The sequence below is a fragment of the Paludisphaera borealis genome (assembly GCF_001956985.1).
Lineage (GTDB): Bacteria > Planctomycetota > Planctomycetia > Isosphaerales > Isosphaeraceae > Paludisphaera > Paludisphaera borealis.
This window is the reverse complement of record NZ_CP019082.1, coordinates 3,570,819-3,626,638: the sequence shown is the minus strand read 5'-3', so window position 1 is coordinate 3,626,638 and position 55,820 is coordinate 3,570,819. Positions and strand designations below refer to the sequence as shown.

52 protein-coding genes, 2 pseudogenes and 1 riboswitch (1 of these 55 only partly in view) are annotated in these 55,820 nt (G+C 66.3%); of the genes and pseudogenes, 25 read left to right on the top strand and 29 right to left on the bottom strand.

What is annotated here, in order from left to right:
* Positions 1–23: 23 nt before the first annotated feature.
* Complete coding sequence (dps, locus tag BSF38_RS14075; protein WP_076346574.1) at positions 24–506, top strand: DNA starvation/stationary phase protection protein Dps; 483 nt, start codon at positions 24–26, stop codon at positions 504–506.
* A gap of 10 nt (positions 507–516) precedes the next feature.
* On the opposite strand, the gene BSF38_RS14070 is transcribed toward dps, so the two are convergent.
* The 5 genes from BSF38_RS14070 to BSF38_RS14050 all read right to left on the bottom strand — a co-directional run bounded on the left by BSF38_RS14070 (position 517) and on the right by BSF38_RS14050 (position 5,478).
* Entirely contained in the window at positions 517–1,158 is a 642-nt protein-coding gene (locus tag BSF38_RS14070; protein WP_076346572.1) for a hypothetical protein, read from the bottom strand.
* Between the two features lie 75 nt (positions 1,159–1,233).
* Positions 1,234–1,863, bottom strand: coding sequence for a hypothetical protein (locus BSF38_RS14065; protein WP_076346570.1), 630 nt, complete (start codon positions 1,861–1,863; stop codon positions 1,234–1,236).
* A 64-nt stretch (positions 1,864–1,927) separates the two neighbouring features.
* Complete coding sequence (locus tag BSF38_RS14060) at positions 1,928–3,547, bottom strand: TolC family protein (RefSeq protein WP_076346568.1); 1,620 nt, start codon at positions 3,545–3,547, stop codon at positions 1,928–1,930.
* Between the two features lie 201 nt (positions 3,548–3,748).
* Positions 3,749–4,558, bottom strand: coding sequence for a DUF4465 domain-containing protein (locus BSF38_RS14055; RefSeq protein ID WP_145952120.1), 810 nt, complete (start codon positions 4,556–4,558; stop codon positions 3,749–3,751).
* Between the two features lie 68 nt (positions 4,559–4,626).
* On the bottom strand, positions 4,627–5,478 hold the full coding sequence (locus BSF38_RS14050; RefSeq protein ID WP_076350886.1) for a DUF1559 domain-containing protein: 852 nt from the start codon (positions 5,476–5,478) through the stop codon (positions 4,627–4,629).
* A gap of 115 nt (positions 5,479–5,593) precedes the next feature.
* A riboswitch (cobalamin riboswitch) is annotated at positions 5,594–5,797 on the bottom strand.
* Positions 5,798–5,951: 154 nt separating this feature from the next.
* Here BSF38_RS14050 and BSF38_RS14045 point away from each other — a divergent pair.
* The gene (locus tag BSF38_RS14045) at positions 5,952–6,284 is read left to right on the top strand and encodes a hypothetical protein (protein WP_145952119.1); all 333 of its coding nucleotides are present in this window, start codon (positions 5,952–5,954) and stop codon (positions 6,282–6,284) included.
* Between the two features lie 40 nt (positions 6,285–6,324).
* Here the strand turns inward: BSF38_RS14045 and BSF38_RS14040 are convergent, their stop codons facing one another.
* Entirely contained in the window at positions 6,325–7,671 is a 1,347-nt protein-coding gene (locus BSF38_RS14040) for a DUF1501 domain-containing protein (protein ID WP_076346562.1), read from the bottom strand.
* A 215-nt stretch (positions 7,672–7,886) separates the two neighbouring features.
* Between BSF38_RS14040 and BSF38_RS14035 the strand changes: the two genes are divergently transcribed.
* The 5 genes from BSF38_RS14035 (at position 7,887) to ilvA (ending at position 14,222) form a co-directional block, all read left to right on the top strand.
* Positions 7,887–8,210: a MazG nucleotide pyrophosphohydrolase domain-containing protein gene (locus BSF38_RS14035; RefSeq protein WP_076346560.1), complete on the top strand. Its 324-nt coding sequence runs from the start codon at positions 7,887–7,889 to the stop codon at positions 8,208–8,210.
* Positions 8,211–8,350: 140 nt separating this feature from the next.
* Entirely contained in the window at positions 8,351–10,699 is a 2,349-nt protein-coding gene (locus tag BSF38_RS14030) for a hypothetical protein (protein WP_099091979.1), read from the top strand.
* A 55-nt stretch (positions 10,700–10,754) separates the two neighbouring features.
* Positions 10,755–11,681: an ABC transporter ATP-binding protein gene (locus BSF38_RS14025; RefSeq protein WP_076346558.1), complete on the top strand. Its 927-nt coding sequence runs from the start codon at positions 10,755–10,757 to the stop codon at positions 11,679–11,681.
* A 184-nt stretch (positions 11,682–11,865) separates the two neighbouring features.
* Positions 11,866–12,546, top strand: coding sequence for a hypothetical protein (locus tag BSF38_RS14020; protein WP_076346556.1), 681 nt, complete (start codon positions 11,866–11,868; stop codon positions 12,544–12,546).
* Between the two features lie 92 nt (positions 12,547–12,638).
* On the top strand, positions 12,639–14,222 hold the full coding sequence (gene ilvA, locus BSF38_RS14015) for a threonine ammonia-lyase, biosynthetic (protein WP_076346554.1): 1,584 nt from the start codon (positions 12,639–12,641) through the stop codon (positions 14,220–14,222).
* 109 nt (positions 14,223–14,331) lie between these two features.
* Here ilvA and BSF38_RS14010 read toward each other — a convergent pair whose 3' ends face one another.
* Positions 14,332–15,441 carry a DUF1559 family PulG-like putative transporter gene (locus BSF38_RS14010; RefSeq protein WP_076350882.1) on the bottom strand — a complete coding sequence of 370 codons (1,110 nt, stop codon included), beginning with the start codon at positions 15,439–15,441 and terminating at the stop codon, positions 14,332–14,334.
* A 158-nt stretch (positions 15,442–15,599) separates the two neighbouring features.
* A complete protein-coding gene (locus BSF38_RS32055; RefSeq protein ID WP_237170878.1) occupies positions 15,600–15,764 on the bottom strand; it encodes a hypothetical protein in 165 nt (54 codons plus the stop codon).
* 322 nt (positions 15,765–16,086) lie between these two features.
* On the opposite strand from BSF38_RS32055, the gene BSF38_RS14000 reads away from it, so the two are divergent.
* From BSF38_RS14000 to BSF38_RS13985, 4 genes are all read left to right on the top strand, one after another.
* Positions 16,087–17,640, top strand: coding sequence for a glycerophosphodiester phosphodiesterase (locus BSF38_RS14000; protein ID WP_076346550.1), 1,554 nt, complete (start codon positions 16,087–16,089; stop codon positions 17,638–17,640).
* 743 nt (positions 17,641–18,383) lie between these two features.
* Positions 18,384–18,593, top strand: a complete 210-nt coding sequence (locus BSF38_RS13995; RefSeq protein ID WP_076346548.1) for a hypothetical protein — start codon at positions 18,384–18,386, stop codon at positions 18,591–18,593.
* Between the two features lie 103 nt (positions 18,594–18,696).
* Complete coding sequence (locus tag BSF38_RS13990; RefSeq protein ID WP_076346546.1) at positions 18,697–19,761, top strand: DUF1559 domain-containing protein; 1,065 nt, start codon at positions 18,697–18,699, stop codon at positions 19,759–19,761.
* 101 nt (positions 19,762–19,862) lie between these two features.
* A complete protein-coding gene (locus BSF38_RS13985) occupies positions 19,863–20,510 on the top strand; it encodes a DUF3179 domain-containing (seleno)protein (protein WP_076346544.1) in 648 nt (215 codons plus the stop codon).
* Between the two features lie 12 nt (positions 20,511–20,522).
* Here the strand turns inward: BSF38_RS13985 and BSF38_RS13980 are convergent, their stop codons facing one another.
* Both BSF38_RS13980 and BSF38_RS13975 read right to left on the bottom strand, forming a co-directional pair.
* Positions 20,523–21,026: a GNAT family N-acetyltransferase gene (locus BSF38_RS13980; protein WP_076350880.1), complete on the bottom strand. Its 504-nt coding sequence runs from the start codon at positions 21,024–21,026 to the stop codon at positions 20,523–20,525.
* A gap of 26 nt (positions 21,027–21,052) precedes the next feature.
* A complete protein-coding gene (locus BSF38_RS13975) occupies positions 21,053–21,481 on the bottom strand; it encodes a DUF6157 family protein (protein WP_076346542.1) in 429 nt (142 codons plus the stop codon).
* A 727-nt stretch (positions 21,482–22,208) separates the two neighbouring features.
* Between BSF38_RS13975 and BSF38_RS13970 the strand changes: the two genes are divergently transcribed.
* Positions 22,209–23,117 carry a cation diffusion facilitator family transporter gene (locus tag BSF38_RS13970; RefSeq protein WP_076346540.1) on the top strand — a complete coding sequence of 303 codons (909 nt, stop codon included), beginning with the start codon at positions 22,209–22,211 and terminating at the stop codon, positions 23,115–23,117.
* Between the two features lie 18 nt (positions 23,118–23,135).
* Here the strand turns inward: BSF38_RS13970 and BSF38_RS13965 are convergent, their stop codons facing one another.
* Both BSF38_RS13965 and BSF38_RS13960 read right to left on the bottom strand, forming a co-directional pair.
* A complete protein-coding gene (locus BSF38_RS13965) occupies positions 23,136–24,410 on the bottom strand; it encodes a hypothetical protein (RefSeq protein ID WP_076346538.1) in 1,275 nt (424 codons plus the stop codon).
* A gap of 374 nt (positions 24,411–24,784) precedes the next feature.
* The gene (locus tag BSF38_RS13960) at positions 24,785–26,077 is read right to left on the bottom strand and encodes a hypothetical protein (protein ID WP_076346536.1); all 1,293 of its coding nucleotides are present in this window, start codon (positions 26,075–26,077) and stop codon (positions 24,785–24,787) included.
* A 340-nt stretch (positions 26,078–26,417) separates the two neighbouring features.
* Between BSF38_RS13960 and BSF38_RS13955 the strand changes: the two genes are divergently transcribed.
* Positions 26,418–27,326, top strand: a complete 909-nt coding sequence (locus BSF38_RS13955) for a ThuA domain-containing protein (protein WP_210405721.1) — start codon at positions 26,418–26,420, stop codon at positions 27,324–27,326.
* A 127-nt stretch (positions 27,327–27,453) separates the two neighbouring features.
* Here the strand turns inward: BSF38_RS13955 and BSF38_RS13950 are convergent, their stop codons facing one another.
* The 4 genes and pseudogenes from BSF38_RS13950 to BSF38_RS13935 all read right to left on the bottom strand — a co-directional run bounded on the left by BSF38_RS13950 (position 27,454) and on the right by BSF38_RS13935 (position 31,406).
* A complete protein-coding gene (locus BSF38_RS13950) occupies positions 27,454–28,659 on the bottom strand; it encodes an autotransporter outer membrane beta-barrel domain-containing protein (protein ID WP_076346534.1) in 1,206 nt (401 codons plus the stop codon).
* Positions 28,660–28,965: 306 nt separating this feature from the next.
* Positions 28,966–29,831, bottom strand: a pseudogene (gene ypfJ, locus BSF38_RS13945) (KPN_02809 family neutral zinc metallopeptidase).
* 150 nt (positions 29,832–29,981) lie between these two features.
* Complete coding sequence (locus BSF38_RS13940) at positions 29,982–30,338, bottom strand: hypothetical protein (protein ID WP_076346532.1); 357 nt, start codon at positions 30,336–30,338, stop codon at positions 29,982–29,984.
* A gap of 21 nt (positions 30,339–30,359) precedes the next feature.
* Positions 30,360–31,406, bottom strand: coding sequence for a DUF1559 domain-containing protein (locus tag BSF38_RS13935; RefSeq protein WP_076346530.1), 1,047 nt, complete (start codon positions 31,404–31,406; stop codon positions 30,360–30,362).
* A gap of 146 nt (positions 31,407–31,552) precedes the next feature.
* On the opposite strand from BSF38_RS13935, the gene BSF38_RS13930 reads away from it, so the two are divergent.
* Both BSF38_RS13930 and BSF38_RS13925 read left to right on the top strand, forming a co-directional pair.
* The gene (locus tag BSF38_RS13930; RefSeq protein ID WP_076346528.1) at positions 31,553–32,671 is read left to right on the top strand and encodes a substrate-binding domain-containing protein; all 1,119 of its coding nucleotides are present in this window, start codon (positions 31,553–31,555) and stop codon (positions 32,669–32,671) included.
* Between the two features lie 163 nt (positions 32,672–32,834).
* A complete protein-coding gene (locus BSF38_RS13925) occupies positions 32,835–33,257 on the top strand; it encodes a cytochrome c (protein WP_076350878.1) in 423 nt (140 codons plus the stop codon).
* Positions 33,258–33,436: 179 nt separating this feature from the next.
* On the opposite strand, the gene BSF38_RS13920 is transcribed toward BSF38_RS13925, so the two are convergent.
* Positions 33,437–34,213, bottom strand: coding sequence for a DUF1559 family PulG-like putative transporter (locus BSF38_RS13920; RefSeq protein WP_076346526.1), 777 nt, complete (start codon positions 34,211–34,213; stop codon positions 33,437–33,439).
* 150 nt (positions 34,214–34,363) lie between these two features.
* Here BSF38_RS13920 and BSF38_RS13915 point away from each other — a divergent pair, with 150 nt between their 5' ends.
* From BSF38_RS13915 to BSF38_RS13905, 4 genes and pseudogenes are all read left to right on the top strand, one after another.
* On the top strand, positions 34,364–35,533 hold the full coding sequence (locus tag BSF38_RS13915) for a pyridoxal phosphate-dependent aminotransferase (protein ID WP_076346524.1): 1,170 nt from the start codon (positions 34,364–34,366) through the stop codon (positions 35,531–35,533).
* A 61-nt stretch (positions 35,534–35,594) separates the two neighbouring features.
* Positions 35,595–36,344: a hypothetical protein gene (locus BSF38_RS13910; protein WP_076346522.1), complete on the top strand. Its 750-nt coding sequence runs from the start codon at positions 35,595–35,597 to the stop codon at positions 36,342–36,344.
* Positions 36,345–36,548: 204 nt separating this feature from the next.
* A pseudogene (locus BSF38_RS32655) lies at positions 36,549–37,010 on the top strand (toll/interleukin-1 receptor domain-containing protein); the annotation flags it as partial.
* Between the two features lie 177 nt (positions 37,011–37,187).
* Positions 37,188–40,121 (top strand): WD40 repeat domain-containing protein, encoded by a 2,934-nt coding sequence (locus BSF38_RS13905; protein ID WP_237170877.1) that lies wholly within the window; start codon positions 37,188–37,190, stop codon positions 40,119–40,121.
* A 163-nt stretch (positions 40,122–40,284) separates the two neighbouring features.
* On the opposite strand, the gene BSF38_RS13900 is transcribed toward BSF38_RS13905, so the two are convergent.
* Positions 40,285–41,703 carry a TlpA family protein disulfide reductase gene (locus BSF38_RS13900; protein ID WP_076346518.1) on the bottom strand — a complete coding sequence of 473 codons (1,419 nt, stop codon included), beginning with the start codon at positions 41,701–41,703 and terminating at the stop codon, positions 40,285–40,287.
* A 393-nt stretch (positions 41,704–42,096) separates the two neighbouring features.
* Between BSF38_RS13900 and BSF38_RS13895 the strand changes: the two genes are divergently transcribed.
* The 3 genes from BSF38_RS13895 to BSF38_RS13885 all read left to right on the top strand — a co-directional run bounded on the left by BSF38_RS13895 (position 42,097) and on the right by BSF38_RS13885 (position 43,093).
* The gene (locus tag BSF38_RS13895) at positions 42,097–42,381 is read left to right on the top strand and encodes a hypothetical protein (protein ID WP_076346516.1); all 285 of its coding nucleotides are present in this window, start codon (positions 42,097–42,099) and stop codon (positions 42,379–42,381) included.
* Between the two features lie 99 nt (positions 42,382–42,480).
* Complete coding sequence (locus BSF38_RS13890; protein ID WP_076346514.1) at positions 42,481–42,699, top strand: Sec-independent protein translocase subunit TatA/TatB; 219 nt, start codon at positions 42,481–42,483, stop codon at positions 42,697–42,699.
* Positions 42,700–42,766: 67 nt separating this feature from the next.
* Positions 42,767–43,093, top strand: coding sequence for a Sec-independent protein translocase subunit TatA/TatB (locus tag BSF38_RS13885; protein ID WP_076346512.1), 327 nt, complete (start codon positions 42,767–42,769; stop codon positions 43,091–43,093).
* 35 nt (positions 43,094–43,128) lie between these two features.
* Here the strand turns inward: BSF38_RS13885 and BSF38_RS13880 are convergent, their stop codons facing one another.
* Positions 43,129–43,656 carry an acyl-CoA thioesterase gene (locus BSF38_RS13880; RefSeq protein ID WP_076346510.1) on the bottom strand — a complete coding sequence of 176 codons (528 nt, stop codon included), beginning with the start codon at positions 43,654–43,656 and terminating at the stop codon, positions 43,129–43,131.
* Between the two features lie 99 nt (positions 43,657–43,755).
* Here BSF38_RS13880 and BSF38_RS13875 point away from each other — a divergent pair, with 99 nt between their 5' ends.
* Entirely contained in the window at positions 43,756–44,295 is a 540-nt protein-coding gene (locus tag BSF38_RS13875; protein WP_076346508.1) for a hypothetical protein, read from the top strand.
* A gap of 21 nt (positions 44,296–44,316) precedes the next feature.
* The gene (locus tag BSF38_RS13870) at positions 44,317–45,027 is read left to right on the top strand and encodes a class I SAM-dependent methyltransferase (RefSeq protein WP_076346506.1); all 711 of its coding nucleotides are present in this window, start codon (positions 44,317–44,319) and stop codon (positions 45,025–45,027) included.
* Here the strand turns inward: BSF38_RS13870 and BSF38_RS13865 are convergent.
* The 10 genes from BSF38_RS13865 to BSF38_RS13815 all read right to left on the bottom strand — a co-directional run bounded on the left by BSF38_RS13865 (position 45,012) and on the right by BSF38_RS13815 (position 54,849).
* On the bottom strand, positions 45,012–45,338 hold the full coding sequence (locus tag BSF38_RS13865; RefSeq protein ID WP_076346504.1) for a hypothetical protein: 327 nt from the start codon (positions 45,336–45,338) through the stop codon (positions 45,012–45,014). The two genes, BSF38_RS13870 and BSF38_RS13865, sit on opposite strands and share 16 nt — an antisense overlap.
* Before the next feature lie 20 nt (positions 45,339–45,358).
* The gene (locus tag BSF38_RS13860; RefSeq protein WP_076346502.1) at positions 45,359–47,908 is read right to left on the bottom strand and encodes a P-type ATPase actuator domain-containing protein; all 2,550 of its coding nucleotides are present in this window, start codon (positions 47,906–47,908) and stop codon (positions 45,359–45,361) included.
* Positions 47,909–47,978: 70 nt separating this feature from the next.
* A complete protein-coding gene (locus BSF38_RS13855; protein ID WP_076346500.1) occupies positions 47,979–48,188 on the bottom strand; it encodes a hypothetical protein in 210 nt (69 codons plus the stop codon).
* Between the two features lie 45 nt (positions 48,189–48,233).
* The gene (locus BSF38_RS13850; RefSeq protein ID WP_076346498.1) at positions 48,234–48,767 is read right to left on the bottom strand and encodes a hypothetical protein; all 534 of its coding nucleotides are present in this window, start codon (positions 48,765–48,767) and stop codon (positions 48,234–48,236) included.
* A 19-nt stretch (positions 48,768–48,786) separates the two neighbouring features.
* On the bottom strand, positions 48,787–49,101 hold the full coding sequence (locus BSF38_RS13845; RefSeq protein WP_076346496.1) for a hypothetical protein: 315 nt from the start codon (positions 49,099–49,101) through the stop codon (positions 48,787–48,789).
* A complete protein-coding gene (locus BSF38_RS13840) occupies positions 49,076–51,670 on the bottom strand; it encodes a heavy metal translocating P-type ATPase (protein ID WP_210405719.1) in 2,595 nt (864 codons plus the stop codon). The genes BSF38_RS13845 and BSF38_RS13840 overlap by 26 nt, the downstream gene beginning before the upstream one ends.
* Positions 51,671–51,861: 191 nt before the next feature.
* A complete protein-coding gene (locus BSF38_RS13835) occupies positions 51,862–52,104 on the bottom strand; it encodes a hypothetical protein (RefSeq protein WP_145952118.1) in 243 nt (80 codons plus the stop codon).
* 172 nt (positions 52,105–52,276) lie between these two features.
* A complete protein-coding gene (locus BSF38_RS13830) occupies positions 52,277–52,624 on the bottom strand; it encodes a hypothetical protein (protein WP_083712930.1) in 348 nt (115 codons plus the stop codon).
* 868 nt (positions 52,625–53,492) lie between these two features.
* Entirely contained in the window at positions 53,493–53,804 is a 312-nt protein-coding gene (locus tag BSF38_RS13820) for a hypothetical protein (protein WP_076346488.1), read from the bottom strand.
* Positions 53,805–53,928: 124 nt separating this feature from the next.
* On the bottom strand, positions 53,929–54,849 hold the full coding sequence (locus BSF38_RS13815) for a dihydroorotate dehydrogenase (protein ID WP_076346486.1): 921 nt from the start codon (positions 54,847–54,849) through the stop codon (positions 53,929–53,931).
* 284 nt (positions 54,850–55,133) lie between these two features.
* Here BSF38_RS13815 and BSF38_RS13810 point away from each other — a divergent pair, with 284 nt between their 5' ends.
* Positions 55,134–55,820: the 5' portion of an SDR family NAD(P)-dependent oxidoreductase gene (locus BSF38_RS13810; protein ID WP_076346484.1), read on the top strand. It continues 102 nt past the right edge of the window; only the first 687 of its 789 coding nucleotides appear in the window; it begins with the start codon at positions 55,134–55,136; its stop codon lies beyond the right edge, outside the window.

Sequence of the window (55,820 nt, the reverse complement as noted above, 5' to 3'; positions counted from 1 at the left end):
TGATTGGAATCAGGAGACGGAACATGCATCCGACGCGAAACGACTTGCCGCAAGACACCCGCGCCGCGATCGTCAAGCTGCTCAACGAGCGGCTGGCCGACGCGATCGATCTTCAGTTGCAGGCCAAGCAGGCGCACTGGAACGTCCGGGGACCGCACTTCATCAGCCTGCACGAGCTGTTCGACAAGGTCTCCGAGGAAGTCACGGGCTTCATCGACGTGATCGCCGAGCGCGCGTCGGCGCTCGGCGGCGTGGCCGAGGGGACATTGGCGGCGGTCTCGTCGCGAACGACGCTGCCGGCTTATTCGCTGACGATCAGCGACGGCCGCGACCACGTCGACGCCCTGTCGAAGGCGATCGCCGCGTTCGGCAAGCAGGCTCGCGCGGCGATCGACCAGGCCGACTCGGCGGGCGACGCCAATACCGCCGACCTGTTCACGCAGGTCTCGCGCGAGGTCGACAAGCAATTGTGGTTCGTCGAGGCTCATCTTGAAGCCAAGCGGTGAGCGGCTCGGCTCAACTGTTGCGCGTGATGTCGCCGGTGTCGGTCGTGCCGACCGAGCCGCGGAAGACGACGCCGATCCGGCCGGCGGCGGTCGCGCCTTGGGGAAGCTTGCGGCTGGGGTAGTAGATCAGTTGCAGCGTCCCCGAGCCTTCGGACCCGCTGAACGTGCCGCCGGAGTTGGAGTTCACGGTCCAGGTGAACTGGTTGGGCCGCCCCGCCCTGTCGAGGGCGCCCGGCACGGCCTGGAAGTCGGCACCGAGCTGGTTGCCGGTGTCGGAGATGTTCTTGACGATCATGTTCGCCATGCCGACCGCCGGCTGGGAGGCGTCGGCCGGGACGTAGTAGGCGAGCTGGATGTCGCCGTGCAGGAACGACGACGACGTGCCGCCGCCAGCCATGTAAAGCTGCGTCGCGAACCCCGGCGACCGCGCCGGGCCGACGGTGTAATTCCCCTGGAACATGGCGGTGAACGGCCGGAAGCGGAGCGGGAACGACGCGACGTCGCCGGCCGCGTTCGCCCGCGCGGCCGAGGGCCGCAGGGCGCCGGAGATCAACAGGCTCGACGACGACAGGACCACGCGGCCTTCGAGCCCTTCGAAGACCGGGGCGAAACGAGCTTTGTCGCGGGCTGAAGGACGCGTCCGGCGGTTCATCGGCGATCTCGCTCCGTTTGGTCGATTTCCGAAGTCGTGGGATGACGTTTTGATCGATCAGGCCGCCGGTCCGGTTCAGCTATTGCGCGTGATGTTGTTGATGTTGGTCGTTCCGAGCGAACCGCGGAAGACGACGCCGATCCGGCCGGCGGCGGTCGCGCCTCGGGGGATCTTGCGGCCTGGGTAATAGATCAGTTGCAGCGTCCCCGAGCCTTCGGCCCCGGCGTACGTGCCGCCGACGTTGGAGTTCACGGTCCAGGTGAACTGGTTGGGCCGCCCCGCCTTGTCGACGGCGCCCGGCACGGCCTGGAAGTCGGCGCCGAGATCGTCACCGGTGCTCGAGATGTTCTTGACCATCATGTTCGCCATGCCGACCGCCGGCTGGGAGGCGTCGACCGGGACGTAGTAGGCGAGCTGGATGTCGCCGTGCAGGAACGACGACGACGTGCCGCCGCCGTACATGTAAAGCTGCGTCGCGAACCCCGGCGACTGCGCCGGGCCGATGGTGTAGAAGCCCTGGTACTTGGCGTTGAACGGCCGGAAGCGGAGCGGGAACGACGACACGTCGCCGGTCGCGCTCGCCGCGAGTCCGCCGCCGGGGATCGACAGGGCCGACGACGACAGGACCAGGCGGCCTTCGAGCCCTTCGAAGACCGGGGCGAAACGAGCTTTGTTGCGGGCTGAAGAACGCGTCCGGCGGTTCATCGGCGATCTCGCTCCCTTGTTCGATGTCCGAGGTCATGGCAACGCGGTTCGATCGGCGGGCTTCCTACGGCAGGAGCCGCACGCCGACGGCCGTGTTGAGGTCGAGGACGGCCCGACGGTGACGAACGATCGCGTCGCGGTAGTCGCGGACCCGCTCGTTGAAGTCGCGCTGGGCGTCGAGGTAGGCCAGCACGTTGGTCTCGCCCCCCTGCCACCGCCGATACGCGGCGTCGCGGACCCGGCGCGAGGCCGGCAGGATCTCCCGCTCGGATTCGAGCATGGCTTCGCGGCTCAACTCGAACTCGTGGACCGCGTCGGACACCTCGTCCTGGACCTGCCTCTCAAGCAGCGCGAGTTCGACCTCGGTCTGGTTGACGTTGATCTTGGCCCGGGCGATGTTGCCCTGGTTGCGGTTGTAGATCGGCAACGGCGCGGTGAGGCCCAGGGCCCACGAGGTCGGGCTCTTGAGGCCGAACGGTCGATTGTCTTGCAGAGTGTAGGGCTGATAGAGCAGGTACAGGTCGGACAGCCGCTCGCGCTTAGCGAGCGAGACGTCAGACTTGGCCCGCTCCAGGCCCAGACGCGTGGCGATCAGGTCGGACCGCGAGTCCATCGCCGTGGCGATGAGCTGATCCTCGGTGGACGGCAGCTCGCGATCGTCGCGGAGGTTGTCGCGAATCCGGATCGCGGTCGCCTGCTCGCGGGGGATGTTCAGCAGTTGCGACAGCCGCCGGGTCGTCCGGTTGACGGCCTGCGTGGTCTCGCGAACCTGAAGCTGAGCCTGTTCAAGCTGGGCCCGGAGCGCGAAGACGGGGTCCTCGGGGATTTGCTTCTTTTCGAGGAGGTCTTCGTTGACGCGGAGCAGTCGGGTGATCCCTTCAAGGTACTTGAGGCTGAACTCGCGCGTCAGCTCGGCCGCCGCGACGTCGATGAAGACCGTGTAGAGGTTGTCGATCTGCTGCCGGACCGCGTCCTGGAACTGGGCCTCGATCGCGCGCTTGGCGACCTGGGCGGTGGCCGTGCGGGCCTTCCGCTTGCCGTTGACGTCGAGGGGATGCGTGATGTTGACGTCGTACTGGGTCTGGCCGCCGGGCCGCTCGCGGGTGTAGCGGCCGTAGGGGACGAGCTGGGTGTCGGCGTAGAAGATCGGGTTGGCTCGCAGGCTCGCCGTCAGGATGTCGGCGTCGGCCATCGGGATCTCGAACTTCATGGCCAGCAGGCCGAGGTTCTGCTGGATCAAGATATTGATCGTGTCGTCGAGCGTGTACCCGTCCTTGGCACCGACGTGGACGCCCCCTTCGGGGAGGTCAAGCTCGCCGTAGGCTGGAATCGTTGCCTCGGGCAACGAGGGGACCTTGAAGTTGGGGGCCCCCTCGCCCGGCGCCCTGCGCCTCTGGGGATTGACCCCGCTCATCGGCGCCCGACTGACCGACGGTCCCGCCCGGCCCCCGATCGGCGCGTCGCCGAGGCCCGAGCTGTCCTGGATCGCCGACGTGCCCGCCGCGCCCAGCGCGGGGCCCAGCCGGCTCCTGCCGATGGAGACCCCCGGCGGATTGTCGACGTCGACCTGCGGCCCCTGCGCCCGGACCGCCGTCGCCGACGTCGCCACGACCACCGCCCCGATCAGGAACGCCGGTCCGATACGTCCACGCCACGTGTTTTCAATGCCGATGCGCTGGCTCATCCTTGCACGATCTCCTCGATCGGGCTCGCCCGCCAGCAACGGGTCGCGAGCCGAGAACACCCCGGACGGAACCCGCCCGGAGCCTTGACTTCCTTGGTTTATGGTATCGGTTCTCTCGCTTTCTCCTGTTTAATGAGATCTTCCCAAGATTCGTCGGCCGCCGATTCTGCGCAATGTCTCCAGGCGGCCGAGCTTCTTCATTCAGCCAGCCGTTCGCTTCCGGCCGCGCCGAGCCAGGACCGCGACGGCGGCGAAGCCGACGGCCGCCATCGCCAGGCTGGCGGGTTCGGGGACGGCGGCGGACGCGACGAACGTGCGGAAGTTGTCGAGGGCGAAATAGGCCGGCGTGTTCATGCCCCAGACGCCGTTGTCGGACGAGCTGAGGCTGAAGGTCAGGCTTCGGGCCGAGCCCAGGCTTGTGAGATCGACCGTGTCCCATGTGTTCACGATGTAATGGTTCGATCCCAGGAAGTCGGCGAGCTGGAAGTCGATCTGTCCGGTCGTCGCGCCCGCGCCGTTCAGTTCGTCGTGGCCGACGATGCTGAGGGTGAAGAAATCCCCCGCGCCGAACTTCTTGGAGAACTGGTCGCCCTTGCTCATGGACAGGTAGTCGTAGGTCGTGTTCGTGACGTCCATCGAGTACACCGACTGGCCGGGCGAGACATTGATGTACGAGCCGCCGAACGCCACGGCGTAGTTCGAGGAGCCGTCGGCGCCCTTGCCGGGGCTGGCGCTGTACTGAAAGGCGTAGTTCGGCTTCGAGGCGATCTCGGCCGGGGTCGGGGCTGTCTGATTGGAGATCGCCCAGCCCGACCAGGTGCCCCACGTCGCATTGTAGCTGTTGTTGAAGAAATTGCCGTCGATGGTGAAGCCGGGAGGGGCGTTGCTCACATAACCCGCGGCCGGGATCGAGACGGACTCGAAGGTCGTGGTGGTGACGACGTCGGCGTGGGCGGCGGCGGAGGCCGTCGCCAGGATCAGGGCGAGGGCCGGGACGTTCGCGAATCGCATCGTGGGGGAAACTCCGTTGAGGAAACGAAAAGGGTGGGGATCGTCGATCCGTCGAGATCGAGAGATCATCAATAAGAGGAGGCGTCGAGGACCTCGCCGCCGTTGCGGGTGCAGAGCGCGGCGAGCGCGCGGGGGTCCATCGTCTGCTTGAGGAACCGCACCGAGCCGTCGCCCAGGAGGACGTTCACGCCTCCCGGATGCTGGCTGGTCAGTTCCTCGCCGAACTCGTACTTCGGGCGAGCGTTGATCGGGGCTGACTGGTCGAACAGGTTGTGGCCGCTGATCCAGAAGGCGTTGATCGCCTCGGGGTCTTCGCCGACCTGGATGGTGTTCGAAGTGCCGTCGGTGATCTGAGCGATCGAGACGTTCTGGTTGAAGATCATCGCGCCGCCGGGCGGGTTGTTGTTCGAAGTCGGGCTGCTCAGCCCGCGCTCGCCGTACATGCCGCCGTAGTCGGCGTCGGCCGATTGGTACGGGTCGCCGGGGTACATGCCCCAGAGCGAGGCCCTCGGCTCGGAGGGGCAGAGGTAGATCGAAAGCGCGGTGTATCCGGCCGTCGAGTTGGCGGCGACGTTGTAGCGCTGGCTGATGTTCAGGCTGTTGTACAGCGACGTCTGTTCGACCCAGGGGAGGACGGCGGCCGACCATCCCATGTTCATGTTGACCGTTTTGGGCTGCGTCGGCAGGGTGATCCAGCCGCCGGCCGCGAACGTCGAATGGACGTCGTGGTAGCCGTGGAGCGCGATCCCGAGCTGCTTCAGGTTGCTTGTGCACTGCATCCGCCGGGCGGCTTCGCGGGCGGCCTGGACGGCGGGGAGCAGCAAGGCGATCAAGACCGCGATGATCGCGATGACCACGAGCAGCTCGATGAGCGTGAAGCCGCGATGTCGATGCAGAGGGGGGGCGTCGAAGGCCTTCAAGGCGAAGAATCCTGCCGGTGACCGGCGGACGGGTTCGCTTCGGCCTTTCGGGTGCGCGGCGCGTCGCGGAAAGTCCGTCGGCGCGCCCACCCGGATGCTCGTGGCCGAAGCATCCAAGAGTCAAGCTCGACGGGCAGGTCTTCTGGCTTACGGCTCGTGACGACCTTCGGACCGCCTTCCCGCCTTGCGGCAGTGGCTGAGTTGTCCGAGGATCTGACCGATTACAGCGGCGGCCCCGCGACGGATTCTCACCGTCTTCCCTATTCTTCCCTTGTGGAACCAAGAACGGTTCCGGGACACCTGTCGAGACGATCGATTAGACCAACTCCCCCGGGCGATCGTCAAGTGTCTGGAAAACGTCGCAAACGTCGCGACCTGAAATGGTCCCCGGCGCATCGCGGCTGAAACTTGAGGGATTTTTCAGGTTGCTCCTGACAAGATCGGCCCGCCTGGTAAGATGGACCGTCAAGGGATTGATCTCGGCTTCACGCCGACGTCGTTTTCACCAGGAGGGTGATGTTATGAAACGGCCGTTTGCGGTAGGCGATCTGGTCAGCTTTCAGTTGACCACCGGGCGGGCTTCCGAAGGCATCGTGATTCACAAGATCGTTGAGAAGCGCCAGCCCACGATCTTCTTGATCGAGTGTGGCGACCAGCGTCGCGCGTTTCGCTTCGAGGCCGAACTCGCGCTGCTCGCACCCGCCGAGGCTCCGGAAGCCGGCGCGATGCGCGTCTCGGGCTTCGAGCCGGCCATGTCCGTTTCCGCGTCCGCGCCGGCCTTCGCCGCTCAGGGCGCCGACGACTGACCGGCGAGCGCCGGCCTCAGGGCATGGCGATTGAGGAACTTCAAAACAGCTCTCGGATCGGTTCGCCCTGGGACAGCAGGGCGACGGGACGGCCGGTCATGTCGTCGAAGGTTCGAGACGGGTCGATGCCGAGGTAGCGGTACCAGGTGGCGAGGACGTCGTTGGGGGTGAACCGGCGGTCCTTGGGTTCCTCGCCCTTGGGGGTGGTCGAGCCGATGACCTGGCCCATGGGCATGCCGCCGCCGGACATCAACACGGTCATGGCGGCTCCCCAGTGCTCGCGGCCCGGTTGTCCGTTGTGGTTGGAGAGTTTGGGCGTGCGTCCCATCTCTCCCATCACGACGATGAGCGTGTCCCGGTCCATGCCTCGGGCGTGAACGTCCTCGATCAGCGCGGAGACGGCCGTGTCGAGCACGGGGAGACGGATCTCCATCTGTTCGAAGATGTTCCAGACGCTCGCGTGATCGTCCCACGAGAACGCTTTCTGACCGGGGACGCACGGGAAGTCGACCGTGACCAGCCGGACGCCCGCCTCGACCAGCCGGCGCGCCAGCAGACAGCGCTGGCCGATGACGTTGCGGCCGTAGCGGTCGCGCAACTTCGGATCTTCGCGGCCCACGTCGAACGCCTCATGGGCGGCCGGGGTCGTCAAGACGGTGAGGGCTTGCCGCTGATAGGCGTCGAACGCCTCGGTCGAACCCGGGCGGTCCATCCCTCGGCGCGCCTCGTCGAAGGCCGAGAGCAGCCGGCCCCGACCGCCGAGCCGGTCGCGTCGAGCCGCGTCGAGCACCAGCTCGGGGACGCGGAACTCCGGCGCGTTCGGATCGGCGGAGACCCGGAACGGCCCGTGCGACCTCCCGAGCCCCCCTCCCCCCTCGTATCGCATCTCGGGAAGGGCGACCCACTGTGGCATCCCGGGGCGACGCTCGGGAAGGATCTTCTGCGCCGCGTTGAAGACGAACGGGTACTTCGGGGCGAATGGGGGCGTCTCGACGACCTCGCCCGGGTAGCCGGTCAGCACCGTGTGGGTGCTGTTGACGTGCCCCGGACTGTCATGCGCGACGGACCGGATCAGGGCGAATTTGTCGGCCGACCGGGCGAGCTTGGGGAGCTTCTCGCAGATCTGCATGCCGGGCACATTGGTCGGGATCGGCTTGAAGAGTCCACGGTATTGCTCGGGCGCGTCGGGCTTGAGGTCGAACGTCTCCATGTGGCTCGGGCCTCCCCAGAGCCACACGACGATCATCGACGGCCCGCCACCCGAAGCTGCGGCCCCCTGTCCTTGCAGCCGCATCAGGTCCGAGATCCCCAGGGCCGATAGGCCCGTCAGCGAGGCCCGCAAGAAGGCCCGCCTCGGCAAAGTCCCCGGGCATGGGAGATCGGACATGACCGCGCCCTCGCTTTCGTGCCGTTCCTAGCGATCAAGCGGGCGCAAGCCCACCGGATCGGTCCGAGTCAGGTCGTCGAAGTTCCGCGGAGCCAGATTCAACGCGCCCATCCTATCGCCAACCCAGGATGTTTAACAAGTTGGCGGGGTCGGCTCGTCCGCCCCGCGCTGATTCCCCCTCGCATGCACCGGCGGCGATCGGGTAAGATCGCGTCATGGGTGAGCCGAACGAGGGGGGCGTGACGCTCCGCGCGCTGCAACGAACGATCGAGGCCATGTACGGGGCCAAGGACGCCGCGCGCGGTGACGCGGCGACGTTTTTGTGGCTGACCGAGGAGTTCGGCGAGCTGGCGACGGCCCTCCGCTCCGGCTCCCAGGAGGAGCTGGCCCTCGAAATGGCCGACGTCCTGGCGTGGCTGGCGACGCTCGCCAACATCCGGGGGATTGACCTGGAAGACGCCGTGAACCGCAAGTACGGGCTCGGCTGCCCCGGCTGCGGGAAGTCCCCTTGCACCTGCGACCCGGCCGAAAAGCCCTGAGCCCGGATGATGCGTCCGCTCGGATCGATTCGACCCGACCTGACCCGACCCGAACCGAACAAAGCCCGGACCGACGTCGTAGCAAGCGCTCGATCCGCAATATCTACTTGAATCGACGTGCCCCACTTGCCGGCGCCAACATGATAGACCACCTCTCGACGTCGCAATCTCACGGTCCGCGCCCCAGCCGGCGGCGGCCGTCGCGGATCGTCCGCACCGTCCCGTTCCTGATCGCCCTGGCCGCGCTCGCCGCCGCCGCGATCGTCCCGACCGCCGCCCGCGCGGCGATGCCGGTCGAGATCGAGAACCTGCGGGTCGGGTTCGGGGCCGACAACGTGTTCAAGATCGGCGCGTGGACGCCCGTCTGGGTCCAGCTCAAGGGGGGCGCCGACCGGTTCACGGGCTTCATGGACGTGATCGCGAGCGACGACGACGGCATCCCGACCGCGTTCCGGCAGGCCGTCGACCTACCGGCGGGAGAAACCCGGCGGTTCTCCGGCTATATCCGGCCCGGCGGACGCGACACCGACGTGACGCTCCGCTTCTTCGACGAGAGCGGGCGGTGGCTGGGCGAGCGCGAGCAAGGGCGGACGATGCCCATGCCGCCGAAATCGGTCATGCCCTACGAGTCGTTGATCGTGATCGCCGGCCAGCCGCAGGGGATCGACCAGATCCCGACCGCCGCCGGCTTCCAGCAAGCGGGCTCGACGATCGCCAACAGCGGCGACGCCGAGATCGTCGTCACCCGGCTCGACATCGACGGCGATCGGGTCCCTGGCCGCTGGTACGGCTTCGACGGGGCCCAGGCGGTGGTGCTCGACACGTCCGACCGCGCCACGCTCGACATGATCGACGGCCTTCGCGGCCAGGCGCTCGTCGAGTGGATCAAGCGCGGCGGGCATCTGGTGATCAGCGTCGGGGCCAACTGGCAGGCTGTTCGCGACAGCGTTCTGGGGGCCGCCCTGCCCGCCGTTCCGGCCGGTCAAGAGCGGGTCCAGTCGCTCGAAGCCCTCGACACGTTCGCGGGTTCGAGCAAGTCGATCACGCCCCCCCAAACCCCTCGCCAAATGATCACGAAGCTCGAACAACTGGACGAACGGGGAGGTAAGGCGCTCAGCAGCGTCGCCAACCTGCCGGTGGTCGTTCGCGGCGCGCATGGGTTCGGTCGGGTCACGCTGGTCGGCGTCGACGTCGACCAGAAGATCTTCTCCGACTGGCCCGACCGCGGTCTGTTCTGGATCCGCGCGCTCGACCTCAAGCGAAGCCGCGCCGACCACGCCGCCAGTCCGGCGATGCCGGGTGGAGGCCGCTTCTACGCCAGCGGCGTCACCGATCTGGCGAGCCAGCTCCGCGTGGCGCTCGAGCAGTTCCCCCGGGTCAAGCTGATCCCGTTCGGCTGGGTGGCGTTCTTGATCTTCCTTTACGTCCTGGCGATCGGGCCGGGCGACTACCTGTTCTTGAAGCGGGTGGTCAAGCGGATGGAGCTGACCTGGATCACGTTCCCGGCCATCGTCGTGGTCGTCAGCCTGCTGGCGTACTACGCGGCGTATCGGCTCAAGGGGGACGACCTGCTGGTCAACAAGATCGACGTCGTTGACGTCGACCAGGTCTCCGGGATGACCCGGGGCCGGTCGTGGGCGACTCTCTTCAGCCCCCAGAACCGCGACTACGGCATCGGCTTTTTGCCCGCCCCGCTCGACGCCGCCGAGTCCGTCGCTCCCGCGGTGCTCGTCGGTCCGGGTGCGGAGCCGCCGCGGCCCGAGCCGGGGACCGAGGTGGTGACGAGCTGGTTCAGCATCCCCGAGAACCAGTTCGGCGCGATGGGCGGCGCGAACCGTCGGTTCTCCTTCGGCGGCGGCGGTTACTCGTACGAGCCGGTCAACTCGGCTGAGCGGTTGAAGAACGTCCGGATTCCGATCTGGAGCACCAAGACGGTCACCGCGCGGTGGTTCGGCTCGTCCGGCCCGCTCGTCGAGTCCGACCTCCAGCCGTACGGCGCCGACCGGCTCGCGGGCACCGTCGTCAACCGCCTGGGCTACCCGCTCGAAGGCGCCGTCCTCGCGTTCGGCAAGCAGGTGTATACGATCGGCGACATCGCACCCGGCCAGACGATCAACGTCCAGCTCACCGACGACCGCAACCTCTCCGGTCTGCTCAGGGAGAACGAGAAGAACTACCTCCCGGAACAGGGACGAGACCGCGACCTCAAGCTCGACCGCGCCGACCTGATGCTCGCGGTGATGTTCCACGACAGCGAGGGGAGCCGCACCAACGAGCGGGCGCTCGGCAACTCGACGCTCCACGACCTCGACCTCACCGGTCAGCTCGCCCTCCAGCGGCCGATGCTCGTGGCGCGGATCAAGCGGCCCGCCGCGCGGCTCGCCCTCGAAAACGCCCCCAGCGAGCCCAAGGTCGATCAGACCACCGTGCTGCGGATCATCCTGCCGCTCAAGCACCCCAAGAAAGGCGCGAGCGTCGCCGCCCGCTGACCGTCCCGTACAAAAGAGCCTCGCCCGAGCACCCAAATCGACAAGGCGCACCGCGATGATCGAGACCCACGACCTGACCAAGATGTACGGCGAGCTCTACGCGCTGAACCGCCTGAACCTGACACTCAACCAGGGCGACGTCTACGGCTTCATCGGTCCCAACGGCGCGGGCAAGACCACCACGATGCGCATCCTCGCCACCCTGCTCAACCCGAGCTGGGGCGAGGCCACGGTCTGCGGCTACTCGATCTACACCGGGTCGAAGGAGATCCGCCGGGTGATCGGCTACATGCCCGACTTCTTCGGCGTGTACGACGACATGAAGGTCGTCGAGTACCTCGAATTCTTCGCCTCCGCCTACCGGATCAAGGGGCCCGCGCGGCGGAAGATCTGCGAGGAGGTGCTTGAACTCGTCGACCTGACCTACAAGCGCGACGCCCTGGTCACGAGCCTCTCGCGCGGCATGACCCAGCGCCTGGGCCTGGCCCGGACGCTTCTTCACGACCCCCAGGTCTTGCTCCTGGACGAGCCCGCCTCGGGCCTCGACCCCCGCGCCCGGATCGAGATGCGGGGGCTGCTCAAGGAGCTTCGGGCGATGGGCAAGACGATCCTCGTCTCCAGCCACATCCTTCCCGAGCTGGCCGACATCTGCAACAAGATCGGGATCATCGAGCAAGGCTGCCTGCTGGTCAACGGCGAGGTGACCGAGGTCATGAAGCAGGTCCGCACCGACATCGTCCTGAACATCAACGTCGAAGACCGCCTGATCGACGCCGCCAACTTCCTCGAAGCCCAGCCCGAAGTCGAGACCGTCGAGGACAAGAACGGCGTCCTCATCGTCAAGCTCAACGAGGGCGTCGTCAAATACGGCTTCCTCGCCAACCGCCTCCTCGAACAGGGCTTCGAGCTGACCCTCTTCAAGGAAGACGAGATCAACCTTGAAACCGCCTTTATGCACCTGACCAAGGGCATCACGAGCTGATTGAGCCCGACGGGCCGATGAATAGAATTCCGACTCCCGGCCGGTCGAACCCGTAAGCGGGAGGCGTCGGCGCACGTATGTCAAAAGGGGTCGTGTTTCGATAAGACTGGATTGGTTCTCGCCGAGGGAGCCGCTGGGGGTTCCGGCGTCCCGATACCGGCTCCCGAACTTGAGGGGTAGGCTGATGGCGGAATCCAGCACGTCGATCGACGACACGAGCCTTGCGCGCGAGACGAACGGTCGGGCCTCGCCGCTTCCCGTCGTCGCGGAGCCGGCGGCCGTCGCGATTCTCCAGGACCTCGCCGACCTGCCCCAGGTCGTCGCTTCGACACGGCTGCTCCGACTTGATTCGTGGGAGATCGGCGCGAGCGTCGCCGCGCTCGGGCTCTGGCTGCTCCTGCTGGCGGCGGGGCTCTCGGTAGCTGCTCAGGATTACATCGACGCGATCCAGCATCACAACGTCTCGGGCGTCTGGGCGATCGTGGGCAGCCTGTTCGTCATCTCCACCTGCCACACCGTGACCAACACCGCGCTCATGTGTTGCGCGTCGGCGTTTTTGGGCGCGCTGGGGTTTCGCGTCACCGGCGGCAAGCCCGAAGCGGTCGACGGCGTCGCCGACCGCCGCAACGCCTACGTCGCCGCGGTGACGCGCGGGTTCTTCATCTTCTTGATCATCCAATCCGGGTCGATCATTCTGTCGGACCAGGCGTTCACGAATCTGACCCTGGAAAAGTACATTCGCCTGGTGGGATTGTCGTCGCTGCTCAGCTTCACCGTCGGCTACAATCCGGAAGTGTTTCGTCAGCTCATGGACCGGGTCGACAAGAAGTTCTCCGACGTCCCCCCGAATTCCGGCGGGACGTGATAGAATCGCGGTCGGCGGATGAGTGGCAGGTGCCCCCGCCGCATCGATTCGACGACCGTCGGCGTCGCCCGGCGGTCTCACGAGACACGAACATGCTTGGCCCTGGCCGTTTCAAGAAAGACGTCTTCACGGAGTCCAGCGATGACGCCTCCGACGCTCCGCTCGGTCTGATGGACTACCTCCAGAAGATCCTGACGGCGCGGGTGTACGACGTGGCGATCGAATCGCCGCTGGAGCCGGCGGAAAAGCTCTCGAAACGCCTGGGCGCGGCGGTCTGGCTGAAGCGCGAAGACGAGCAGCCGGTGTTCAGCTTCAAGCTGCGAGGCGCGTACAACAAGATGGCCGGGCTTTCGCCCGAGCAACTCGCTCGCGGCGTGATCTGCGCATCGGCGGGCAATCATGCGCAGGGGGTGGCCCTGAGCGCCGATCGGCTGGGCTGCCGGGCGACGATCGTCATGCCGGTGACGACTCCGACGTTGAAGATCGACGCCGTGAAGTCGCTCGGCGGGGACGTCGTCCTCCACGGCGACAGCTATTCCGACGCCTACGCGCGCGCCGTCGAGTTGCGCGATGCGCAAGGCTTGACGTTCGTCCATCCGTTCGACGACCCCGACGTGATCGCCGGCCAGGGGACGGTCGGCATGGAGATCCTCCGCCAGCACCAGCGGCCGATCCACGCGGTGTTCGTGCCGATCGGCGGCGGCGGGTTGATCTCGGGCGTCGCCGCCTACATCAAGGCCGTGCGGCCCGACATCAAGGTGATCGGCGTCCAGACGACCGACTCCGACGCCATGGTCCAATCGGTCCGCGCCGGCGAGCGGGTCACGCTCGGCGACGTCGGCCTGTTCTCCGACGGCACGGCGGTCAAGCTCGTCGGCGAGGAGACGTTTCGCCTGACCCGGGCTCTCGTCGACGATTTCGTGCTCGTCGACGCCGACGCCGTCTGCGCGGCGATCAAGGACGTGTTCGAGGACACCCGGAACATCCTCGAACCGGCCGGGGCGCTGGCCGTCGCGGCGATCAAGCAGTACGTGGCCCAGATCGGGCCCGAAGGGGGCTCGCTGATCGCGATCACCTCCGGCGCGAACGTCAACTTCGACCGCCTCCGGCTCGTCGCCGAGCGGGCCGAGGTCGGCGAGGAGCGCGAGGCGCTGTTCGCCGTCACGATCCCCGAGCAGCGCGGTAGTTTCAGGCGGTTTTGCGAGGTCGTCGGCCAGCGAAGCGTCACCGAGTTCAACTACCGGATCTCCGACGCCCAGTTCGCCCACGTCTTCGTCGGCCTGGCCGTCGCCGACCGCCGCGAGTCGGCCGCGATCGCTGAGCGATTCACCGAGCACGGTTTCGCCGCCGTCGACCTGACCGACGACGAGCTGTCGAAGGAACACGTCCGCCACATGGTCGGCGGCCGCAGCGGCCTCGCCCACGACGAGCGGCTCTACCGGTTCGAGTTCCCCGAACGCCCCGGCGCGCTGATGCGGTTCCTGTCCAGCATGCACCCGAACTGGAACATCAGCCTGTTCCACTACCGAAACCAGGGCGCCGACTACGGCCGCATCCTCGTCGGCGTCCAGATCCCCGCCGCCGAGCTGGCCGACTTCCAGGACTTCATCGACGGCCTCGGCTACCCTTGCATCGACGAGACGGACAACCCTGTCTATCGCCTGTTCCTGCGGTAGGATTGCCGTTGGCCGTGTCTTGAGCGTTCGTTCGGTCAATCCTCCGAGCCCGGGTCGGGAGCGGTCAGACGACCGATCCCGACCCGTCGTCGTCACCGATCGATTCGGATCAGTACGCGTCGGCGCTGATGACCTCGCCCCCGTTGATCGAGCCCAGCGCCTGGTAGACGCCCGGTCTGTAGAGGGTCGTGTCGGTCACGCTCCAGAGGCCGCTGGCTTGTTGCGTCGCACCGAGGGGTGAGCCGTTGTCGTCGAGAGTCCAGGTCGAGATGGAGTCTTTCAGGAACCGTACCGAGCCGTCGCAGAAGGCGAAGTTGGCTCCACCGGGGTGGAAGCTGCTCGCGGCGCTGATGAAGCCGCCGGCCTCCGTCGCGCCTTTGGGATAGTTCTTGGCCTTCTTCTGGATGTTGATCGGGTAGAACTCGGTGAACGCGGTGTCGCCGTAGTTGCCCGAGACCCACCAGTTCCAGCTATAGAACGAGCCGTCCGTTTTGTTCAAGAGGCTGTGGGCGTGCTCGCCGAAGGCGATGGAGTTGCTGGTGCCGTCGGTGACCGAAGCGATCGTGACCGACCCACGGCTGGCGCCGGGGTTGGTCACGGGGTGGTAGCCGCTGGCGATGATCGCCCCGTTGTGCTGCTGGAGGTTGGCCACGACCGTCGCCACGGTCGTCCCCGGAGAGCCGTTGATCCGGCCGGCCCACTGGCCGTAGCTGCCCGCATAGCTGGTGAAGTACACCGGCCAGGGCAGGTTGTGCCTCGAGCTGGGCCCCTCGACGTAGACCGCGCCGACGACCTCGGCGTCGCTGGGACACCACAGGGCGCTGAGTCCGGCGCCGGACACCGTCGCATTCGGGTCGCAGCGGTAGTTCACGCTGTAGTTATAGGAGTTGGCGAGCGGGGCTTGCTCGAAATACATCAGGAGAGCCGTGAAGCAGCTGGTTCCCTGGTCCGTGCTGGGGAACCCCATCGCGCGGAACTGATAGATCGAGGCGAAGGGATAAGCCGCGTTGCCGCTCTCGTAATTCGCCAGGGCAAGGCCGAGTTGCTTGAGGTTGTTCGTGCACTGAATTCGCCGGGCCGCCTCGCGAGCCGACTGCACGGCCGGGAGCAGCAAGGCGATCAGCACGGCGATGATCGCGATGACCACCAGCAACTCGATCAGCGTGAAGCCGCGAGGTCGATTTCGACCGACGCCGGCTGACGGAACGCCGGGAAGAATACAGACGTCCGACCCGACGTGGTGGGACGACGAATGCGCAAATGCTTGAGAACGAATTGGAGTGGTCCTTTTAATGAGTGCGCTGTACAAGCCCGGCGGCTTTTCCCCGCGGCGAACGCCGGGGAGACTGTGATGATGCTCAGGCGGGCCGCAGCCCTTCACTTGCCGTCGACTGAAGACGTCGTCGTCTTGCCCTTGATCTTGCGCGGGGCGAGGCTCGGAGCGTCGTCGTCCCTGCTCGCCTTGATCGAGATCGATCCGACGGCGGGCTGATCCGAGTCCTGAACTCCGCATCCGCCCGACACCGCGAGCACCGTCAGCAAGAGCCCGCTCCCGATCCTCTTTCGAAACGCCATTACGATCCTCAAGCTGAGTTGTACTCGCCAAGAACGCCGACTCGATCGGCCACGCGAGGACTCTAATCGGACGCGTCGTGAAGAAGCAACAGGGTATTTCTTGAAGATTTGGTTTCAACCGAATGAAGACTCCTCATGTCGCGGAATATGGCTCCGAACAGGATGGACCGGGAAGCGCCGCGTGGTCTAAGGTGTGGACCCGTGCGCGCTCGCTAGGAGTCCACTCCAGGGAGTCGCGGCCTGGAAATCGACGCCGGTTGATGGAACCACTAAGGAATTAAGGAACACCATGAGCTCTCTCGCTTGCCTACTTCTTCTCGCCGCGACCGGACAGGCACCCTCGGCCGGGGGATTCCCGTTTTTCGAGCCGGTGCAGCCGCCTCGTTCTCTCCAGGTCATGGCGCGCCGGGGCGCGATGGGGCTGGCGCCCGAGAACACGGCGCCCGCCCTGGAGGCGTCGATCGCGGACACGGTTGAATGGGTCGAGGTCGACGTCCGACTGACCAGCGACGGTCATCACGTCCTCTTCCACGACGACGTACTTGATCATAAGACCGACGCGACCGGGCGGGTCCGCGAGAGCACGTTGGCGGAAGTCCGCGCGGCCGACGCCGGCTCTCCGTTCGCCCGCCGATTCGCCGGCCAGCGCGTCCTGACGCTGACCGAAGCGCTAAACCTCGCTCGCGGCCGGGTCAACCTCTATCTCGACTGCAAGGACGTGGACCCCGACCGTCTCGCCCGCGAGGTGCTCGCGGCGAAGATGGAACGCCAGGTGGTCGTGTACGGCGAACCCGCGGCGCTCCAGGCCGTCCGCGCCGAGGCCGGCGAGGCGGTGGCTCTGATGGCGAAGTGGCAGCCTCGGTTCGGGATCGACGCCTGGGTCGGGGAAGTCCGCCCGCACGCGGTCGAGATCGACGCCGAGAACGTGACCTCCGACGTCTGCCGCGAGTTCCACCGCAGGGGGATCAAGGTTCAGGCCAAGGCGGTCGGCGGGGACGACCGACCCGAGGTCTGGGACCGCGTGGCCGCCGCCGGGGTCGACTGGCTCCAGACCGACCGCGCCGAGGAGGTCCTGGCGCGCCAGGCGTTGAAGGCGATCCGGCCCGGTGGGGCCAAGGTGGCGCACCACCGCGGGGCCTCGCACTACGTCCCCGAGAATACCCTGGAGGCGCTGAGGAAGTCCGTCGCGCTGGGCGCCGATTTCGTCGAGTTCGACATCCGGACCACCCGCGACGGGGCCTTCGTGCTGATCCACGACAGCTCGCTCGATCGGACCACCACGGGCCGGGGCCCGGTCCGCGATCGAACGTCCGGCGAGGTCGCCACGCTCGACGCCGGCTCGTGGTTCGGCCGCCCGTTCTCCGGGCTGAAGGTCCCGACCCTCGACGCCTTCCTCGACGCCGTCGCCCCTCTGGGCGTTGGGCTTTACGTCGATGCCAAGGACATCCCCCCCGAGGCCCTCGCCGAGGCGCTCGAGCGGCACGGGCTGACCGACCGCGCGGTGGTCTACCAGGGGGCCGCGTACCTGGAGCGGCTCAAGACGATCGCGCCGACCCTACGCCGGATGCCCCCTCTCCGCGATCCGTCCGAACTCGACGCGCTGGCCGACCGGGTCCGGCCCTACGCGGTCGACGCGAACTGGGCGATCCTCTCCAAGCCCCTGATCGACCGCTGCCACGCCCTGGGGATCAAGGTCTTCAGCGACGCCCTGGGCTCGCACGAGACGGTCGAGCACTACCAGCGCGCGGTCCGGGATGGACTCGACGTGATCCAGACGAACCACCCCGTGCTGGTGCTCCGGGCCCTCGCGTTGATCGAGCGCTCGGCCCCGGCCCGCCCTTGACTTGACGCGGTCTGTGATCCGATCGCATCCGGGCCGAATCCGACGGCAATCGCGTCCGGCGCGATATTTCTGTGATCCCGGGACGCGGGCCGAGGAGCCGGATCGGCCTCCGATTTTGGAGTGCGGGAGCTTCTCCCGCACGGGCCGCGTGCCAAGCGCGGCGGCGAGCCGCCGCACTCCACATCGGCATCCGCATCCGCGTGGGACCGGCCTCGCAGAGGCCGGCTACAAATCGGTTCGGTTCCAACGCCACGCCCTCATCCGGCCGTGCCGGCCCCCTTCCCCCGGGGGAGAAGAAGGGTTGCGACGGCATGGTTTGAGATCTTTGCGCAACGCATCACCTCCATGCTTCGGTATCGAGTCGTCGTGGTTGTAATATCATTTTGGGTAACGGTTCGTGGTTTTTTGTGTCGCGGTCGGCCAGATTTGGGGGCGGGGCGAATATTGAGCGGAGATCCCTGGACGTCGTCATCGCGAAACGCTTGGTGAAGATTTTTTCCTCAAAATCTTAATATCTTCGGAGAGTCGGGTTTCCTTGGCGGCGATTTGACGCTATGAAAGAGTCAAGTTGTTTTCAGCGGATCGTGCGAGGTTGCTCCCGAGCAGGGATTATCACGTGTGCGCGTGGAATTCCTCATTCCACGTAGCTGTCATTTAGAATCGTCATCCGATGTCGGCATCGTCCGGTCCGCCCCCGCGCGCGCCGGACGCGATCATCCGCCGGATGCAAGGAGAGTGCGTTGATGAAGCGAAGTGTATTCGGGGTTCAGGCCTTGCGGCTGGCCGCCTGGTTCATGACCTTCGCCGTCTCGGCCGCGATGGTGGGCTGCGGCGGCCCGGATCAGTCGACGGGATCGGAAGTGCAGGTCGACCCGGGCGCGGCGAAGCGGCAGGACGACATGACGAAGTTCTACGCCACGAACCCCCTGAACAAGTCCAAGCCGAAGAAGTGATCCCTCGTGAACGGACCTCGTGGCGGGCGCAGCCGGCCGCTGCGGTCCCTCTGTTTAATCCGGCTTATTTTCGCCTCCCTCTTCTTCTCTCCGAGGTCGATTCATGACGCAAGGCTCTTCGCGTCGACGGGGCTTCACCCTCATCGAGCTGCTCGTGGTCATCGCCATCATCGCCGTGCTGATCGCACTGCTTCTCCCCGCCGTCCAGTCCGCCCGCGAGGCCGCCCGTCGCGCCCAGTGCGTCAACAACCTGAAGCAGATCGGGTTGGCGCTTCACAACTACCATCAGGGCGTCGGCAGCTTCCCGATGGGAGCGACGCTGGCCCCCGTCAAGGCGGTCGGCGACGCGATCAGCATCAATAACGACGCCGCCGGCGGCGGTTGGTCGTCCTGGAGCGCCCAGGCGCTCATGCTTCCGTACATGGAGCAGGCGCCGGTCTACAATTCCATCAACTTCAGTTGGGCCTGCGAGCAAGGCGGAATGGGCGGGCAGATGAATTCGACGGGCTACAACACCAAGATCAACAGCATGCTCTGCCCCTCCGACGGCAACGCCGGAAAGTCGAACATCAACAGCTACGAAGGAAGCATGGGGACGACCACGATCATCTACGGGGAACAGAGCACCGGGCTGTTCACGTATCACGTGTCCTACACCATCGCGGACGTCACCGACGGCACGTCGAACACGATCGCGTTCGCCGAGGCGCTCGTCGGCGACGATGGCCTCTCCGCGAAGCGGGGCAATTCGACCGGCAACGCCGGCGGCGGCGGCGGGCAGGCCGGCAACAGGCTGGACGCCTCGGGAATGCTCACGCAGATCCAGGCTGACATCGCTCAGTGCACGGCCTGGTTCATCGCCCCTGGCGGAAAGACCGGCGGCCGTGGCAATCACTGGGGCTGGGGCATCCTCGGCTCCACCATGTTCAACACGGTGATCCCCCCCAACGGCGGCGGCCAGATCCAGTGGGGCGCCTGCCGGATGGATTGCTGCGTCAACGCGATGCACGACCACTACACGAACGCCACCAGCAGCCATCCCGGCGGCGTCAACGTCGCCCTGGCCGACGGCAGCGTTCGGTTCGTCAAGGACTCGATCGCCTACCCGACCTGGTGGGCCCTCGGCACCAAGGCGAACGGCGAAGTCCTCTCGTCCGACGGCTACTGAGTCGACGGGCCGTCCTCACGGACGTCTTGAAACCGGTGCGGTCGGGTCGCTGACCCGGCCGCACTTTTCCGTTTCCGCCTCACCCAACCCGGAGAGACCCGATGCGCTCCTTCAAGCTCTCGCCGGGATTCGCAAGACTTTGGGGGCCTCTCGTCGGGCTCGCCCTGGTCGCGGCCCTGGTCGTCCCCGCGATCTACTGGGCCGAGCGGTCGAGCCTCGACGCCTGGTCGCGCAAGACCGAGCGGTTCAGCCCGAAGGAGCCCGTTCGGCACATTTTCCAGTTCGAGGGGTTGGGGACGCCTGCGACGATCTCGACCGCCGAGGCGACCCTTGCCGACGACGAGCCGGTTATCGGCATCGGGGCCGCGGGCAAGTTTCGCGCTTACCATGAGCGCTCCATGAGCGGCAAGACGCGCCACGTCCTCAATGACGTACTCGGCGGCAAGGCCGTCACGGTCACCTACTGCGACATCGCCGATTGCGCCCGCGCGTACGGCGGCGTCGAGCAATCAAGCCCGCTCAACGTCGCCCTGGCGGGCCTCGACGCCGGCGGGATGCTTCTGAGCGTCGGCAACGTCGTCTACTACCAGAAAACGGCCGAGATCGCCGACCCGGTCCGCGACAAGGCCGCCCCGCCCTTCCCCTACGCCTCGTTCCCGCTGACCCGAACAACCTGGGGCGAGTGGAAGTCGCGTCATCCCGAGACCGACGTATTCGTCCACGACGCTCCGAAGACGCCCGACCGCTGACCCGACCGCGTCTCAGACCTCCAGCGATGCGAATTCCGGGGCGTAGCGCGCCAGGCCGGCACCCTCGGGGAGCGAGCCTGGGATCAGCTCAAGGGCCTGGAACGCGTCGCCGCCGCCGTACGCGTCGGACAGACCGAAACCGCGGGCCGGGCGGAAGCCGAAGCGGGCGTAATACGCGGGCTCGCCCAGGACGACGGCCCAGCCGACCCCGGCCGACCGGCTCGCGGACAGGCCCGCCTCGATGAGCTGGGCGGCGATTCCCGGGCGCTGGTGGCTCGGCAGGACCGCGACCGGTGCCAGGCCCGCGCCGATCGCCTCGGTTGCGGTCGAGACCGGGCTGAAGGCGACGTGCCCGACGACCTGGCCCTCGACCTCGGCGACCAGCGACGCCGTGAGCCGCCCCGCCTCGCGCAGAACCCTCACCAGTCGCGCCTCGGCGATCGTCGGAAAACCGGCGGTATGGACGGTGTCGATCGCCTCGAAATCCTCGGGCCGCTCGGGTCGGATGATCGTCATTGTCGAGTTCCGCATCGAATTCAACTTCAACCGACCCTCTTGGTCCGCATCGCCGCGACGACGGAGATTCCCTCGATCGATCCGTCGGCGAACCGCTGATAGGCGGCCGTTTCGACGCCGTAGATCGCGATCCGTCCTTCGGCGTCGTGGTGGACGCCCCAGCCGTGCTTCTTGGGAAGCGGCGAGGCCCGCATGCACGGGTGAGGCTTGGCGAACAACGCGTCGCGAATCTCGCCGGCCCGCGCCTTAGCCTCGTTCGCCGACAGGCCCGAGCGGCGGACGTGCGTCGCGAAGATCAGATCTTCGAGCGTCAGCGTGTAAGGGGCGGCCGTCAACAACTCATGTTGGATGACGGCGATCGTCGGACTCGCCCCCTCCTTCGTCGTCGGCGCAGTCCCGGCCGAGGCCGGAGAGTCCGGCGCGATCACGACGAAGGTGTTGGTGATCGGCTTCATCCCTGCGTCCTCCCTGGAGTCGTCGCGGAATCCAACTCGGTTCGCGACGGGATCATCCCACATCGGGCGCCGACCGGCAATCTCGACCAAGGCTGCCGTGTGCAACCGTTAGATCAAGAAGATTCCGCAGATCCGGCTTGGTAGCCTTCCAGGATGGCGAGCCGTAGTACATTAGAAGTTGGCAGACGCTCGCGTCTTCTCGGGTCTTTGACAAGCCGCACGTTGGACGCCGCGACGCGTCGCGTGTGAAAAAACGCGCGAACAAAGCCATGTCCCCGACCGGTCGTCGTCGAGGCGGATGCACCGGCCGAAACCGTCGGGGGGCCAGACGCCGACGCGGTGGATCGGAGTGTTCCGCGCGATCGAAGCCAATCTTGGGGGACGAAGCAAAGGTCGATGCGGTAATAGCTTGCGACGCGGATTCTGCCGTTTCGCCGGTGCGAACGAACCCAAATTCCGGGCCGCCCGCACGGCCGCGTTCGAGGCCATCGAGGCCGGTTGGCGGGCGATCGGCGGGGTGGTTCGGGGCGAGGACCGGCCGGTTTTGGGGACGAACGGACCCAATTGGAGGGCCCGCTCCGAGGGGGGGGATGTTGGGTTGTGTGGCTTCGCGGGTTCCTTAAGATGTTGAGGGTCGTGGTGGTGTTGGCGGTCGGGGCCGGCGGCTCGGGCTTTTGTGCTTTGGCAGGGGAAGTGACGCGGCATGCGCGGTCGTGGGGTGGAACCGATGAAGCGGGAGCTTTATCGCGAGGCCGTGCGGGCGACCGCCCTGGGCCTGGCGGTCAACCTCGGGCTGGGCGTGGCGAAGCTCGCGGGGGGGATCGTCGGCGGGTCGCTGGCGCTGGTGTCGGACGCGGTGAACTCGCTGGGGGACGTCTTCACGTCGTCGGCGATCCTGCTGGCGTTCCGGGTGGCTCAGAAGCCGGCCGACGCCGAGCACCCGTACGGCCACACCCGGGCCGAGGCGATCGCGGGGTCGAACGTCGCGGTGCTGGTGATCGCCTCGGCGTTGATGGTTGGCTGGGAGACGATCCGGTCGTTCCCGCTGGAGCCGTTGCACCAGCCGCCGCCGGTGTGGGCCCTGGCGATCGCCGGTGTCAACGTGGTGATCAAGGAAGCCCTGTATCAGTACAAGATCCGGCTGGCACGACGGCTCGGATCGAGCGCCTTGACCGCCAACGCCTGGGACCATCGGTCCGACGCCTTCAGCGCCCTGGCCGTGCTGATCGGTCTGTCGCTGGTCCGGATCGGCGGGCCGAAGCTCCTTTTCATGGACGGCGTTTCGGCCCTGGTGGTCGTGGCGGTGATCCTCGTCTCGGCGGCCCGGCTGCTGGTCGCGAGCGGCCAGGAGCTGATGGACGCCCAGGCCGATCAACCGTTCGTGGACGAGATCCGGGCGTTCGCCGCCGGGTCGCCGGGGGTCCGCCAGGTCGACAAGCTCTGGGTCCGCAAGACGGGCCTGGAGTACCTCGTCGACATCCATGTGCAGGTCCCCGCCGACCTGACCGTGGCCGAGGGCCACACGATCAGCCACCAGGTCAAGGACCGGCTGCTGGAGCGGTACCCGATCCTCCGCGACGTCCTGGTCCACCTCGAACCGTTCTCCGCCGCCCACGCGAATTCCAAGGCCGACTGACGCGGCGGCGGGCGAACGTCAGGGGGTGGTCCAACCTTGAATCCAGCCGCCGAACGCGAGGTAGGTGCTCCAGGGGTAGACCGTGGACCTGGCGAGGGTCAGGTTCCCGTAGTAGAGGTCGTTCTTAGAGTTGACCAGGGCGACCAACGGATGACTCTCCCTCTGACCGACCTCGACCCGCTTCGCGGCGCCCGTGAGGAACGTCCAGCCGGTGAAGGCGGTGTGCGACGTGAAAGTCAACGGGGCGGTCTGGGCCTGGGTGGTGTACAAGGAGCCGTAGTAAAGCTCGTCCTTGGAGTTGATCAGGTAGAGGTAGGCGTTTCCGTTCCACTGGTTGACGGTGACGTCCTTCGCGGCCCCGGTGAGGAAGCTCCAGCCGCTGAAGGTGGACGGCCCGGGCCGGATCGTGGTGCTGGTCGATGAAGCGGCCAGGTTGCCGTAGTAGAGTTCGTCCTTGGAGTTGATCAGGTAGAGGTAGGGGTTGCCGTTCCACTGGCTGACGGTGACGTCCTTCGCGGCCCCGGTGAGGAAGTTCCAGCCGCTGAACGAGGCGCGGCCGGTCGGAACCCCAGGGGTGGCCGGGTCGAAGTACAGGTTGCCGTAGTAGAGTTCGTCCTTGGAGTTGATCAGATAGAGGTAGTCGCTGTTGCGCCATGGATCGGCCTCGATCTGTTTCGCGGCGCCCGTAATGAAATTCCAGCCGCTGAAGGCGGTCCGGCCGGGCGTGGCGGAAGTCGGGCCGCCGGTGTACAGGTTGCCGAAGTAGAGTTCGTCCTTGGAGTTGATCAGGTAGAGGTACGGGCTGCCGCCCCAGTCGTTGACCTCGACCTGCTTCGCGGCCCCCGTGACGAAGTTCCAGCCGCTGAAAGCAACCTGGGGATTCGCGGTGGACGTGGTGCTGGTGGAGTACAGGTTGCCGTAATAGAGCTCGTCCTTGGAATTGATCAGGTAGAGGTACGGCTGGTTGTTCCAGAGATCGACGGAGATCTCCTTCGCCGCCCCCGTGACGAACTTCCAGGAGGTGTAATCCGTGGTGATGTCCTTGGGGTCGGGTGGACTGCCGGCGGGCAGGCGACCGACGAAAGACGACGAGGTGGTCGGGTAAGAGTAGAAGAGTTGGTCGTTCGTGTTGATCATGAAGGTGAAGGGCGTGTTCTGCCAATTAACGACGACCATCTGCTTCACCCCGATCCCATTGCCTAGCGAGCGCGGGGCGTTGTAGACGGCCTCTGGATTGGCGAGCACCTGGGGGACGCCGGCGAGCGAACCGACGGGGATCGTGCTCGCCGACATCGCGATCCGGTCTTCCAGATCTTCGAGAACAAACCGCGACGAACGGCTTCGCCTCCTGATGGAACCGCCTACTTTGCCCCGGTCACGAGTCACGTTCCATCCGGTTGGCTTTCTCATCGTCGCGATACTCCGAATCAATCGAGTAAATGAAGGTTGTTTCATTAACTTTTCGTATGGTCAGGGTGCAAGCGTTCGTATTTCGGTGCACGCTGATCATGGCTCGTTTGATATTCGAAGTCCATGGAGGCGACGCGACAGCTCGGCAGCAATCGCCGGATGCGAGCTGGTCGCGAGCAAGATCCGGCGATGGCTGTTGCATCATTAGGACACGCGTTACAGGCGAGCCGCACGAGACGGACGCCGCCGCCCGTCTGTCAGAACGGGCTCCAGCCGCTGAAGGCGGTGGCGGTCTTGTAGGGCAAGGTGGAGATCAAGGCGGTGTACAGATTGCTGAAGAAGAGGTCGTTGTTCGAATTGATCAGATACAGATAAGGATTACTCTGCCATGTACCGCCCGTGATTTGTTTCGCGGCGCCCGTGAGGAAAGTCCAGCCGCTGAATGCGGTGTAACTCGTGAAGGTGGAGGGGCCGGTTTGGGTCTGGGCGGTGTATAGGTTGCCGTAGTAGAGGTTGTCGTTCGAGTTGATCAGATAAAGGTACGGGTTGTTCTGCCATTGGCCGACGGCGACCTGTTTCGCGGCGCCCGTGATAAAGTTCCAGCCGCTGAATTTCGACGTGCCGGGTGGGATCGTGGTGCTGGATGAAAGAGCACTCAGGTTCCCGTAGTAGAGTTCGTCGTTGGAGTTGATCAGATAAAGGTAGGGGTTGCCGTTCCATTGGCTGACCGTGACCTGCTTCGCGGCGCCCGTGATGAAGTTCCAGCCGCTGAACGAGGCATGGCCGATCGGGGGCGGGAGAGTTTTCTGCGCGAAGTACAGGTTTCCGTAGTAGAGTTCGTCCTTGGAGTTGATCAGGTAAAGATAAGGGTAACCGCGCCACAGGTCGACGGACACTTGCTTGGCGGCGCCGGTGATGAAGTTCCAACCGGCGAAGAGGGTCTGACTGGGCACGGGGGGGAAGGTGGTCGAGGTGGTGGTGTACCAATTGCCGAAGTAGAGATCGTTGTTTGTGTTGATCAAGTAGATGTAAGTGTTGCCGTTCCATTGGCCGACGGTGACGTCCTTGGCGGCGCCCGTGAGGAAGTTCCAGCCGCTGAAGGCGACCTGGTTGGGCGGGAACGCGGTGCCGGTGGACAGGTTGCCGTAATAAAGGTCGTTGTTTGTATTGATGAGGTAGATGTAGGGGTTGTTGTTCTTCCCCAAGTCGACGGTGATTTCCTTCGCCGCCCCCGTGACGAAGGTCCAGCCGCTGAAGGTGTTGGCGGCCTTGTAAGGGAGAGTGGAGACCAAGGTCGTGGTCAGATGGCCGTAGTAGAGTTCGTCGTTCGTGTTGATCATGAAGACGTACGGCGTGTTGTTCCAGTTCTCGATGACGACCTGCTTCACACCGACCCCGCTCCCGATCGGGACGGGGGCGGCGAGAGGGGCGGCGGCGACGGCGGCGGTTTGGTAGCCGGCAACGACGGTGCGGGCGACGGCCTGCGTATTGGAGGGGCCGACTTCAGCGGCGAGCGAGGCGGCGGGGTCTGGAATCGTGCTCGCCGACATTGCGATCCGGTTTTCCAGATCTTCGAGAACCGGGACCGACGAACGGCTTCGCCTCGCGCCGGAAACGCCGTGGCTCGACCGATCACGAGTCAAGTTCCATCGAGGTCGCTGTCTCATCGGTACGCTGCTCCGGGCTGTCAGATGCTTGCTGGAGTGCGGCGTGGTCGCCGCTCTCATTCAACGATATCAAGGGGCGGGTCGCGGCATCCAGAGCGGCCCACGATCACGACGTCCTGGAAATCCTGAACGCGGTCGGAGGCGCGGGTGCATCCGTCGCCGCCGTCGTGGTAGATGTAGGTGACGACTGGGGACGATCGACTCTATCACCGGGGAGAATCTGATGCCGCTCACGCTTCGGGATTTTGGTGCGACGAGGACGGGATTCCGTCGGTTTCTGGTCGTCTGGGGAGTTTTTGCAACGGCCGCTTCGCTTGTGACGGCCGCCGAACCGGCCGCGAAGCTGCCCCACGTCGTCTTCATCAGCGGCGACGAGGAGTACCGGAGCGAGGAATCGCTGCCGATGCTGGCGAAGATCCTCGACAAGACGCACGGGTTCCGGGTCTCGGTCTGCTACGCGCTCGACCCGGACGGCTCGATCAACCCCGACAACCTGACGAACATCGCCGGGCTGGAGGCGCTCGACGACGCCGACCTGGTCGTCATGTACACGAGGTTCCGCAAGCTGCCCGACGCTCAGCTCGCGCGGATCGTCAAGTACGCCGAGAGCGGCAAGCCGATGATGGGCTTCCGGACGGCCTCGCACGCCTTCAAGTACGACGGCGGTCCCCACGCGGCCGAGATGAACGAGGCGTGGACCCGGAAGATCTTCGGCCAGAAGTGGATTACCCACCACGGCCACTTCGGCGACGGCAAGGAGCTGCTGACCGCTGTCTCGATCATCCCATCGGAAGCCAAGAACCCGGTCCTGCGCGGGGTGTCGCCGTTCAAGACCTACTCGTGGCTGTACCACGTCGAGGGGGGCGGCGACAGCCTCTCCGGCTCGCCTGAAAAGCTCCTCATCGGCACGGCGCTCAAGTCGGGCCACGCCAAGGAGCACGACCGGTTCCCGGTCACCAATCCGGTCGCCTGGACCAAGACCTACACCGGCAAGAGTGGCGTCCCCGCCCGGGTCTTCTTCACGACCCTCGGCCACCCGTTCGACTTCAAAGACGAGTCGATGCGCAAGCTATCGCTCAACGGCGTCTTCTGGGCGCTCGGCCTGGAGGACAAAATCCCCCCGAGGGTGTGAAGGCGGACCTCGTCGAACCCTATGAGCCCAACAACTCGGGCAACGGCGGATACAAAAAGGGCCTCAAGCCGGTCTATCTGGAGACCGGCTCGAAGCCCTGAAATCGGCGATGGGTTGGGCTTGCGGGTCAGGGGGTCTGCTCGCCGATGACCTGGAGCGGGTTGCCCGGAATGTTGGGGAAGAGGGGGTTCGGAGGCGGGACGTTGGTGGCGGGGATGCGGAGGTTGTCGTAGCCGGTTAAGTTGCCGCCGATGTAGATGACCTGGTCGACCGCCCGGCCGACCGAGAACTTGCTGGAGGTGTCGATGACGAGGCTGCCCAGGATGTAGGCCCCGACGGTAGGGAACGTCGCGGTCGAGGTGGTCCCCACGACGGTCGCGTTCAGGGAGAGGACATTGCTGCCGGTGCCGGTCCCCTTGGGCGCCTGCGAGACGAGACCGATGTCGCGGCCGATGGCGAAGTTGGCGCCGTTGGTGAGGGTGATGCTCTGGCCGACGTTGAGGAGGTTGAGGTCGCGGCCGATGTTGATATTGGTTCCGCTGAGGGTGATGCCCTGGAGGACGTCGAGCGTGTTGACGTCGCCGCCGGTAGTGATCGAGGCGCCGGGCTGGATCGACCGGAAGGCGATCCGGTCGATGGCCTGGGTGCCCATGGCGGTAATCGGGCCGGTCAGGTCGGCTGTGTGGAATCCTTCGATGGCGCCGATGTTGCCGCTGTTGATGGTGACCTGGCTCACCTGGAGGGCGTTGTTCTTGTTCGCCTGGCCGTAGGCGAAGCTGTGGGCGTAGCCCTTGCGGATCGCCTGCGGCAGCGGGTTGATGGTCAGCTCGGTGTTGGAGGTCGAGCCGTCGACGATGATGCCGACCGAGCCGTCGGCCTTGGGATAGACCCGGACGGTCCCCTGCGGCTGCGGCGTCTCGGTGGGCTGCGCGGTCTGAAGCGCGAGCGTTCCCGAGCCCTGGGCGTAGGCCCCGGCCTGCCCTTCCGCGGCGGATGTTTGTGCGGTGTTGGAGATGTACGCGAGCTGGATGCGGTAGTGGGTGCCGTCGACGGCGACCACGTTGACGGCCTGGCCGCCGCGAACCGTCTGGACGGCCGCCGCGTGGATCACGCGCGGGTTCTGGCTGATCCCCGGCGCGTTCTTGGTGAACTGCGGGAAGTTGACGACCCGAGCCGGTTTGGGGGACGGGTTCTTGAGCAGCCTCTGGGAGATGTTGAGGTACTGCCGGAGCGAGACGGCGGAGAGAACCACCCGGTCTTCGAGTCGTGCGTCGAGCGTCGGCCGGAACGCGCGCAGCGACGATCGGGACCTGTTCGTGCGTGAGACCGACATGCGACGATCCTCCGTGGTCGCGGTGGCGGGCTCGGAGAAACTCCTTCCCTGGCGGGACGAACCGGCGAGGCGGGCGAATCGACTTCGCCCGCCCAGGTCCGCCAGGACCGAGCACCGCGCGGGACGTTCGGCGCTATCCTCCGCCGAATCCCGCACTGGTCTCTGGTATCGGCCCCGAATCGGGTCGGGGACCTTCCAAACAACCCCCTCGGAGAGCCCCCTGGTCGTCGCGCGAGGGTTGTTCTCAGGGGGGCGATTGTGACGGGTGTAGCGTTCGGCCCGAAAGGAACGAGGCGGGGCCGGGACTTACAGGTCGGGGGCGTTGAAGGTGTCGCCCTGGTTGACGTCGCCGGTCTGGAGCCCCTTGCTGAACCACTTGACCCGCTGGGCCGAGGTTCCATGCGTGAACGAGTCGGGCACGACGTAGCCCTGGGCCTGCTTCTGGAGCGCGTCGTCGCCGATGGCCGTCGCGGCGCGGAGGCCCGACTCGATGTCGCCGCTTTCGAGGACGTGCCGCTTCTTCTCGATGTGGTGGGCCCAGACGCCGGCGAAGAAGTCGGCCTGAAGCTCAAGCATCACCGACAGCCGGTTGGCCTCGGCCTTGTCGGCCTGGCGCTGCATGCTCGAGATCTTCTCGCTGATCCCCAGCAGGTTCTGGACGTGGTGGCCGATCTCGTGGGCGACCACGTACGCCTGGGCGAACTCGCCGGGCGCCTTGAACTTGCGCTTCAGCTCGTCGTAGAAGGTCAGGTCGATGTAGACCTTCTGGTCGCCCGGGCAGTAGAACGGGCCGACGGCCGAGCTGGCGAACCCGCAGCCTTCGGTCCTGACCTGGTCGGAGAAGAGGACGAGCGTGGGCTCCTGATATTTCCGCCCCATCTTGGCGAACTGCTCGTTCCAGACGTCCTCGGTCATGGCCAGCGTGGCCTTGACGAACTTGCCCTGCTCGATTTCCTCGGGCGTGAGGTCGCGCTGCTTCTGCTGGGCGCCTCCCCCCCCGCCGGACCGCCGGCCCCCTGCATCACCCGGAGCAGCGGTTGGGGGTCGATCCCCAAGAACAAGCCCAGAAGGATGATGATCAGCGTCCCGATCCCGCCGCCGACCATGGCGCCCGTCGAGAGCCCGCGACGGTCCTCGACGTTCTCACTCTCACGTTCACCTTGCCAGCGCATGAAGTCGACTCCCCAGGTTGCTCGATCAAAGCCGCGGCGACGGTCCGCATTTTCGCATGGAGGGAAGCTCAAGCGAAAGTCGGGCCGCCACGGAAATCTTTCTCATTTGAAAGGTATTTCCATGCATCGCCGGAGGCAAGGGCGCCGGGCTCAATCCGCGATGGGTTCCAGCCGCTTGCATTCGACCCAGTGGATCGATCCCGCGTGCGGGCCGTCGGCGATCTGGAAGCGGGCGTCGTCGCCGTCGACGGCCAGGACCACGCCGGTCGTCCCGGCCGCCACGGTCGTCGTCTCGATCTTGGGCTGGGCCGGGGCCTTCCGGCTCGATCGGCGACCGGCGGCGGGCGTGGCCAGATCGGTCAGTTTGACCTCCGCCTCGCCGGGCTCGGCGATCAGCCGGGCCTTGCCGCCGACCTTGAGGTTCCAGAGGCCGTGGCCGACCGGCTGCGAGCAGCCGCCGCCGACCATCATCGAAATCAGGAGAAACGGGAGGAGGAGCCGCCGCATCGGGTCTCGTCTTTCATCTCGTCAATAACTATCGGACGAAACGACCTCGCCGCCGTTGGCGCTGCCGAGCGCCTGCCAGGTCGGGAGGCTGATCGAGTTTTTGATGAACTGGACGTGGCCGTCGGCGAAGAGCGTTTGCACTCCGCCCGGGTGCTTGCTGCGGGAGGTGATGTTGAGGGAGAGCTGGCTCCAGAACGGGTCGCTCTTGTCGCTGTGAGGCAGGCCGCCGCGGCAGTCGACCCGCGCGTCGTTGGGGACGCGCCGATGGTTGTACATGCTGTGCCCGGGCGCGCCGTAATGCCACTTGCTCCCCCGCGTAACCTGAAACACGAGCGACGCGGCGGGGGCCACGCAAAGCGATTGGTAGTCGGCGTCGTTGGTGATCGGCGCCCCGTTCGTCTTGTTGTCGCCGGTGATGACGAAGCCGTTGAGCGGATCGGCCGCGAAGGCGATCCCGGGCGTCGATCGAAGCGACTCGCTGATCGCCGCCGTGTTCGACAGGCCGTCGGTCAGGTTCGAGATCTTGACCGCCGTATTCTCATAGAAGACCCCATTGGGCGTGATCCCCAGCGGCTGGCCCGAGCCGTCGAGCGGGCTCGTCGTCACCGGATACACATTGCCGACGTTGAGGAGATAATTGTGCATCCCGAAGTTGGCCTGGGCGTACTGCGGAGGGCTGGGATCGCTCGGGCAGAGGAAGCTCGCGATGAAGATCGCGGCCCCGGTGGTGTTGGCCAGGTCGATGTCGGGGGATAGGTTGAAGTTGAAGGCGTTGAACACCGTCGTCAGCTCAAGCTGCGGCAGCATCTGGGCGTAGGCGCCCCAGGTGTTGCCCCGGCCGGCGATGTGGCTGTTGATCCGGCCGGGAGGGAATGCATTGTGAGCCGAGACGTAATTGTGCAGCCCCAGACCGATCTGCTTGAGGTTGTTCGAGCACTGCGCCCGCCGGGCGGCCTCACGGGCCGACTGCACGGCCGGCAGCAACAGCGCGATCAAGACCGCGATGATCGCGATCACCACCAAAAGCTCGATCAACGTGAACCCGCGAACGGCTCGATCCGACTTCATCGACGTTCCCTTTCGGAGCGGCGAGCCCCTTGTAATCCCCCTGCCCTGGAGGCACGATTCTATCAGCGTTGCGCCAGGATCATGGACGAGATGAAGATTGTATGACCTGTCACGAGGATGTTCAAGGTCCGGGCGAGGGTGGTTGGATGAGCGAGGAGCCGAGGCTGGAGAACGTGGTTCGGGCGTTCCGCGAGCGCCGGGGGTGGTCGCAGCAAGACCTGTCGGCCCGGGCCGGGCTGTCGCGCGCGGGGGTCAGTGCGATCGAGACGGGCCGGCTGGCGCCATCGACGGCGGCGGCCCTGGCGTTGTCGAAGGCGCTCGGCTGCGCGGTCGAGGACCTGTTCCGGCTCCGGTCGGCTTCGACGGTCGAGGTCGGCGACGGCCCCTGGGCCTGGCCCCCGCCGCCGTCGCGGTCGGCCTGCCGCTACTGGCGGGCGACGCTGGGAGGTCGGACCCTGGCGTATCCGGTCGAGGTCTCGCCGCTGGGACTGCCGGCGCACGACGGGGTGTTCCGCGACGGCGTGTTCGAAGACCTGCCGCACGTCGACGCCGACCGGACGCTGGTCGTGGCCTGCTGTGATCCGGCCGTCGGGCTGCTGGCCGAGGCTTTGGCCCGGACTGACGGCGTCCGGCTGATCGTCCTGAGTCGGTCGAGCCGCTCGGCCCTCGATCTGCTGTCCCGCGGCCTGGTCCACGCGGCGGGCGTCCACCTGGTCCGGGCCGACGACGCGGCTGGGAACATCGACGCGGTGCGAGCCGCCGAGCCGGATCTCGGCGCGTTCCGCCTGCTCCGAGTGGCCGACTGGGACGAGGGGATCGCCCTGGCTCCGTCCCTGCGGGTCTCGACGTTCCGCGAGGCCGTCCGGTCGCCGATCCGTTGGATCAGCCGCGAGGCGGGCTCGGGCGCCCGCGCCTGCCTGGACGAGGTCTTCATGGAGGCCGAGGGGGGAACGCCGCCGCCGTCGCTGGGGGCCGCCCGCGACCACCGGGGCGTGGCCGCCGCGATCCGCGACGGCTGGGCCGACGCCGGCGTCTGCCTGCGACTGGCCAGCGACGAGGCCGACCTCGCGTTCCTGACCGTCCGCCGCGAGGCCTACGACCTCTGCTTCCCCGATTCGCTCGACGCCGACCCGCGCATCCGGGCGCTCGTCAAGGCCGTCCGGTCGACCCCCTATCGCCGCCTCCTGGCCGACCTCCCCGGCTACGACGCCTCGGCGACCGGCTCGCTTCAAAAAGCGCGCGGGCCGCGCGAGCGAGCGACGTGACTCGACATGAGCTTTCGTTAAGCTCTGCTAGCCCGGGAGAATCGTTGTAGGTAATCTAATCGGTTCGGTGGAGCGTCCTCGAACCTCGCTCTCCCAACGACGCAACCGCTTGGCTTCGATGAGCGAAGCGGTTTTTCTCGATCTTCCCAAGTGGAGAAACTGGATGAAGAGCCTGATCTGCGGTGTGAGCATGCTGGCCCTGGTCGTCGCGGGTGGACTGGTTTCCCGGCAGGCCGGAGCGGCCGACGAGTCGGTCACTTCGGAAGTGGTCATGAAGAAGCTGTTCGCGGGGAAGACCTCGGCGAGCGGCATTCTGAAGGCTGAGTTGAAGGGCGAGAAGCCCGACTGGGCGAAGGTCAAGAAGGCGGCTGAGACGTTCACCAAGTACGGCCCGGCCCTCGGCAAGAACGACGCGCCGCGCGGCGAGAAGGCGTCGTGGGACAAGCTGACCAAGGCCCTCGCCGACGCTTCCAAGGAGCTCGAGACGGCCGCCAAGAAGGAAGACCTCAAGTCGGTCCGCGAGACGGCCGCCAAGATCGGCAAGTCTTGCAAGGGTTGCCACGACGCGCACAAGCCGGAAGACTGACCCCGCTCGTGTGGCGAGTCGAGAGTTTGTTTTATAGGCAACGACTGATGGGTGGCACGGGGTCGGTTCGCCGAACCCGTGTTTGACGGGCTGCGGCTGGCGTCCACGGGTTCGATCGAACCCGTGCCACCCCGATTCAAGGGCATGAGCCACTCCCGTTGCGACCGGCACCGAACCGATCAGGGGTAGAAGCGGCTCTCGCGGTAGCTTTGCCCGCCGGGGTACATGCCGGTCAGCGCGTCGGGCTTGTTGATGCTCTTGGCGTGGCCGTCCAGGAACAAGACGTTCGAGCTGCCGTGCCGGTCCCAGGGAATCCAGGTGTCGAGGACGTCGGTGCCCAGCCAGATGTCGTAATCGTCCTGGCGCGGGTCGCCGGCCACGGGGCTGGCGAGGATGCCCGCGGCGTTCCGCTCGTTCATGATCACGAAGTTCGAGGTCCCCATCTCGTACTGGAACCTCTGGAACGAATACCGTCCGTACCGCCGGGTCTTGTGCGTCAGCAGCGAGTTCATCAGGTAGCTGGTGCGGTCGGACACGCCGTCGACCAGTTGGGTGTCGGGGTCGGTGAACGGCTGAGGGTACGAGATGTCGGACATGCACCGGAAGATCTTGGCGTCGGCGACCTGCACGCCCCCGTGGGCGATCGCGTCGTTGGCGTACGCCGAATTGACGTACGGCATGATCTTGTCCTCCCAGTAGATCTCGGCGAACGATTCGGCCGCGCTGGTCTCGGACAGGACGTCGGCGTTGAACGGATGATGGAGGAAGAACTGGCCGTTCCAGTCGTCGAAATATTGCATGAACCCCAGGCCGATCTGGTGCATGTGGCTCTGACAGTCCATCCGCCGGGCCGCCTCGCGGGCCCCCTGCACAGCCGGCAGCAAGAGCGCGATCAAGACGGCGACGATCGCGATCACGACCAGAAGCTCAATGAGGGTGAAGCCGCGTCGGATCATGACTGAGGACCTCGGGAAAAGTCCGGTTGAGTGTGAAGTCTTAGGAATTCGTAATAACAAATCCTGGGCGGGTCTTCCAGGGGCCAGGCTCCGGCGGTCGATTTCTTGGGGCGCAACGGGGTCGATGGGTATTCGGAAAGGCGGCGGGCGATGCAGTATCCGTTGATTTCGACGAAGGCCGCGCGGTTCACCGAGAGCGTGATCCGGGGGATGTCGATCGAGGCGAAGAAGTACGACGCGGTGAACCTGGCGCAGGGGATGCCCGACTTCCCCGCGCCTCAGATCCTCAAGGACGCGGCGTGCCGGGCGATCCAGGACGACGTCAACCAGTATGCCGTCACCTGGGGGGCGCACGACCTTCGGCACGCGATCGCCGACCACGCCGGCTGGCACCTGGGGCTGACGGTTGATCCGGAGACCGAGATCACGGTGACGTGCGGTAGTACCGAGGCGATGCTCGTGACGTTGATCTCTTTGATCAACCCGGGCGACGAGGTGATCCTGTCGCAGCCGTTCTACGAGAACTACTGGCCCGACTGCGTGCTCGCCGGCGCGACGCCCCGGTTCGTGCCGGTCCGCCCGCCGCACTGGAAGTTCGACCCCGACGAGCTGGCCGCCGCGTTCAACGACCGGACCAAGGCCATCGTGCTCTGCAACCCGAACAACCCCACCGGCGCGGTCTTCACTCGCGAGGACCTCGAACCGATCGCCGCCCTCTGCCGCAAGTGGGACGTGGTGGCGATCACCGACGAGATCTATGAGCATATTCTCTTCGACGGTCGCGAGCACGTCGCGCTGGCGAGCCTCGACGGCATGCACGAGCGGGCGGTGACGGTCGGCGGGATGTCGAAGACCTACTCGGTGACCGGCTGGCGGGTCGGCACAATCCTCGCGAACCCGACGCTCACGAAGACGTTCCGGCAGATCCACGACTTCGTGTCGATCGGCGCGGCGGCCCCGCTTCAGGAGGCCGGCGCGGTCGCCTATCGCCTGCCTCGGGCGTATTACGACCATCTGGCCAGCGACTACCAGGCCCGCCGCGACCGCTTCTGCAAGGTGCTCTGGGAGGTCGGCTTCGAGTTCGACGCGCCCGAGGGGGCGTATTACATCATGGCCGGGATCGGGCCGTTCGGGGCCGTCGACGATGTCGAGTTCGCCCGTCGCCTGGTTCGAGAAATCGGAGTGGCGACGGTGCCGGGGTCGAGCTTCTTCCAGGACAAGGAGCTGGGCCGCGCGTACACCCGGTTCTGCTTCTGTAAGCGCGACGCCACCCTCGACGCCGCCGCCGAGCGCCTTCGCGCCCTCCGGGTCATTGTCTGAGCCGGGCCTGTCGAGCACAATCGAAGCGGGTTGATCGACACCTCGTCACGGGAGACTTTGCATGCGGTCGCTTCTTCGTTCCTCGGCCCGTCCGACGCTCGCCCTGGCGACTCTCCTCGCGATGCTGGCCGGCGGCTCGCCCGAAGCCTCGGCCCAGGCGAACCTGCCGTACACGGACACGCCGAGCTTCCAGAGCCGGATCGATCCATACGGGATCAACTACAACGCCAGCGCCATGAGTTACGGCCTGCCGGGCGTGGGCGTCTCGCCGTGGAACCCGATCGTGCAGGCCCAGCTCAATCTGGGGATGCGGACCGCCCGGTACAACATGTACAACGCCTGGACGGCCTCGAATTACCAGGCCGCCAACCTGTACAACCAGCAGGCTGTGGCCCAGGCGCTCCAGAACCAGAAGATGATGGCGACCATGGCGCCCCGGTACGACGTCCGGACCCAGGAGCCGGCGTCGACGGCCGCGACGACCGACGACAACCAGGGCTTCAAGCCGCTTCCCAAGAGCCAGGTCTTCTCGCCCGACGGCAAGGTGATCTGGCCGAGTGGAGCCCCCGCGACCGGCGAACTAGGCAAGGAACGGGACGCCGCCGAGGCGGCGATTCTCACGGTCGTCAAGGAGTTCGCCTCGACCCGCCGGGCCACGATCGCCAGCGTCAGCGAGGCCAAGGAGCGGCTCTACGCCTACGGCAAGCCGGCCCTCCGCGACCTGAACCGCGAGAGCCGCCCCGACGCCGTTAGGCTGCTCCGATTCATGGCCAGCCTCGAATTGCTCCTCGACGCCATGGCCGGTGCCTGACCCCCAAGACTTGAGCGCCTACTCGAGCGGTCCAAGGCGGACGGTCCCCGCCCATCGCGATTCTGGCGATGCCTGCGCTTCGCGGCTGCCGCACGCTTTGCTCTGATCGTCCGCTTCGGCGGAGGCCTGTTGGAGCGGCGACGTCGGAGCGGCTCGGTCGACGTACGGTATCCGGCCCAACGAATTGATGATTAGAATATTTTGATGTCGGAAGATGATATGGAATTGAATAATGCCGGAGCTTTCGACGGTCCGCCCGCCCCTGGCGACGCCGGAAGTGCGGCGAACGCTCCCCGCTATGACGCCTTCATCAGTTACAGGCACATCGAGCCGGATCGCTCCTGGGCGAAGTGGCTGCATTCTGCGATGGAATCCTACCGCGTCCCGCGGAAGCTGGTGGCGGACTTGGGGATCCCTCCGCGTGTCCGCCGCGTATTCCGCGACGAGGAGGAGTTGGCGGCGTCGAGCGACCTGAGCTTCTCGATTGACGCCGCCTTGAAGGAATCGAAGTGCTTGATTGTCATTTGTTCGCCGAGGACGCGCGAATCGCGGTGGGTCAACGAAGAAGTCTTGCGATTCCGCCGGTTGGGTCGGCACGATCGCATCTTCGCGGTTTTGATTGAGGGCGAGCCCGGGGAATCGTTCCCGGATTCGCTGATTGAAGTAGGCGATCTTCACGCCGAGGGGAGCGTGACGGCTCACGTCGAGCCTCTCGCCGCGGACGTTCGGCCGACGGAAGGGAGCAGCCTGTGGCGCACCCGATCCCTGGCCAAACTCAAAGTGTTGGCGGCTGTTCTGGGGTGCTCGTTCGACGACCTGCGTCGGCGGGAGCAAGAGCGGCGCATGCGCCGATTGATCGCTTTGAGCGGAGTGCTCTCGCTCCTCCTGGTCACGATGACCGGCCTCGCCGGGGTGGCGTTGTGGCAGCGATCCGTCGCCGAGTATGAATCGCGCGTCGCCGAGTCTCGACGCCTGGCCGCGGAGTCGACGGTCGCCCTCTCCCCATTCCCCCAGCGCTCCGTGCTACTCGCATCCGAAGCCGTGCTGGCGAATTTGCGAGCGGGAGATTCTCCCCAGCCCGAAGCGGAGCAGGCCCTCCGCGTCGCAGTCGCCCGCGTCGGCGGTCGCACGATCGGAATTCACGACGCGCAGGTCCGTCAAGTGGTTGTGAGCGCCGACGGCCGTTGGTCGGTCAGTAGGGACGCCAGAGGGGCCTGTCGCGCGTGGGACCTGGGGGCGCCTCGCCCGACCAGCCGCCCCTTGGACGTCCCAGGCCTTCCGGGCGTCGCCACTTCGCTGGGCATGGCGCCGGCTGGGAGGAAATTCGTCATCGGCAGCGGCGAGGGGCCGGTTTTCGTTTGGGATTCGGGCCAAGGTCCTGGACTTACGCGAGCCAAGAAATACTCCGGCTTGCGATCGAGCGCGGTGACGGTGGCCATGGATCCAGGAGATCGATGGCTGGCGGCCGCATCGCGGGAATACCTTGTCGACGTGAGCAAAGAGGTCGTCGAATTACGGCTGTGGGACACAGCCAGTGAAGACGCCGAGTCAGGTTCCCGCGTCCTTGCGCGGATCGAGAGCAAGGCTTACGACCCCTCCGACTGGTCATTCGATCGAATCGATTTTTCCCCGGACGGGAAGTGGCTCGTGGCCTGGGGCGAATCCAGTTTGAAGACCGAGGCGCGTCTGTGGCCCGTCGGCGGCGGCGGGGAGCCGAGACCTCAGGTGTTGAAACATCCGAAGGGGCTCCTCTCGCAGCTCGCCTTCGATCGACAAGGCCGATGGTTGGCGACGGCCAGCGATTCGGAGGCGGCGGTGCGGGTCTGGCGGCTCGGCGCGACGACCCCCGCTTCCAAGATGATCATCCTGCCCGGTCAGAACGCCGTGGTGACCTCGATCGCCTTCAGTCCGGACGGCCGATACCTGGCGGGCGGCGGCGGGGACGGCCGGGTCCTCCTCTGGGATCTCGAGTCGCTCCTTCCTTCCTGGCAGCCTCGCCAGTTGGTCGGGCATGGATTCCCGATCGTCGGAATGACGTTCACGGGCGAGGGCGAACGGCTCCTGACCATCGGCCGCGATGGGCTGTTCCTCCTCTGGAGCGGTGTGAAGGCCGCCGGCCCGTTGACCGCCTCCCGTCTGGCCTCGCCGGCAGGTCGAGATTTGAGAGCGGTTCAGAATCTACCTTCGCGCTACCTCGCGACCAGCAGCGACGCCCGCTGGTTGGTCGCCGGCGAAGAGAACCAGGGCGCCGGACTTCGCGTATGGGACCTCGGCCGGATTTCGAACCACCTGGCTCAGGCCGAGAAGAATGCGAGAAACGCGAACGCCGCCCCATTCCTCCCCGAGGATCTCGGGTTCCTTGGGGTGACCCGCCTCAACGGGCACGACCTGAGCCTGGTTGACCTGACGATCGCCGGGGCCACGCCGCTGCTGGCCACGGCCGGTGGGGAAGGGATCATCCGGGCCTATGATCTGGAAGGCGGAGGACCTGCATCCTCACCGGTGACGTTCCGAAACACGAACTATGTGTCCGACCGAAACATCGCCTCGGCCGATCGCTTCATCACCGTGGATTCCGACGGAGGCGTTGAGACTCGCGTGCTTGCGAAACCTTGGACTGTCGCCTCCCGGACCAAGCTGGCCGGTCTTGGCGACCTCGCCGGCCTCGGAGCCGATAAGATTCGCATCGCCGATGACGGTCGGCTCGTCGCGGCCGGTTTTCGCGACGGAACGGTCAAGACCTGGAGATTGGACGAGCAGAATCCGGCCTCGGCGCGCGAGGCGACGGTCCTCGTCGGCCACCGCTATCCCGTCGGTCAGTTGACGATCGCCCCGGATTGCCGCTGGATCGTGGCTTGGGGCGCCGTCGTCGTCCCAAGCTTATGGGGACTGCCGGGCTCGACCGCACCGCCGGGACGTGTCGAGCTGCGCGGCCATCGGACTAGCGTCGCATCTTGCACGTTCCTCGGCGACGGTTGGCTCGTTACGGCCGATCGGGGCGGCATGATCATGGTCAGGGATCTGACCAATGCAGAGTCGATCTCCCATCCCGTGACGATCGCCCAAGGAACTCGCGTCACGGGACTGCAGAGCAGCAAGGATGGTCGGTGGCTCGTGGCGTATGGGGATAAAACCAAACTATGGGATGCATCGCTAGGATGGGGGCGGGGCGAACCCATGGTTCTTCAAGGCCACCTCGGGATCGTGAGGACTGCGGACTTCAGCCCGGACGGACGAATTCTGGCGACGGCCGGCGACGATGCCACCGTCCAGATCTGGGAGCCCGGGGTAGGCAGACGCTGGATTTTGAAAGCGCACGAACTGCCGATCGACTCGATACGCATAAGTCCTGACGGCCGATGGCTCGCCAGTGGGAGCCAGGACCAAGTCATCCGACTCTGGGACCTCCACGCCGCCGACCCGTCGCAGTCGGCCCGGTACATCGGGACCCTGGATACGACAGTCAATCGGATCTCGTTCAGTCCCGACGTGCGGTGGTTGATAGCCACAGATCTGAACGGCATGACAGGCTTTTGGCACACAGGGATCAAAGACCTGCTAGAAATCGCTGGGATGATCGCTGGGCGCAACCTCGCTCAGGCCGAGTCCCGACAATACTTTCCGGGCCAGGCGGCGCCCTTGACCTTCCCGGAGCTACCCGTCCCAGGGGAAGGTTTCCCTTATCGTCCTGTCGCAAGTTCCGTCCCAGGGGTGTTGGATGCGGAGAACATCCCCCTTGATGCAACGAGCGGCCCCCAGAAAGACGGCGGCAAGTAAATCCTTGGAGCGGCGTGTTGGTTCATCGCGCCATCCAAGCGTCTATGAAGACCTTGCGGCCCGCGTCAGTGACTCGTTCAGGTTTCAGAGCGACCTCAAGAGGGAGTCGTAGGAGTCCAAGGCGAGGGCCGCGCGGAAGCTGCTGGCCGCCAGGCTCGATCGCCTATTTGGCCTGCGCCATCAGGCGGTCGATGGTCGCCGTGACGTCCTCGTAGAGGTGGTCGGAGTAGCCGACGTGGACGTCGGCGACCTTGCCTTCCTGGTCGATGATCACCAGGGTCGGGAAGCCCTGAACGCCATACTTCCCGGCGAGATCCATCGATCGGAGCACGGGGTACGCGATGGCCATCTCCTTGACCACGAACCGGGCGTCTTTTTCCTCCTGGTCGTTGTTCACGCCGAAGACGGCGACGGGCTTGTCGTGGTAATGGGCGGCGACCCGCTTGACCTGCGGCATCGCCCGCATGCACCAGCCGCAGCCGCGATACCAGAAGTCGAGGACGACCACCTTGCCCCGGTATTGCGCCAGCGAGTGCGAATGGCCGTCAAGGTCCTTGATCTCCGAGGCCGTGTTCGACTTGGACAGGGCGCTGACGACTCGGTTGACGGCGGGGCTCTTGGTCTCAAGTGATCCCCACGCTGCGGCCGGCTTGCCGAGCAGGCCGGCGAACCGCTTGGCTTCGTCGACCTGGTATTTGGAGTACTTGTCGTGATCCTCGATCGCCTTGTCGAGGGCGGAGGCGGGGTCGGGTTCCGTCAACTTGGCGCGAGCGTCGGCCAGGATCACGCGGGCCTTCTTGATCAGCGATTCCGCCTCGCCGCCCGCCTTCGTGACCTTGGCCGTGAGTTCCTGGTAAGCGAGGTTCGCATCGAAGTAGCGATCCATCTCGGCGCGGAAAGTCGGCAGCCTGGCGGGGGCCATCTCGCTCACGGCCTTCAATTCCAGCTTCCCCTCCCCTTTCCCGGCCAGAAGTCGATAGCCGAATGTTCGGGCGATCTTCGCATGGGTGATCAGCCCCTTCGCGCGATCGAACTGATAAACACGGTGATTCTTGCCTTCGTAGGCCCTCTCCATGAACTTGGAATGGTCGGCTTCGAAGGTGAAAGGCTCGTTGACGCCCGAGGTCGACTTGTACTGGATCGTCGTCTCGTCCCGCGAGTCGATCGATCGCCAGCCGCCTGCGAGTTCCTGGTCGTTTTCAGGAAGGCGGGGAAAGATGAGGGAGGGATCGACGGGGAAGCCGAATGAGTGGCCGGGCGTGATCTTGCCGTCCGGAAAGACGTCGAAGCGGGCGAGACTCGTCGATATGGACTCGTTCGTCGAGCCCTGCTTGCTCTTGGAGTCCATGGATTGCCGTATGACGACGCGGGCGCTGCCGTCGTCGTTGCGGCCGACGACCCAGATCCGCGAGATCCACGTAGTCTCGCTGTGTTCATTGACTCCGTCGTACGACTGCCGCTCCTCGTAGTCGACGACCTGCCCGGGCTTCAGGACGTACCGCGGAACCTCCCCGGCGCCCGCCGCTCCGACCGCCGCCAACAACCCCGCCGCGAACCAGGACCGGACGATGGAAGTGAGCATCTCACTGCCTCCGCGTTGTCAATCCGAGCGATGGAGTCCGACATCTGTCGCATGGTAGCCTTCGCTCCGGCGGCGGTCAATTGTTCGGTCGGCGCGGCTTGAGAATTCGTTTGACACGCTGGGCTGGGACGGTACGATAAAGACACGTAGTCCCACCCCGCGTCGTCCCTGTCGAGACGCATTGGCCTGCGGTTGGCGCCGAGCTGTCGGCCCCCGATGAACGCGACATCGCCACCGTGTGCGAAATACTTCAGGCATCCTATGTGAAGAGGCCCTCGGGCCGACCGGCCGCCCACGTCGTCTCATCGACCGGGCCGGAGCGTCCTGCCGCGCGAGTCGCGTCGTGCTTGGGCGGGCCGCGGGGTCCTCGCAACGGAGAGGCGCGTAGCAAGCATGGGGCTCAAAGAACTGGTGCTGATCGCCCTGGTCACGTTGGTTCTTTACGGACGCTCGGGCGTGCTCAAGAGCGAGCGCGCCCAGACGGTCCTCCCGTGGGTCTCGCCAGTCCGTCGTCGCCCGCGCCCGGGGGCGCCGCCCAAAAGGAGCCGTTCCCGGATCGCCGGGGCCTTCCTGACGCGGGGGAACAAGCTCTACTGGGCCTTGACGATCCTGGCCGCGACCGCCGTCGGCGCCTGGATCGTCACCCGAACCCTGATCTCCACCGGCGCTTCGCATTGAAACGTGTGTCGCCGCCAACCTGACGCCGTCGCCCTTCGCGTGAATCGATACGAAAGAGACCGCCTGGCCCTGCCCCGACCTGACCCGAGGAACACCACCATGCTGCCTTTCGCTTTCCTGCCGAACCTTGGCACGACCGAACTCGTGATCGTCGCCTTCGTCTCCCTCCTGATGTTCGGCAACCGCCTGCCGAGCGTGATGCGGTCGCTCGGCAAGAGCGTCACCGAGTTCAAGAAGGGCGTGGCGGGGATCGAGGACGAGATCGATCAGGCCGTCACCGCCGACAAGAAGATCACGCCGCCGAACGACCTGGCGTAGTCGCGACGTTTCGATCCGAGTTCACCGAAATCACGCGACGAACCCCGTCGATCACGGAGCTTGCACCATGCTTCCCAATCTCGGTCCGATGGAAATGATCATCGTGATGGGGATCGCCGTTTTGCTGTTCGGCAAGCGGCTCCCCGAAGTGGGCCGTTCGCTCGGCAAGGGCATCGTCGAGTTCAAGAAGGGGCTCAGCGACGTCACCAGCGGCCTCGACGACGCATCGATCTCGAGCTACTCCTCGCCTTACCAGAGCGCGCCCAAGACCTACGACGCGCCCAAGGCCGAGGCGACGTACACCGAAGCCGCTCCCAAGTTCGAGGTCCCCGGCGCGGCGTCGACCACCGCGGCGACCGGCGCGGTCGAATACCAGCCGCCGGCGTCGAACTGACCGTCGATCGAATCAACGGGCCCGAGGTTCGCCGCTCAGAGGTACTCGGCGCGGTGGGCTCGGGCCTCTTCGCGGCGGGCGAGCCGGACGACCTGACGGGCCTCGGCGGCCTCGTCGCGGACGCGGTCGGCCTCGGTTTCCGAAAGCAGCCGGGGGACCGGGTGCGGGCGTTTGCCCTCGTCGTCGAGGGCGACGTAGAGGCCGTAACCCGAGCCCACCTTGCGCCGCTTGGGGTGGACGAGGGATTCGGCGTAGATCTCGATCAGGGCTTCGATCGATGTCCGGCCGACGTGAGTGACCTCGGCGACGATCTCGACGCGCTCGCCGACGTAGACCGGGCTGAGGAAGGTCATCGAGTCGATGGCGGCCGTCGTGATCAGCCCCCGGCCGACGTGTCGCAGGGCGGCCACCGCGCCGCATTCGTCGGCCATCCGCAGCATGACGCCGCCGTGCAGCGTCCCGAACGGGTTGGCCTGCCCCGGCTGGGTGATGATCGAAAGGGAAACACGAGACGCGGAAGCCGGGCGCGGGGCCTTGAGGTCGTCGCTGAGCGGCGCATCCATCGCGGGTTGGACTCCTTGGGTCGTCGAAGAGAGACAGCCGGCTGGTCGTTGTAGTATAACGGAACCGTCAAACGAATCGGCCGGGAGCCCCAGGCGCGCATGCTCGAAGATCAGTTGGACGAGTTGCTCGACTCGGTGCTGCTTGAGGCCGGCTGTTCGCTCGAACCGGGCGAGGAGTTCCGCCAGCCCGCGCTCGACGTGCTCCGCTATTACAGCCGGCAGGTCCGCGTGAGCTGGCCGCCAGTCGTCGGCAAGGCGCAGAGCGTCACGGTCGTGGTGCGGCAGCCGGTGGACATCGGATTTTCGGAGGCTGGCTATGGCCAGCTCATGACCCGCGCGGCGATGGCGGCGAGCAGCCGGTTCTCTCCCTGGCGAGGTCTGGCGATCGGCCTTTCGGTGGTCGTGCTGACTCCCGAGCCGATCGCGCCGGGCGACGACGAGACGCTCGGCCGAGTGCTGGCGGGCCCCTACCGACGGCTCCGCGCGGTGCCGTTCGGCCTGTTCCGGCTCAACCTCGGCCAGGAGGCGGCCTCGTTCGCCCTGGCGACCAGCGCCGACGCGCTGTTTCCCGAGGCCGAGCGGCTCGCCGACGCCTTCAGCGAGCACTTCCGCCGATTCGTGCCGTTCCTGGAAGTTTGACGAGGAAGGAAGGATCGCAACGTGGCGACGGACCAGGCGGATCGACAGATCGGCGCGGAATATCACGGACCCGTGACGGTCTCGACCTTCGGCGTGGAGGGCCGCGCGATCCGGCTGGTCCGGCCCTCCGACCCCGACCGGCTGCTCGACGATCCTTCGGTCCACGCCTGGAACCGCGAGGACGACTACATGCCCTACTGGGCCTACCTCTGGCCCGGCGCCAACATGCTGGCCGAGGCCGTGGCGCGGTGCTGGGGAGGCGTCGTCGATGCGCGGGAGTCGGAGGTGCTCGAACTCGGCTGCGGCCTGGGGCTCGCCGGCCTGGCCGCGATGGGCCTGGGGTTTCGCGTCTGCTTCAGCGACTACGACCCCGCCGCCCTGGCCTTCGTCGGTCGGAGCGTCCGCGAGAACGGCCTGGACCCCGATCGGTGCTCGACGCTCGTGCTCGACTGGCGGAGCCCGCCGCCGAGGCGGTTCCCCCGGATCATCGGGGCCGACGTCCTCTATGAGCGTCGACTGGTCCCGCTGGTCGCCGACGTCCTCGCCCGGATGCTCGCCCCGGGAGGCGAAGCCCTGCTCGCCACCCCCTACCGCGTCTCGGCCGAGGCGTTTCCGGCGGCCGCGGCGGAAGTCGGCCTGAGCTGTCGCGCCGAGGCGGTCGCCACCACCACCGAGACCGGCGCGAGCCAGCCGGGAACGATCTACCGCGTTTTCGCTCAGCCCTTGGGCTGATCGGATTCGGGGAACCGCTTTTCGAGGTCGTCGAGGTAGCGGTTAATCTGCTGCATGCTGTGGAGATGGGCTTTAGGGAACCGCCGTTCGAACCAGCTCTCGACCCGGCCGAAGGTCTTCGGCCAGAGGACCAGGCCGCCGGCGATCAATGCCGGTCCGCCGACGACGCCTGGGAGCGCCATGCCGAGCACGCCGACTGTTATCAGCATGACGCCGACCTCTTTGGGAAGGTCTTCGATCCGGTGGGCGTACGCGGCTTCGGCGTCCGGGGTCGCGGTCGGGTCGTTGATGGGGTCCGCTGGGGCGTTCATGGGATTCGGAAGACTTTCGATCAGGGCGTCCGCGGCGCGTCCGGGCGAGCCCGCCGCGAACGACGCCGGGGCGTGAACTGGGAGAGTCGGTGTTCCAGGCCGCGGATCGCGGAGGCATTGCGGGCGTAAGTGCTGTAGGTCGCCAGGTTGGTGACGATCACGGTGGTCATCGACGTGAAGCCCAGCAGGAACGCGCCGGCGACGCAGAACAGGTTCGGCAAGAGGGCTGAACTCTGGGCCGCCCGCATGCCTTCGAGCTGCGATCCGGCGACGTCGTAGAGCGCGGCGAGCTTGTCGAGATCGGGTTGAAGGAAGACGGCGACGGCCGGATTGCAGTCGAGGTCCAGGAGGTCGCGGGCGTCGAGGCCGATGGCCAAATCGGCCTCGCGGGCGGCGGCGGGACGGGCCAGGCAGTCGCCGACGTAGGCGATCGTCAGCCCCCGTTTGCGGCAGGCCCGGATCAGGTGGGCGACGTCGTCGTTCGAGAGCCCGGCTTCATGGAAGTCGACGCCCATCGCGTCGGCGAGCCGGCCCAGCCGCGCATCGGCGCGCTCGGAAATCAGGCCGATCGCCAGCGACCGCTCGGAACAGCCTCGCAGCTCGTGGATCGCCGCCGCGGCGGTCAGCCGGGACGAGCGCCGGAAGTGGATCAGGCCGGCGATCTGGCCGTCGACGCCGACCATCAGCGAGTCGAGCGGCGCTGCGGCGGGCGAGTCCGTTTCGTCGTCTCTCTCGGGCGGGCCGGCGGGTGGTTCGGGGAGGTCGCCGCCGAGGTTGCCGACCTTGACGGTCTGGTCCTCGACCCGCAAGGTCAGGTCGCCGCCGTACTCGATCGCGACGCCTTCGAGCGGCGGAATGCGACGCGCCTCGCACGCGGCCCGAAGCGCCGGCGATCGCTCGTCGTCGAGGTCGTGCAGCGCCGAGGCGGCGAACCGCAAGACCTGGTATTCGGAGTGGCCGGGAAAGACGCGGACCGAGGCGATCTCGGGCTCGGTCGCTTCGAGCGCCGGGTGGTGGTCGATCAGGAAGACGTCGACGTCGAGCAGCCGGCCGAGGGCGTCGGGGTCGCGGACGACGATCCCTTCGCGGACGCACTGGGCGATCGCCTGAAGGTTCTCGATCGAGGAGGCGTGCCCGGGACCCGAGGCGTAGTCGGTCCGCATCACGGCCAGAGCGGTTGGCGCGCCTCCGACGAGCAGGCCGAGCCCGGCGGTGGCCAGGGTGGGGACCACGGCGCGCTCGGCGAACCGCTGGCCGGCCGTCGCCTGAGTCTGGGCATGAGCCCCCGCCCGAGTCGCGGCGGTCGTCGCGCGGGCCAGGAGCGTCGCTCGCGACCGCTCACCCCGTCCCGCCGCGCCGACCTCGACGCCGATCTCGCCGGCCGTGACGATCGACCCCGCGTGGACGAGGTCGTCGGGCTTTTTCCGGCTTCGGCCCGAGACCCCCCGAACGATCCGCTCGTCGACCAGCGCGTGGCCCCGGACGATTTTTCCGTCGATCGGGATTCGCTCGCCGGCACCGACCAGGACGACGTCGCCGGGGCCGAGCCCGTGCACCGGCGCCGAAATCTCGACGCCGACGCCGGCGGCCAGGCGGGCGAACGGCTGGCGGTGGACGACCTCGCCCAGCAGCCCTCGCTGGGCGGCGGCGCTCTGCTCGTGGGAGCGGTGCTTCCAGTACCGCATCATCCAGCTCATCGTCGCCCAGGGAAGGAACCGATTCGTCGCCAGGGTGGCGGCGGCGATGCCCGTGTAAAGCACCGGCAGGCCGACGCGGCCTTCGGACACCTGCCGGGCGGCCTGGCCGAAGGTGCGAAGGTTGGTCCCGATCAGCAGCGCCGCCGTCACCGGCCACGCGGCGGGCAAGACGAAGTCGCTGACCGTCGCCAGCGCGATGGCCGCGTTGGCCGCGCCGAACTTCACCGGCGAGGGCGCGGCGGCTTCCTTGTAGCTGGCCTCCGTGAGGCCGGCGTCGGAGTCGTGGCCCTCGCGCGCGGCGAGTTCCAGTTCGCGGACCAGGCGTTCGACCCGCGTCCGCGACGGGTCAAAGCGGATCGTCAGGTCGTCGGTCAAGAGGCCCCGGCGGATGTGCAGGACCCCTTGCAGCTTCTCGGCCTGATGGGCGATCCGGACGGCGAACGCCGGGTCGGCGCTCATCGCCGCGTGTCGCAGCCGCGCCAGCCCCGGGCGGTCGCTGGCGACCTCCCACGACGAGATCAGGTCGTGGCAGCGGTGGAGCGTCCATTTCGGGCTCGCCGGGTCGGGCGCGATCAGGTCGAGCGTCGACTCGGTCGCGGCCGATCGGATTGCCGTCGCCATCCGTTGCAGCATGTCGACCGCCCCGCGCCGGCCCGGCTTGTAGCGGACCAGGGCCGTCGCCTGGCTGCGATCGACCTCGACGCTGCGAACGTCCTCGACGTGGAAGACGCGCCTCAGGAACTGCTCGGAGAGCGCGGATGCGCGCATCCCGAAGAGATCCTCATCGCGGAGCGTCAAGGTCCGGTCGCTCCAGACGACGTCGATCGGGCTCGAAGGGTTTGCGGACGCGGACTGGGCGGCATCGACGACCATGGAGCACGCTCGACGTATTCAGGAGGAACCGTGGCCGGATTCGCGGTCGTTCGCGAGTCGCGCCGCCGTCTCAGCCGCCGTGGTGGGCGGGCTTGTAGGCCGTCAACTCGCCGGAGTCGACCCAGGTTTCCAGCAGGCTGGCGATCTGGCTTTCTTCGCGGTCGAAGACGTTGAACAGTTTGCGGAGCTTGTTCCGCTGGCGATTCACTTCGATCCCGAAGTAGACGAGGATCAGCGAGCCGAGGAGCAGAGGCAGGACCGGGACTTCCGACTCATTCATGGCGTTCGTCCTTCAGACGGAGCGTGCGGGGGGCGGTCGAAACGACTAGATCAGCTCGATCGAGGCTTCCGAGGCCTCCTTGAGGATGCGGACCATGTTGCTCAGCCCCTCCTTGTGCAGCTCGCGCTGGACCTCTTGATCGAGGCGTTGGCTGGTGCGGTGGCACGAGATGAAGCGGAGGAACTGCTGAAGCTTGTGCAGCGCCTGGTCGGGGTTCTTGAGGAGCCCGAGGTTGAGGCGGAACCCCCGGTAGCGCTCGCCTTTCCTGCTATCGGCGTCCTCGGGGCAGTGGAGGTCGTAGACGACCAGGATCGGGTCGAGCCCGATGTGCTCGGGCGCGCTTTTGAGGATCTTGATCGACTGCTCGCGGGTGAGCACGTACAGCGGATCTTGGGGATGGAACTCGTGGATCAGCGGCAGATGCGCCTGGAGCACCCGCGACAGGTGGGTGTTCCAGCCGGTGTCGACCAGGAAGACATGGAACCGCGGGTTCTCCGAGTTCAGCGCCTCCAGGGGCTTTCGCGCCCGGAGGCGGAACCGTTTTCGGGGTTCGCTGGGGTGCTCAGATGTTGGGTCCATGGCCTCTTCCTATCGCGAGCTAGAGGTTCAGGTCGTCGGCGATGCTGTCGATGAACTGCACGGCGAGCTTGCGGTTTTGATCGGTGGCCATCATCTTGGCGGCCAGTGAGAGTTCGGCGTCGACCGTCAGCTTCTCCTGGTGGAACTGGATGACCAATGACAGCCACTTCGTCTTGATGGTCATCAGCTCCGGCTTGCTCGGGTGAAGCACCAGCTCGGAGGGGACGGGGATCTCGTGCCGCCGCTTGTGATACTCGGAACGGACCGCCTCGAGCGCGCCGTCGTCGAGCGGGCGCCGGAGCGGGCGCTCATAGAGCTTCTCTTTCCAGGCCATAAGCTTGCCTCAGCTCCTGTTCGTGCTTCTTCTCGGCCTCGATCTGGGCGATCTTCCGCAGCGGCGCCATACCGTTGGCCAGCGCGCCGATGGCCGCGACGTTGTTGGTGAGCACCGACGCCATGATCCCGAAGCCCATCGTGAAGACCCCCGCGATGCAGGCGATGTTGGGGACGAGGATCATCTTCCAGCTTCGCTTGACGTTGCGGTCGAGGTCGCGGGAGATGTCGCGGAGGTCGCAGAGCTTGGAGAGCCCCTGCTCCATGAAGACGATGTGCGCCGTGTCGGTGGCGATCGACGACGCGCCCCGCAGCGAGATCGACACGTTGGCCTTCTTCAAGGCGATCGAGTCGTTGATGCCGTCGCCGACGAAGCAGACCTTCCGGCCTTCCTTCTGGAGCTTCTCGACGTAGTCGGCCTTGTCGGCCGGCAAGACCTGGGCGAAGTAGCGGTCCATGCCCAGCGACTCGGCCAGCTTTTTCGTGGGCGCTTCGTGGTCGCCCGAGATGATCGCGATGTGCTTGATCCCCCGGTCGCGAAGCCCCTTGATGATGTCGCGGACCTCGGGGCGGACGGCGGCGTGCAGCGCGATTGCGCCGCCGACCTGGTCGTCGACGCCGACCATGACCATCGTGTGGCCTTCGCGGTGGGCCTCTTCGAGCGCCTCGCGGATGGCGTTGCACATCGGCAGGCCTTCCAGCTCCATGAACCGCTTGCTGCCGACGCGGATCGTCCGGCCGTCGACGTTCACGGTGATGCCGTAGCCCACCTTGTACTGGCTGTCGTCGGTCTCGGGGAGTTCGAGGTTCCGCTCCTGGGCCTTGTGGAGGATCGCCAGGGCGATCGGGTGGTGGAACTTCTTCTCGGCCGCGGCCGCGTACAGCAAAATCTGGTCGTCGGTGCAGCCGGGGCCGCTGACGATCAGGCCGACCTCGGGGCGTTCGCGGGTCAGGGTGCCGGTCTTGTCGAACAGGACGGTGTCGATCTCGTTCATCAGCTCGAGCGCGCGGCCGTCCTTGACCAGGATGCCCTTGCTCGCGCACAACGCCAGAGTCGAGAGCATCGCCAGCGGGGCCGCCATCCGGATTCCGGTGCCGAAGTCGCTGTTGAGCACCGCGACGGCGCCGGCGGGCCCCATCGTGGCCATGCCGATTGCGCCGATGGTCAGGGTCGGAATCACCGCCCGGTCGGCCAGCCGCTCCCCCTTGTGCTGGGAGTTGAGCTTGTAGCCGGCGGTATCGGTCAAGATCCGGCTGATCTTCGCCGAGGCCGTCTCGCTGCCCGACTTCTCCACCGAGACCAGCATCTTGCCGGCGACCATCAGGGTCGAGGCGAAGACGCGGTCTCCCACCCCCTTCTCGGCGGGGGTCGACTCGCCGGTCAGGGCGTGCTGGTCGACCATCGCCAGCCCCTCGGTGATGATGCCGTCGACCGGCACCACCTCGCCGGTGTTGACCACGATCACGTCGCCGGCTTGCAGCCGGTCGAGCGAGACCTGCACTTCCACGCCGTCGCGATAGAGCCAGACGAACCGCGGCTGCTTCCCGAACGCGTTCAGCAGCAGCTTCTTGCTGTCGTCCTGCGTCTTCTTGACCAGGACCTGGCCGAACCCGAGGCACCAGCAAAGCACCGCGCCGGGGAAGATCGACATCGTCCCCAGACATCCCAGGACGACGATCGCGTCGAGGACGTCGACTCCCAGCCGCCGTTCCTCGACGATCACCGCGCGGGCGCTCTTGAAGGTCGGGATCGACGTGTAGGCGAACAGGACCGCCGCCGCCGGCAGCAACACCGGCGCGGCGAATTGGGCGACGGCCGCCACCGGCATCGAGATCGTGCAGATCGGCAGGTGGAGGTCGGGCTTGTCCTTCGTCTCGGGATGGTCGGCGGCGGCGAGCGCCCCGTCGATGATCTCGATCACCTGGTCGCGGGTCAGCGCGTGAATGTCGTACTTGACCAGGACGGTGCTGGTCAGCGGATTCGTCTTGTACGAATCGACCCCCAGCACGCTCATCAGCTCGCGCTCGATCGCCTGGCAGAGTTCGGCCTTGCGGTGGATCGCCGGGTTCATGAGCCGGAGCCGGCCGGGAAGCTCGTGCTTGATCTCCCAGTCGGTGACCACCGACCCGTACCGGAAGAACCGGACCCGCCCCTGGGCGTTGCGGACCGGCGTAACCTTGGTGATCGCGACGCCGTGATGCTCTCGACCGTCGGCCGCCGCCCGGCCGTTCGCGCTGTGCGGGGCGCGGCCGTTCGCGGGGGCCGTCGTCGCCTGCCCGTTCTTGACCCGGTCCGGGTCGAGGAAGCCGGAGATCCGGTTGACGACGTCGTTGAGCTTGTGGGCCTCGGCGCGGAAACGGAGGTCGGCGTGGGGGACCTCGACGCCGTCGCGCGGTGAGTTGATGGTGACGTCCTCGATCTCGGCGGCCTGGAAGACCCGTTCGAGGAACCGTCGGCAAGCGTCGTTGCCGGGCTCGGCGAACAGGGAGCGACTCTGGAGCCGGATCGCCCCGCGCGCCGGGAAGCTGACGGCGAGGTCCATCGGAGTTGGGGCGGTGGTCTCTGTCATGGGCTTGCTCGTCCGTTCCGTTCCGCGGAGGAAATCCGTTCAGGCCGGGCGAATTCGCCGCCGGCCGCGAACGAGAAAAATGCCTGGGAGCGAGGGAACCGACCGTCACCAATTGGAGAGCCGGAGCAAGGCGCGAAAGCGGACCCGGACGCGAGCGACCGTCCCCGGACGAGACGCCGCGGCGTCGATGGTCAGGTGGCCTTGGCCTCGGCGGCCCCCGCGGCGGCGGTCTCGGATTGCTTCATCTCGGCCATCGCGTCCTGCACGGCTTCGACCTTTTCAGCCACCTTCTTGGCCATCTCGGCGTACGATTCGCCGAACGCCGAGCCCGCGCCGGCCAGCGCGCCGGAGAGAAGTGGGCCGAATTTTTCCTTGAGCAGCGGAAAGTTCGCACCGGCCGTGGCGCCAATCACCAGCCCGGCGGTGAAGAACATGGCTTCGGATCGGGTCATGGGCATCGAAAGTCACCTCTGGCGCCGAAGATCAAGACAGAATCGGCAAGCAGCGTCCACGTATTCAACACTATCGAAAACGCTGTTCGCCTGTCGAGAGTCGGTGTGGACCGACGACCCTCGCCGGCCCGCTCGGCCTCTCGATTCGATCTCGTTATGCCTGCACTTCGGGCGCCGCCGCGTCTTGCTTCCGTTTCCGCATCTCGTCGATCGCGTCGAAGGCCGCGTGCGCGCCGTCGACTAGGCCGTGGACGATCGGGTTCTCCCGGGGGATCGACCGCGCCACGAACACCGTCGGGAAGACCACCCCGTACGAGAGCGTGTAGCTCGTCGTGTAGACGAGCCGCGCGACGAAGCGATTCACTTGAGGAAGCGTCTGCTCGACCCGGGCTCGCGCGTCCAGCGATCCCTCTTTCACCGCCTGCGCCGCGTTCACCATCATGTCGGCCATGCCCTTGAACGGATCAGTCGTCTGCGTTTCGGTCGTCACCTCGTCGGTCATCGGCTGTCTCCATGGATTCGGGGAGAATCAAACAGCGGCCATCCCGCCATCAAGTCTTCGACTCGGCTCGGCCCCAGCCCTCGGAACACGGATTGAAGTGCAGCGTGAAGTTCTTTTCATGAACTATACGAAATCAATCGTCTTCACGGCCAAGGAATATCATACAACACTTGGCGCAGCGTGGGATAGTTGGGAACTTGATGCGGTCTGGCGCGAGTTTGCTCGAGTATGCTGAATATATCGATTGATTGGCCTCTGGGACCTTCGTGTCGAGGTTGGTGTCCTTGGCAATGCCATATTAGTCGCTCGGGCGCGGGCTGTTCGATGAGGTTTCTGTTTTTTATCGCCTGAGTTGCTTACTGGAGGCTTCCTTCATCGGGCGGTCGGCTGCCGACGATGGCGGCCGGTCGCGAGCCGGCCAGGTCGGGCCCTTGCTTCCGGGGAGATTGATGTAGTCCCCGGAGCGTGGTGAGCGAGTGGGGCGTGCGATCAAGGCCATGAATCCGGGGACCTCGGAGGGCCGCCTTCCAGTCCCCGTCGTCCGGCGCGCGCGCCGATTGCTGAGCGAACCGTGAGGGCTTGCGGACGACCGGGGAAGCGCACCCCGAGCCCGAAACGGCGATCAACCCGCCAATCACCATCCGAAACGTCCAATTAGGCGTGGCCAGCACGTTCGGTAGCTCCCGCTCAAGGGAGGCGCCAACCCGTTCCGCGAATGCGGATGACTGATGAAGCGTGTCGGCCGTCGCGTGGGCGGCCTAGGGACGCCGGGTCTTCTGCTTTTTCGTGACAGTCGTTGCAAAAGATATCGGTGGGCCGATTGTGAAAGTCGACGAAATCGGTGGTTGCGGGTCGGGAATCGACTGGATCAGGGACGATTGAGCAAGTCGTCGACTTTTCGAGCGGCGGCCTCGGCCCCTTCAACGACGCCCTGAACGGCCGCGTTGTCGTTGGGGATCGCCCTGGCGACATAGGCGACGGGAAACACGACGCCGTACGACAAAGTGTAGGCCGTGTTGTAGAGAAGTCGCGAAACCATCAGGCTCGAATTCGCCCAGAACCGGGCCGCCGCCACGCTGGCGTCGGCCGCGCCGTCGCGCGCGGCGCGGGTGGCGAGTTCCAACGTTCCCACGCCGTTTTCACTGGGGACCGCGTTCACCGAAAAAGCAGCGTCCGACATGAGTCAGCTCCCGAACTGAGTGTGACGGAGAAGGACGACCCGCGCGGAACCCGCTTGGTTGCCCATAGTTTACCTAGTTTATCGCGACTGTGCGATGCGATGCCTGAATTTTCTGAATCGGTTTTCAGGAACGATTCGAGCGAAGGGTGCCGACGATCGGGGCGACGGCGGCGACGCCGGCCTCGTCGAGCAGGCGGCCGAGGTCGTCGACCACGTTCTCGGCGGCGGCGGGGTTGTAGAACGTCGCGGTGCCGATCTGGACGGCCGAGGCGCCGGCCACCAGAAACTCGAGCGCGTCTTCGGCGCTGGCGATGCCGCCGACACCGATGATCGGCAGCCCCGGCAGGGCGCGCGCGACTTCCCAGACGATCCGCAACGCGACCGGCTTGATAGCCGGTCCGCTGAGCCCGCCGACGTCGTAGGCGAGGATCGGCCGTCGCGTCCGCCAGTTCACGGCCATCCCGCGCAGGGTGTTGATCAAGCAGACGGCGTCGGCTCCGGCCTCGGCGGCGGCGGCGGCGATGGGCACGATGCTGGTTACGTTCGGCGTCAGCTTGGCGATGATCGGCAGAGGACACGCCAACCGCACCCGGCGCACTAGGCGGCCGACCAGGACGGGATCGACCCCCAGATCGAGCCCGTGGCTGACGTTGGGGCACGAGATGTTGAGTTCGACGGCCGCCAGGCCCGGCTCGGCGCCGAGCATTTCGGCCATCTCGACGAACTGGTCTTCGTCCTCGCCGGCGATGTTGGCGATCACGGCGGTCCCGACCGTGCGGAGGTAAGGCAGGTGGTGGTCGCGGAAGTGATGGACGCCGTCGTTGTCCAGGCCGATCGCGTTGAGCAGGCCCGACGCCGTTTCGACTGTGCGCGGGGTCGGGTTGCCCGCCCTCGGCCGGAACGTCACCGTTTTGGGGACGACGCCCCCCAGGCGGTCGAGCCGCACGAACCCGGCCATCTCGCGGACGTAGCCGAAGGTGCCGGAGGCCACGAGCACGGGGTTTTGAAGCGACAACCGTCCCAGCGTCACACGTAAGTCGACCACCGATCCACTCCACCTGCCTCGCGACCGAACGTCCCGACGCGCGCGGGACCGAACTCTCTTCCCTGCATCATGTCGTTTTCGGTCCAGTTGTTCCACTCATCGGGCTGTGATAATCGCGACCCATTCCCTTGAGGACCTGGGCGCTCCCCCTTTGCGTTGGGCCGTCGGGCGGGCTATCTTGGCGGCCTTGTCTATCGCCCGGCCCCACCGTCGTGGTCAGAGCGAGGCCCGGCGATCATGCCGGGGCGGATTGGGGCGGGCGATGGACTTCAAGGGGCCGAGCGATGAAAGTGGATCTCTCCGGGAAGGTGGCGATGGTCACCGGCGCCGCCCGCGGCATCGGGCTGGCGATCGCCGACCTGCTGGCCGCCAACGGGGCCAGGGTCGTCTATTCCGACGTCGACGGCGACGGCGCCGCCCTGGCGGCCCAAAGGTCGCCCGACGCCGGGGCTCAGGCTCGAACCCTTGACGTGACCGACGCCGCGCGGGTCCGGGAGATCGTCGACGAGATCGCCCGCTCGGCCGGCCGTCTCGACATCCTGGTCAACAACGCCGGCGTCAACACGTTGAAGCACCGGGTCACGATCGACGAGTTCCCCCGCGAGGAGTGGGACCGGATCCTCGACGTCGACCTCAACGGCGTTTTCAACATGAGCCAGGCCGCCGCGAAGCTTATGAAGGCCCAGCGCTCGGGGAGGATCATCAACATCGCCTCGATCGCCGGCCTGGTGCCTCTGCGGCTGCAATCGCCGTTCGTGGCGGCCAAGGCGGCGGTCGTCAACCTGACCCGGGCGATGGCGCTCGAACTCGGGCCGCACGGCATCCTCGTCAACGCCGTCGCCCCCGGCTCGACGCTCACCGACGGGACGAAGGCCCTCTTCTACGGCGAGGACGGCACGTTCAAGGATTCGGTCAAGCAGTTGATCGCCCACATCCCCCTGGGAAGACCCGCGCAGCCCGAGGAGATCGCC

Coding starts and splice junctions, on each gene's coding strand:
- dps (WP_076346574.1), top strand. CDS start 24: ATGCATCCGACGCGAAACGACTTGCCGCAAGACACCCGCGCCGCGATC.
- BSF38_RS14070 (WP_076346572.1), bottom strand. CDS start 1,158: ATGAACCGCCGGACGCGTCCTTCAGCCCGCGACAAAGCTCGTTTCGCC.
- BSF38_RS14065 (WP_076346570.1), bottom strand. CDS start 1,863: ATGAACCGCCGGACGCGTTCTTCAGCCCGCAACAAAGCTCGTTTCGCC.
- BSF38_RS14060 (WP_076346568.1), bottom strand. CDS start 3,547: ATGAGCCAGCGCATCGGCATTGAAAACACGTGGCGTGGACGTATCGGA.
- BSF38_RS14055 (WP_145952120.1), bottom strand. CDS start 4,558: ATGCGATTCGCGAACGTCCCGGCCCTCGCCCTGATCCTGGCGACGGCC.
- BSF38_RS14040 (WP_076346562.1), bottom strand. CDS start 7,671: ATGTCCGATCTCCCATGCCCGGGGACTTTGCCGAGGCGGGCCTTCTTG.
- BSF38_RS14035 (WP_076346560.1), top strand. CDS start 7,887: ATGGGTGAGCCGAACGAGGGGGGCGTGACGCTCCGCGCGCTGCAACGA.
- BSF38_RS14030 (WP_099091979.1), top strand. CDS start 8,351: ATGATAGACCACCTCTCGACGTCGCAATCTCACGGTCCGCGCCCCAGC.
- BSF38_RS14025 (WP_076346558.1), top strand. CDS start 10,755: ATGATCGAGACCCACGACCTGACCAAGATGTACGGCGAGCTCTACGCG.
- BSF38_RS14020 (WP_076346556.1), top strand. CDS start 11,866: ATGGCGGAATCCAGCACGTCGATCGACGACACGAGCCTTGCGCGCGAG.
- ilvA (WP_076346554.1), top strand. CDS start 12,639: ATGCTTGGCCCTGGCCGTTTCAAGAAAGACGTCTTCACGGAGTCCAGC.
- BSF38_RS14000 (WP_076346550.1), top strand. CDS start 16,087: ATGAGCTCTCTCGCTTGCCTACTTCTTCTCGCCGCGACCGGACAGGCA.
- BSF38_RS13995 (WP_076346548.1), top strand. CDS start 18,384: ATGAAGCGAAGTGTATTCGGGGTTCAGGCCTTGCGGCTGGCCGCCTGG.
- BSF38_RS13990 (WP_076346546.1), top strand. CDS start 18,697: ATGACGCAAGGCTCTTCGCGTCGACGGGGCTTCACCCTCATCGAGCTG.
- BSF38_RS13985 (WP_076346544.1), top strand. CDS start 19,863: ATGCGCTCCTTCAAGCTCTCGCCGGGATTCGCAAGACTTTGGGGGCCT.
- BSF38_RS13980 (WP_076350880.1), bottom strand. CDS start 21,026: ATGACGATCATCCGACCCGAGCGGCCCGAGGATTTCGAGGCGATCGAC.
- BSF38_RS13975 (WP_076346542.1), bottom strand. CDS start 21,481: ATGAAGCCGATCACCAACACCTTCGTCGTGATCGCGCCGGACTCTCCG.
- BSF38_RS13970 (WP_076346540.1), top strand. CDS start 22,209: ATGAAGCGGGAGCTTTATCGCGAGGCCGTGCGGGCGACCGCCCTGGGC.
- BSF38_RS13965 (WP_076346538.1), bottom strand. CDS start 24,410: ATGTCGGCGAGCACGATCCCCGTCGGTTCGCTCGCCGGCGTCCCCCAG.
- BSF38_RS13960 (WP_076346536.1), bottom strand. CDS start 26,077: ATGTCGGCGAGCACGATTCCAGACCCCGCCGCCTCGCTCGCCGCTGAA.
- BSF38_RS13955 (WP_210405721.1), top strand. CDS start 26,418: ATGCCGCTCACGCTTCGGGATTTTGGTGCGACGAGGACGGGATTCCGT.
- BSF38_RS13950 (WP_076346534.1), bottom strand. CDS start 28,659: ATGTCGGTCTCACGCACGAACAGGTCCCGATCGTCGCTGCGCGCGTTC.
- BSF38_RS13940 (WP_076346532.1), bottom strand. CDS start 30,338: ATGCGGCGGCTCCTCCTCCCGTTTCTCCTGATTTCGATGATGGTCGGC.
- BSF38_RS13935 (WP_076346530.1), bottom strand. CDS start 31,406: ATGAAGTCGGATCGAGCCGTTCGCGGGTTCACGTTGATCGAGCTTTTG.
- BSF38_RS13930 (WP_076346528.1), top strand. CDS start 31,553: ATGAGCGAGGAGCCGAGGCTGGAGAACGTGGTTCGGGCGTTCCGCGAG.
- BSF38_RS13925 (WP_076350878.1), top strand. CDS start 32,835: ATGAAGAGCCTGATCTGCGGTGTGAGCATGCTGGCCCTGGTCGTCGCG.
- BSF38_RS13920 (WP_076346526.1), bottom strand. CDS start 34,213: ATGATCCGACGCGGCTTCACCCTCATTGAGCTTCTGGTCGTGATCGCG.
- BSF38_RS13915 (WP_076346524.1), top strand. CDS start 34,364: ATGCAGTATCCGTTGATTTCGACGAAGGCCGCGCGGTTCACCGAGAGC.
- BSF38_RS13910 (WP_076346522.1), top strand. CDS start 35,595: ATGCGGTCGCTTCTTCGTTCCTCGGCCCGTCCGACGCTCGCCCTGGCG.
- BSF38_RS13905 (WP_237170877.1), top strand. CDS start 37,188: ATGCGCCGATTGATCGCTTTGAGCGGAGTGCTCTCGCTCCTCCTGGTC.
- BSF38_RS13900 (WP_076346518.1), bottom strand. CDS start 41,703: ATGCTCACTTCCATCGTCCGGTCCTGGTTCGCGGCGGGGTTGTTGGCG.
- BSF38_RS13895 (WP_076346516.1), top strand. CDS start 42,097: ATGGGGCTCAAAGAACTGGTGCTGATCGCCCTGGTCACGTTGGTTCTT.
- BSF38_RS13890 (WP_076346514.1), top strand. CDS start 42,481: ATGCTGCCTTTCGCTTTCCTGCCGAACCTTGGCACGACCGAACTCGTG.
- BSF38_RS13885 (WP_076346512.1), top strand. CDS start 42,767: ATGCTTCCCAATCTCGGTCCGATGGAAATGATCATCGTGATGGGGATC.
- BSF38_RS13880 (WP_076346510.1), bottom strand. CDS start 43,656: ATGGATGCGCCGCTCAGCGACGACCTCAAGGCCCCGCGCCCGGCTTCC.
- BSF38_RS13875 (WP_076346508.1), top strand. CDS start 43,756: ATGCTCGAAGATCAGTTGGACGAGTTGCTCGACTCGGTGCTGCTTGAG.
- BSF38_RS13865 (WP_076346504.1), bottom strand. CDS start 45,338: ATGAACGCCCCAGCGGACCCCATCAACGACCCGACCGCGACCCCGGAC.
- BSF38_RS13860 (WP_076346502.1), bottom strand. CDS start 47,908: ATGGTCGTCGATGCCGCCCAGTCCGCGTCCGCAAACCCTTCGAGCCCG.
- BSF38_RS13855 (WP_076346500.1), bottom strand. CDS start 48,188: ATGAATGAGTCGGAAGTCCCGGTCCTGCCTCTGCTCCTCGGCTCGCTG.
- BSF38_RS13850 (WP_076346498.1), bottom strand. CDS start 48,767: ATGGACCCAACATCTGAGCACCCCAGCGAACCCCGAAAACGGTTCCGC.
- BSF38_RS13845 (WP_076346496.1), bottom strand. CDS start 49,101: ATGGCCTGGAAAGAGAAGCTCTATGAGCGCCCGCTCCGGCGCCCGCTC.
- BSF38_RS13840 (WP_210405719.1), bottom strand. CDS start 51,670: ATGACAGAGACCACCGCCCCAACTCCGATGGACCTCGCCGTCAGCTTC.
- BSF38_RS13835 (WP_145952118.1), bottom strand. CDS start 52,104: ATGTTCTTCACCGCCGGGCTGGTGATTGGCGCCACGGCCGGTGCGAAC.
- BSF38_RS13830 (WP_083712930.1), bottom strand. CDS start 52,624: ATGACCGACGAGGTGACGACCGAAACGCAGACGACTGATCCGTTCAAG.
- BSF38_RS13820 (WP_076346488.1), bottom strand. CDS start 53,804: ATGTCGGACGCTGCTTTTTCGGTGAACGCGGTCCCCAGTGAAAACGGC.